The sequence below is a fragment of the Streptomyces pluripotens genome (genome assembly GCF_000802245.2).
GTDB lineage: Bacteria > Actinomycetota > Actinomycetes > Streptomycetales > Streptomycetaceae > Streptomyces > Streptomyces pluripotens.
In genome coordinates this window covers 2,415,969-2,472,144 of record NZ_CP021080.1, presented here as the reverse complement: position 1 = coordinate 2,472,144, position 56,176 = coordinate 2,415,969, and the positions used below count along the sequence as shown (strand labels likewise).

Genomic DNA, 56,176 nt, shown 5'->3' with positions numbered 1-56,176 from the left:
CGACCAGTCGCGCGGGTCGGGTGCGCCGATGACGTCCAGCAGCAGGGCCGCGTCAGCCGCGTCCCGGGTCATCGGGCCCGTGTGCGACAGCGTGCCGAACGCGCTCGCCGGGTACAACGGCACCCGGCCGTAGGTCGGTTTCAGCCCGAAGATCCCGCAGAACGCAGCCGGGATGCGGATGCTGCCGCCGCCGTCCGTGCCCAGCGACAGCGGGCCCGCGCCGAGCGCCACGGCCGCCGCGCTGCCACCGCTGGAGCCGCCCGAGGTGCGCGTGGGGTCGTACGGATTGCGGGTGATGCCGGACAGCGGCGAGTCCGTGACCGCCTTCCAGCCGTACTCGGGCGTGGTCGTCTTACCGAGGAACACCGCGCCGTGCTCGCGCAGCCGGGCCACTGGGGGCGCGTCCTCGTCCCAGCCGCGCTGCTCGGGGATGGTCCGGGTGCCGCGCAGGGTGGGATGTCCGCGCAGCAGCAAGATGTCCTTCACGGTCACCGGTACCCCGTCGACCAGCCCGGCCGGCGCCCCGCGCCGCCAGCGCCCCGCAGATTCCCGGGCCCGGGCGAGCGCATCCTCCTCGGTGAGCCGTACGAACGCGTTCACCCGCGGCTGGATCCGCCGCGCCCGTTCCAGGGCCTGTTCCGTAGCGTCCACGGGGGTGAACTCGCCCTTGCGGTAACCGGCGAGGAGCTGGACGGCGGTCAGGTCGGTGAGCTGCATGCACCCTCCCAGGTGTCAGTGACCGGGCACGTAACCACGTGTCTTGTCGACCACGTTCACCAGTGGTCTGCCCGCCGCCCACCGCTCGTACAACTCCAGGAACTGGCTCCCCAGTTCGTCCCGCCAGCCGACCGTGTCCCCGCTCATGTGAGGGGAGACGATCAGCCCGGGCAGCCCCCACAGCGGGCTGTCCCCGGGGAGGGGTTCCGTGGCGAACACATCCAGTGCGGCGCCTGCGATCCAGCGCTGGGTCAGGGCGTGGGCGAGGGCCTCCTCGTCGACGAGGTGGCCGCGGCCGACGTTCACGAAGAACGCAGACGGCTGCATCACGCCGAAGCGCCGCGTGTCGAACATGCGGTACGTCTGCTCGGTCAGCGGTGCCGCCGCGATCACCCAGTCCGCGCGGGCGATCAGGCGGTCCAGGTCGGCCGGGCCGTGGATGCCGGTGCGCGGTACCCGTCCGACCAGGGCCGTCGTCACGTCCAGGGCCTTCAGGGTGCGGACGATCGCCCGGCCGATCGGACCCGAGCCGATCACGCACGCGCGGGTGCCCGCCACCCGCCGGCCCTCCCGGTGCCGCCAGATCCGCTCCCGCTGGTACTCCAGGGTGCGCGGAAGATCCTTGGCGACGGCCAGCACCAGCGCTGCCACGTACTCGGCGATCGGCTGGTCGAAGATCCCGCGCGCGTTGGTCACCACCGTGTCCGATGCGGCCAGCTCCGGGCACATCAGATGGTCCACGCCCGCGCTCGCGGTGTGCACCCAGCGTGGCCGGGGCCCGTCGCCCGGCCAGGCCTGGCGCACTGCGCGCGAGGTGAAGTCCCACACCAGCAGGACGTCGGCCTCGGGCAGCCGTTCGGCGAGGTGCCGGGCGTCCGTGTGCACGATCCGGACGCGGCCGGTGAGGCGGCCGAGCCGGGGCGGCGGATCGGCGTCGAGGACGAGGAGTGTCGGCGTCATGCGGGGCGGCTCCGGGCGTCTGACATGCACGGATTGACCACGCTCGCACCCGAATCTACCTTCGTCAACACGGGCGTAAACACGATCCGTTGCCTGCTCGTCTTCCCGTGTGAGGCCGGTGCCAGCATGGACGTCTCCTTTCTCGGCGGCCCCCGCCCCCAGCGTGGTGTCGGTGTGGTGGCTCCCTTCGACTTCGCCCTCGACCGCGAGCTGTGGCGCTGGGTACCCGACGAGATGTCGCTGCACCTGACCCGCACTCCGTTCGTCCCGGCCGAGGTGAGCCTGGACCTGGCCCGGATGGTCAGCGAGCACCGGACCCTCGGCGAGGCGGTCCACGCACTGACCGCCGTGGCCCCCGAGGTCCTCGCCTACAACTGCACCTCCGGCAGCTTCGTCGGCGGCATCGCCGGGGAACGGGCGATGTGCGCGGCGATGACCCGGACCGGCACCCTGCCCTCGGTGACCACCTCCGGGGCGCTGTTGGAGGCGCTGACGGAACTGGGGACACGGCGGGTCGCGCTGGTCACGCCGTACACGGTGTCCCTGACCCGCGCCCTTGAGCAGTACGTCGCCGAGGCCGGGGTACGGGTCACCGGCTGTGCCTTCATGGGACTGACCGGGCACATCTGGCGGGTGCCGTACCGTGACGTCGTCGCCATGGCGCGACAGGCGGTGCGCCCCGGTGCCGCCGACGCGCTCTTCATCTCCTGTACCAACCTCCCGACCTACGACGTGATCCCCCAGCTGGAGGCCGAGCTGCGCATTCCCGTGCTGTCGGCCAACCAGGTCACGATGTGGGCGGCGCTGCGCCGACTGGGTACCCGAGCCGTGGGGCCTTACCAGGCGCTGCTGGACCCGGCCGCCCGCGAATGGCCCGCACTCCCGGAAGAACAGCAGGAAGGCTGGACATGACAGCACTCGGATTCCTCTACCCCGGCCACTCCGCCGAAGACGACTACCCGCGCATCGAGCAGCTCCTGGGCGGCGACATCCGGGTCGACCTGGTCCACACCGACATCGGCGAGGACGCGCACCGGGTGGACGCACTGCGCGAGATGGGCTCGGCCGAGCGGCTCGCGGCGGGCATGGAGGAACTGCGGCTGGCCGGGGCCGACACGGTGGTGTGGGCGTGCACCAGCGGCAGCTTCGTGCACGGCTGGGAGGGCGCCCAGGAACAGGTGCGGCAACTCGCCCTGACGGCCGGGATGCCGGCCTCCTCGACGTCCTTCGCCTTTGTCCACGCGGCCCGGGAGATCGGGGTGCGGAGGGTTGCCGTCGGTGCGACCTATCCCGCGGACGTGGCCGCACTGTTCGCCGAATTCCTGCGGGCCGGAGGCCTGGAGGTGACCGGGATGCGATCCTCCGGGGTCGTCACGGCGGCGGAGGCCGCCACCTGGGGGGAGGTGGACGTACTGACTCTGGCCCGCGCGGCGGACGCGCCCGACGCGGAGGCGGTGCTGCTCCCGGACACCGCCCTGCACACGGTCGCCCACCTGGCGCTGCTGGAGAAGTCCCTGTCCAAGCCAGTGCTCACGGCGAACCAGGTGACGGTGTGGGAGGGGCTGCGGCTGGCCGACCGGCGGGTAAACGCACCGTCGCTGGGGACCCTGTTCACCCGGCAGCCCTTGGTGCAGGCCTAGAAGCCTTCATGAGACTTCCAGTGGGGGTGCTCCGAGGAATATCCGGCGGCCCTCCCCTGTTGGGGCACCCCTGGAAAGACCAGGTCCCGGGGTACCGGGGACGGTCCGCGTCACGAACAGGAGGCCCACACCGTGTCGGCAGACGAGGCACACCAGGCAGGCCCGGCAGACCGGGCGGTCGGGGAAGACCCGGTGGGCGGTGCAGACGGGATCCGGGGCCCGATGCGCGGGACCGCTCCCGTCCCCCTCTCGGTGCTGGACCTGGTGACCGTCGGCGCGGGCAGCACCGCCACCGACGCCCTGCGCACCAGCGTAGAGCTGTCCCGGCTCGCGGAGTCCCGCGGTTTTCACCGGTACTGGGTCGCCGAACACCACTCCATGCCGGGCGTCGCTTCCTCCTCGCCCGCCGTCATCCTCGCCCACCTCGCCGCCCACACCCAGCGCATCCGGCTCGGCTCGGGAGGCGTCATGCTGCCCAACCACGCCCCGCTGGTGATCGCCGAGCAGTTCGGCACGCTGGAGGCGATGGCGCCGGGTCGCATCGACCTCGGTCTCGGCCGGGCCCCCGGCACCGACGGTGCCACGGCCGCCGCCCTGCGCCGCAGTGACACCCTCGACGAGGGCGCCGACGACTTCCCGCGGCAGCTTGCGGAACTGACCCGTTTCCTGGACGACGACTTCCCCGACGCACACCCTTACCACCGGATCCACGCGATTCCGGGCCCGGTGCAGGGCACCGCCCCCGGTGGTGTCCAGTCCCCGCACCGTCCGCCGCTCTGGCTGCTCGGCTCATCCGGTTTCAGCGCGCGCCTGGCCGGAACGCTCGGCCTGCCCTTCGCGTTCGCGCACCACTTCTCCGCGCAGAACACCGTGCCGGCCCTCGACCTGTACCGGCAGACCTTCCGCCCGTCCGCGGTCCTGGCCGAGCCGTACGCCCTGATCGGCGTTTCCACCCTCGCCACCGACGATCCGCGGGAGGCCCGCAGGCAGACCCGGGCGACGGCCCTGAACATGCTCCGGCTGCGCACCGGCCGTCCCGGCCTGTTTCCCGACCCGGAGGAGGCCGAGCGGCACGGGTTCAGCCCGATGGAGGAGGAGTTCATCGCCTCCTGGACGGCCAACATCGTGCACGGCACCGCCGACGAGGTCCGCTCCGGCCTGGACGACCTGTGCAAGCGCACCGGGGCGGACGAGCTGATGCTCACCTCGCACGCCCACCGCGGTGCCCTCCGACTGCGTTCCTACGAACTGGTCGCGGACGCCTACGGGTTGCCTGCCGCGTAGCTTCCTCCCTGCTGCTTGCCCACGGCGTGGCTCTGTGTGCCCAGCAGTTCGGAAATGCGATCCGGCGGCACCGGACGGGAGTACAGCCAGCCCTGTCCGGTGTCGCAGCCGATCCGGCGCAGCCGGGTGGCCTGGGCCGAGGTCTCCACGCACTCGGCGGTGACGGTCAGCCCGAGCCGGTGGGCGAGCTGGATCATGGCCTCCACGACGACCTCGTCGGCGGGGTTGGGGGCGATCGCCTTGGCGCCGCCCTCGTACTGGAAGCCCCGCACGAAGGAACCGTCCAGCTTCAGGACCGAGACCGGCAGTCGGCTGAGGTAGGCGAGGTTCGAGTAGCCGGTGCCGAAGTCGTCGATGGCGATGCGCACGCCCATGTCGCTCAGAGCCTGGAGCGCCTGCAGCGGGCGGCCCGCCGACCCCATCACAGCGGACTCGGTCAGCTCCAGCTGGAGCAGTCGCGGGGCGAGTCCGGTTTCGGCGAGGATCTCTGCCACGTCGGCCACCAGGTCGGAGTCCCACACCTGGCGTACCGCCACATTGACGCTGACGAAGATGGGCGGTTCCTCGGGGTGGTCCAGCTGCCAGCGGCGGGCCTGCCGGCATGCGGCGGCCAGTGCCCAGCGGCCGAGCTGCACGATCGAGCCGTCCTCCTCGGCCAGTCCGATGAACCGATTCGGCGTCAGGGTGCCGAACTGCGGGTGGTGCCAGCGGATCAGGGCCTCGACACCGCTGAGCTGGCCGTCCTCCATACCCACCAGCGGCTGGTACTCCAGGGCGAACTCGCCGCGCTCGATGGCGGGGCGCAGGGTGGAGGAGAGGGCCTGCCGGGTCATGCGGTGTGCGTTGCGCTCGGGGTCGAACAGGGTCCAGCGGCCCTTGCCGTCGGCCTTCGCCCAGTAGAGGGTGGTGTCGGCTGCCTGCATCAGGCCGGTGGCGGTGGTGCCGGCCGCGTGGCGTTCCACCACACCGATGGACGCGGTCAGGGACAGGCGTTGCCCGCCCAGGTCGAAGGGTTCCTCCAGCGCCTTCAGCACTGACTCGGCGAGGTCGGCGAGTTGTTCGGTGCCGGTGGAGTCCTCGACGAGCAGCGCGAACTCGTCGCCGCCGAGCCGGGCCACCAGGGGAGCGGTGGCGCGGGTGTGGCCGGTTGCGTCGGCTACCCCGGTCAGACGGTCGGCGACGGCTGCGAGCAGCCGGTCGCCGGTGCGGTGGCCGAGGGTGTCATTGACGGCCTTGAAACCGTCGAGATCCAGGGAGCACAGTCCGATGCGGCCGGTGCCGCCGTCCTCGTACGACTCCGCTTCCAGCGCCGCCGAGAGCCGCTCGAAGAACAGGGTTCGGTTGGGCAGCCGGGTCACCGGATCGTGCATCTGCAAGTGCCGCAAGCGCGCCTGGAGTTCGCGGCGCGCGCTGATGTCGGTGGCCGACAGCAGCACCCCTGGTTCACCACCGCCCAGCGGGCCGACGGTGACCTGCACCCACACCGAGCGTCCGGCGGGGTGCTTGAGACGGCGGGCGCAGCGCAGTTTCGCCTGTCGGCCGCGCAGGACCTCTCGGTAGGCGTGCCAAGTGCGGGCGTCGGAGGCCAGGTCCACCAGATCGGCGGCGACCCGCCCGGTGAGCTCCTCCGGTTCGGTGCCGAGCAGGTCGCCGAAGGCCGGGTTGGCGCTCATGACGATTCCCTCGGGGTTCACGACGGCCAGGGCGAGCGGGGTTGCCGCGAAGACACGGTGATAGGTGGTTTGATCACTGTCTGTGACGGCCGACCGGTCGAGGTCTGCCGCGGGCGTCGGCCCTTCGGACGTTCCGCTCACCGCTTGCTCCCGCAGTGCACTCGATCTCTGTCCGTGCCGGAAAGTGTGCCGATCATAGAGGCTGGCCCCGGGCCCTTCCAGCCACTGTCCAGTGTCCCGGACGTCATGGGGGTTCTGACAGATCGTTTCTGCCCGCACCTGGACGGCTTCTTCGGGTCGCCGACCAGTTGTGACGTTCCGTGAGTGTTTCGGGGTGTCGGGTGTCGTGGCGTGTCCGCGTACCGGCGAGGCGCACTCACCCTTCTGATGCAGGCAAACAGGGCATATTGCATCAAACACCAGCAATCTGGGTGTGGATCCCGTGAACCGCATCCGGAGGTCATGTCCGTGCCCAAGCTGCGCAGCACCGCCGCCGTGTGCACCACGCTGTCGGCGGTCGCCGCGACCTCGATCCTCACTGGCCCGTCGGTTGCCGAACCCTTCTCGCCGGCCCCCTGTGCCCTGCACCGGACCGAGGCCCATCATTCGGAGGGCGTGGACACCTGGAGCGCCGCGTATGCCCGCCCGAGCGGTGCGGTCGACGCGGTGATGGTCTTCCTGTCCTTCCCGGACGCCGTTCCGCGGACCACCCCGGCCCAGCTGGCCGCCGACCACTTCCCGGCCACCAGCCGCTTCTTCGAGCAGGCTTCCTACGGCAGGTTCACGCTGCATCCGCACCCCCTGAAGCGGTGGCTGCGTATGCCGCGGCCGTCAACCGCGTACGCCATACGACGGGACTGGGGCGTTGGGGACCGGGCCGCCTACCTGCGGGACGCGTTCGCCGTGGCCGACAAGGAGGTCGACTTCTCGCGCTACCCGGTCGTGTACTTCGTCGCCGATCCGGACGCGCCCGGTGTCGACTCCGACGCCACCAAGGTCGTCAACCTCGACACTCCCGTGCACGTGGACGGCGCCGATGTCCGCAGGGTCGTCACGGTGTTCGAGAAGCATCCACCGGACCGGCTGGTCCTCGCCCACGAGACCGGACACGTCTTCGATCTGCCCGATCTGTACCACCGTCCGGTCGACGGCAAGGGCGACTGGGACACCTACGTCGGCGACTGGGACCTGATGGGCAGCCAGTTCGGGCTCTCGCCGGACCTGTTCGCCTGGCACAAGTGGAAGCTCGGCTGGTTGGATCCACGTCAGGTGGTGTGCGTGCGCGGTGCCGGGGCGACCCGCCTCACCCTGGAGCCCCTGGCGGCCGGGCCGGGAGTCGCGGTGCGAGGGACGAGTGGTGCGCCCGCCTTCGGCCTTGGTCACGGTGTGAAGCTGGCCGTCGTGCGCACCGGCCGGGACAGTGTGCTCGCATTCGAGGCTCGGGGTGCGGCCGGGAACGACCGGGCGACCTGTCGGGAGGGGATCCTGGTCTACCGGGTCCGCAGCGGTGCGGCGTCCGGCAGTGGCCCGGTCCAGGTCGTGGACGCCCATCCGCGCACCGAGGCGTGCTGGGAGAACTCGGTCTACCCGCCGCTCGCCGACGCCCCGGTCTCCCTCGGAGAGGGCTTCACCGTGCCGGGGGAGGGGGTGAAGGTGGAGGTGGAGGGGCGCACGGCCTCGGGAGCGTGGACGGTGAAGATCACGCCGGGCGCGAGCGGCTGAGGGGGCGGCGCCGTGGGCGGGAGAGTGGCGCAGACGTATACGAAAGCGGCGGGCCGGATTCTTTCGAACCGGACCCGCCGTTCTCATCATGTGCGCCGCCAGGGACTCGAACCCCGGACCCGCTGATTAAGAGTCAGCTGCTCTAACCAACTGAGCTAGCGGCGCCTGCTGACGTCGTAGACCTTAGCATCCTGATCGGCGGGAGGAAAAATCGAAATCCGTACGGCCGCGCGAGCGGCCCGCACGGCCGCCCAGAGGACGACCTCCGGACCCGGGAGCCAAGGGTGTCGGGTGTCCGGGGCCACCAGCCAGCGCGAGCCGGCGGGGGCGGTCGGGTCGCCGGCGTCCGGTGCCGGGACGGTCACCGCGTCCCCGGTGCCGTGGCACAGCAGCGGCGGTACCGCCTCCGCCCGGTGGGACCCCCACTCCTCCCAGGCCAGCAATGAGGGCAGCCGCTGGGCCGTGCCCGGGGCGGCGAACAGCAACGTACGGCCGCGGACCACCGCGACCGGACCCGAACCCGGCCCTTCGTCCCATAACCGGTCCAGCATCCGGCGACCGAAGATCGCCGGGGCGCTCACCACATCGAAGACGGCACCGCAGGGGAGGACGACCGGGGTGTCCCGGTACTTCTCCCACAGGGCCAGCGTGCTGTGCGGATACGTTCCGGCCGAGGCGAGCCAAGCGACGCCCTCGGAGGTGACCGTGGTGACGTTCGGTGCACTGCTCATGACGTCTACGTGTACCGGCCGTGAGCGGCTCGTTCTTGTGAGTTGCTGAAAACCGGGACAGCAATGGTGTAGGGGGAGTATCTTGCCCGCCTGGCATATGCCAGGCGGGGCTTCGCCCCGGCCCGTAGGGGCACGCCCGCACTGAGCGGCGAGGCCCGCAAGGACGTGTCCGAGTCCCGCAAGGCCCAGGAGGCCGCCGGGCCAGAGAGACACTGCTGAGGTCAAGGAGACTTCCGGAGGCCAGGAGGCCAGGAGGCCAGGAGGCCAGCGGGGCTAGAGGGAATCGGCAGGCGTCCGTCCCTCGCTGCTCCCCCGCATCAGGTCCCGCCCGAACTCGACCATCTTTTTCGCGTAGTCCTCGGTCCACTCCGCCCGCTCGGCGATCGCCGCGGGGGTCAGCCGGTCGAACCGGCTCGGGTCGGCGAGCTGTGCTGCCGCGAGGGCCTGGAACTCCGCGGCACGGTCGGCGGCTGCGCGGAACGCCTGGGTCAGCTCCGTCGCCCGTGTCAGCAGCGCCTGCGGGTCCTCGATCGACTCCAGATCGAAGAAGTGCTCGGGATCGGCGGCCGCCTCCGCGGGTTCGAAGCGCAGGGGCACGGGGCGTAGCCGCGGTTCGTTGCGACGCGGCGTGGGCTCCGCCATGTCTTTACTCCTCCTTGTGCGATTCGCCGGGCCCCGCCTGCAGGTGGGCCACCCTCCATTGTCGCGCGTGGACGCAAGGGCATCTACGGCCGCCCGCTCACCCGGTGTTCCGCCGGGCGAGCCAGGACGGCGTGGTTGGCCTCCCCACCCTGGGAAAAGGTCGAGCTGCACAGCCGAGCCTTCGAGCGACTGTCGCAGGAAGCCGTGAGGGGAGCGGCCACACGTGTTCTCATAGCTGGTGCGTTGGCGTCCCTGGACTGACTGCCTGCGCCTCATCACAGCTCAGGGGCGCCAGGACACCCGGTGGTCCTGGAGGTGGAGCCAGGTGGCGAACATCGCTTCCCAGCCGTCCGGGAACTTCACCAACGTGCCCAGCTGGACCGGTTCCGTGGACGGGTAGTCGTCCAGAAGGTCGGCCACCCCGGCGCGGCATACCATGATGCACGCGTGGCGGTGCCGGGAGGCCAGGACGCACAGGCGCCCGGTCTCCAGGTGGAAGGCGGTCGCGTCGGGGCGGCCGGAGAGCGGGTGCAGGACGACCGTGACGTCGTACTCGCGTCCCTGGAGCCGGTTCGCGGTGTCCACCGTCACGTCCGCCGCGCCCAGTCCGGTCAGGGCCGCGCGGACCGCCGCGGCCTGGTCGCGGTGGGCCGTGCCCACGGCGATGCGGTCAGCGGTGAGGGGAGCAGGGTGCGCGGCGCGCTCGGAGACGGCCGCCCCACCGCGGTCCAGCAGGCGTCGTACGACCGCTGCCACCGCGTGCACCGCCTCCGGGTCGGTGCGTGGGGTGTGCCGGGCGGGCAGCTCCAGGAGGCCCCAGCCGGACTCCGCCGCCTCGTCGATCACCCGGTCCGGGCCGGAGCCGTCGGAGGGGACGGCGAAGGTGAGACGGCGGTCGTCGTGGGTCGTACCGCTACGGAAGGGGGTGTACGGGTAGAAGGCGGCGGACACCAGGGGTGCAGCCGAGGCCGGCAGACGCCAGGAGACCGGGAGGCGGTGTTGCGGCAGGTCGGGGTTGTGCGCCAGGAGGGTGGTGACCGCGGAGGCCGAGGGGTCATACGACAGACCCGCCCACTGCTCGCTGCCGACGATCGCGAACGGGTCCAGCTGCCCCGGATCGCCCACGAACAACGCCCGCTCGAACAGGCCGGCCACAGCGAGCAGGGAGTCCGAACGCATCTGGTACGCCTCATCCACGATCGCGTGCCGCCAGGGCTCGTCCACCGTCACGTGCGCCCATTTCGCCGACGTGGACAGCACCACCGGCAAGCCGCTGAGGTCGCTCGCCTTCGCGGACGTGCGGACGTTCGCCAGCCCGTCCAGCGCCTTGTCGTACGGATCGGTGTCGCTGCTGTGCAGGCGGCCCACCGGTAGGTCCGGGTCCTTCTCGGCGAGCCGGAGTACGAGGTCGTCCACCTGTGCGTTGGTCTGTGCCACCACCATCAGCGGGCGGCCGGCTCCGGCCAGTTCCAGCGCCGCGCGGACCACCAGGGTGGACTTGCCGGCGCCGGGTGGCGAGTCCACCACCACACCCCGATCGGTGCCCTGCAGGGTGTCGTGGAGGATCGCGGCGGTGGCGCGGGCGGCCGCGGCCGCGGGGGCGAGGTCGGCGGTCGTCACAGCATGTCCTCCTCGGTCACTGAGTCCGGGGCCTCCGGGGTGGCCTCGCCCGGAGGGCCGCCGTGGGTCCACGGAGTCTCCTCCGGGCCGGGCAGCTTCGCCCCACCACGCTGCTCGTGTTCGAAGAGGGTGAAGCAGACGCGATCGCCCTTCTGCGGTACCGATCCGGCCTCGGGCTCCTTCCCGCGACCCATCTTGTCCATGATCCGCAGTACCAGCACGCCCTCGTCCGTGGGGTCCGCGCGGCCGACGAACTCCGCCGACTGCGGTCTGCCGCCCAGTGAGCGGTACACCTTGGCCCGCTCCGGAAGGTGCGGCCGATCCTCCGTGCGGACCGTCACCAGCGGGCGCGGGCTCGGCCGCTTGCCCTCGCTGTAGGCCATCACGACGTCGGTCACCTCGCCCGCGAACGCCTCCCCGGCCAGCCGCCGTCCTCCCATCACCAGCGGGTCGTCCAGCGCCTCCTGCGCATCCAGACGGGCCTGCTCGCGTTCGCGCGTGGCCAGTTTGTTCGCCGCCGTCACCGCGTCGTCCCGGCGTGGCTGCGGAGGCTCGCCGGCCAGCACCCGGTCGCGGTGGCCGGTGAAGGACCAGCGGTCGCGAGTCCAGCGCGCCTCGACGTGCGTGCCCTCCGGCAGTTCCCGCAGCAGGTCCAGGCCTCGCCACACTGCGTCCCAGGTGGGCCGGGTGGCGCTTTCCACCAGCGCGCCGATGTCCCGCTCGGCCGCGGTGACCGCCGCCAGTCGGTCGTCGGCGTCCACCGGGTCCTCGGCGGCGGCGAGAGCGGCGCGGGCGCGGTCGTAGCGTTCGATCGCCGGGGCCAGCAGTCTGTTGTCGAACGCCGGATCCGTGGCCGGTCCGGCCGGCGGGCACCGCAGCTGTCCGGCCGAGTCCCGCTCCAGTTCGGCCCGGCGGGCCGCCTCCGCGCCGGTCGTGCCGTCCGGCGGGACGATCCAGGCGAGCAGCGCGCCCAGGTGCTGGTCCTCCAAGCTGGACTGGCCGGTTGCCCAGTGCCGGGCCACCACCTCGGTCAGGGCCAGGAGCAGGGAGGAACCGGGAACCCGTGCCCGCTCGCCGTAGTGGGTCAGCCACCGGCCGAGTAGTGGCACCCGGGGCGGTGCCGGATAGGGAGCCTCCGGCTCCTGTTCGGCGGTGCGGCGGAAGCGCATCGAGCGGCCGAGCAGCCGCACGAAGTCCAGGCCCGGGCGGCTCGGCACGATCAGCTGGGGCGCGTCCGTGCACAGCTCGGTTTCGACCTTGACCCGTTTCCGGGTCTCCGGGTCGGTTTCGGTGCGCTCGGCCGCCTCCACGCACTGCGCATAGGAGTCGAGGTACGGCAGGAAGACGTCGGCCAGTTCGGCGAGGAACGTGAAACGCTGGTCGCGGTCGCGGGGCTGCGGCACGGCCAGCAAGCGGGGCGCGTTCCGGTCGGTGCCCACCAGCGCGCCGAGCGGGGCACCGGCCTCACCTGCGGTGGTGAGCGGCACGAACACCAGCGGGTGGTCGGACAGATGCCGGTGGCGGACGGTCGCCACGGGCCGGGCCCGCCCGCTGCTGATGGCCTCCAGCCGGGCGAGGGTGCTGATCAAGGACACGGGGCCGCCTCCCGGTGGGCCGCGTCGGCCAGGGCCTCCGCCCGCAGTGCCGCCGCCCGGCGCAGGGCTGCCACCGCCGGGTCGTCGGGGTCGCCGCTCATGCCTCGGGCCGCCGCGAGGACGTCCTCGACCGTGGTCAGGCCGCCCAGTTCGGCACGCAGCGGTCGGCCGAGGTGGGTGACCGTACCGGTCGCGCGGGAGCGATCCCGGCAGTGGAAGGCCAGTTCACAGGCGGACAGGCACTCGGGTGCGTACGCCGCCGGCACCGCTTCCACGGCCGCCGTCAGCTCCCCGGCGGGCTGGTCCGGCGCGAAGCACACGTCCTCGGGCAGGGCGCCGGCGATCTCCTCGATCCGAGTCAGCCGGGCGAGCTGACGGGCGGTGACCGCACGCTGCTTGCGGACGTCCACGGCGGAGCCTGCCGGCAGATTGGAGAAGTCCTTCGGACACACCAACAGCACCCGGTGCCGCACCCGCGGCGCCTCGGCGCCGAGGCGGGCGGCCACCTCCTCCAGGGCGAGTACGTACACCGCCGCCTGGCGGGCCGCCGCACCCACCTTCGCTGGGTCCGCGGCCCCGTCCAGCATCGGGAAGGACTTGATCTCCACCACCGACCAGCTGCCGTCCGGGTGCACCACCACCGCATCCGGTTCCAGGAAGGCGAGCGAACCCGCCACGTCCAGTGCCAACATCGGGTGGTCCAGCAGTGTCCAGCCGCCGGAGCGCGTGGCCTCCTGGAGTGCCAGCGCCGTGCGGGCCGTGCGCCCTTCGGGGCCGTGCGCCGTCAGGTCGGGCACGGCGGCCTCCTCGGGTGGCACGGCACCCGGGTCGAGGCCGGCGTGTGCCAGCCGCAGGAGTTCCGCACCGCCGTCGGCCTTGACCCGGGCCTCGAACGCGTTGCCCCGGGTCAGTGCGAACTGCGACTGGCCGAAGCCGGACGGCGCGCCCAGCGCGCTCGCCAGCCGCGCCTTGTCCACCCCGGCGCCGTCCAGGATGGCGCGCCTGTGGCACCCCGGGTTCGCGGCGAGCGCCGCGAGGGCACGGGCGTCCAGGGCTTTGGCCGGTACGTCGGGACCGCGCAGCTCAGTGAGCCGGTGCCGGAGCCTCTTCTCCCGCGTCCGGGGAGACGTCCGGTTCGGCTGCGGCACCGAGCCGCGACTCGCGCTGCCGTGGAAATCGCTCACCCGCGGAAGTCTGGCATCCGCCACTGACAACCGGGGAACCCATGTGCACCGTGCCGGCCCTGCCCGTTGCCGTACGGGGGCTCAGACGGGCCCGGAGCAGATCGATCACGCGCATCACACGCGGCGCGAGAAGCAGGCCCAGGCCCATCACGGCGACGCCCGCGACCGTGTCCAGGAAGTAGTGGTTGGCGGTGCCCATGACCACCAGGGCGGTCACCAGCGGGTAGCCGACGCCGAAGACCTTCGCCAGGCGGGTGCCGCCGTACCGCCACACCACCACGCCGCACCACAGCGCCCAGCCCACGTGCAGGCTGGGCATGGCCGCGTACTGGTTGGTCATGCCGCCCATGCCGCGCGGCGCGCTGGCGTCGGCGCCCCACCAGCCGTACGAGCTGTACTGGGCCATCGTGTCGACGAAGCCCTGGCCCGCGGAGAGTAGGCGGGGCGGGCAGGTGGGCAGCAGAGTGAAGCCGATCAGGCCGATGAACGTGGACGTCATCAGCCAGGTGCGGGCCGCCCGGTACCGCTCGGCGCCGGACCGGAATAGCCACACGAGGAGGGCGGGCGTGATCAGGTAGTGCAGCGAGGCGTACCAGAAGTCGGCCGGTATCCCGAGCCACGCCTCGCGCGTGAACAACCGGTTCAACGGATGCTCGGCGTTGAGGTGCAGCGCCTGCTCGACGTGCAGGATCGCCAGACCGTGGTCGACGGCGGAGGAGATGTCGCCGCGGACCAGGATCCGTCCGATCGAGTAGCAACCGTAGACCAGCAGGATCAGCGGCAGTTCGGTCCACCAGCGCAACCGGTGACGGGGTACCACCTCGGTGCCCGGTGTCTCGGTCTGCGGCATCCGATCGCCCTCCCCCTTCTGCTGTTTCTGCTGTTTCTGCTGTTTCCGCGGTACGGGTCACCCTGGTGGGCGACCGTGACACTGTACGGCGTCCCTGTTGCGCTCCGTATCCCGGCCCTTTCGGGCGGGTCCGGACCTCCGCCGGTGCGGGTCGACCCTGGAAGACGCCGCGGCGGCCCGGCGGGTTGCCCGGGCTCGGGGTGAGCGATGATGGAGGGAACCCCTCCTGTTGTGCTGGAGGGAACCCCTTCGTGTTGGAGGGAACCCCTCCTGTTGTCTTCGTGGCGTCCGGGCGGCGTCCCTGTTCCGGAAAGGTCTTCCATGGCACCGCGCATCCTGCTGGCCCGGCACGGGCAGACGGCGTGGTCGCTGTCCGGCAAACACACCGGCAGGACCGACGTACCGCTGCTGGAGGAGGGGCGGCGGGGGGCCAAGCTGCTGGGCGAGCGACTGCACCGCGCCCCGCTGGACGGGCTGACAGGGGTAGAGGTGCGGACCAGCCCGCTCTGCCGGGCCCGCGAGACCTGCGAACTCGCCGGCTTCGGTGATCGGGCCACCGTGTGGGACACCCTTGTGGAATGGGACTACGGCGCCTACGAGGGCATGACCCCGGCCGAGATCCAGGCGGTCCGGCCAGGATGGTTCATCTGGCGGGATGGCGTCCCCGAGGGGGAGAGCACGGCCGAGGTCGCCGCGCGAGCAGACGAGGTGGTCGACTGGGCGCGCTCGGCCGACCGCGATGTGCTGGTCTTCGCCCACGGGCACATCCTGCGCTCCATCGGCGCGCGGTGGCTCGGGCTGCCGCTGGACTTCGCTGCCCGTATCCGCCTGAACCCCACCTCGCTGTCGGTGCTCGGTTGGGCCTACGGGGAACCAGCGATCGAGAGCTGGAACGACCTGGGGCACCTGGCCGCCTGACCGGCAGGAGTCCTGCGGGGCGCGGGCAACCACGCGACCGGTTCCCGAACACCCGCGGCGGGGCCGGTCCAGGGAGACCGGCGGTGCGGGACCCACGGTTCCGCGCGCCCGCGGACCGGGGCCGGCCGTTGCCTGGTGCGGCACTAGACCCGTGGGGTCCTAGGCGTCGACGCGTGCCGGTCCAGGAACTCCGCCACCCCCGATGCCCGCCGGTGCGGCAGTAGCACCCGGGCCGTGCCCGCCAGCATCGTCTGGATGCGGGAGGACTGCACCTGGTCCAGTAGTCCGAGGACCCGCAGACCTGCCTCCGCCGCCTCGTCGGGGCGGCCCTCGCGGGCGAGGTCGTCGGCCAGTTCGGCCGTGTAGAGGGCGGTGTTGCGCGTGAAGTGCGGATTCTGCAGGCGGGCCGCGTTGTGGGCGTGGGCTGACGCGCGTCGCCAGTCGCCCAGCGTGGACCAGCACTGCGCCTCCAGACCCTCCAGCTCGGCCTCCCCGTAGAAACTCATCCATTCGGGGTCTGCGTCGGAGCGGCCCCGCTCGAAGAAGGCCTGTGCCCGGGCCAGCGCCTGGGCACAGCCGGTACGGTCGGCGAGTCCCGCCCAGCCACCCGCTTCGCGGAGGGCGAGCAGGGACATCAGCCGGGCAGAGCCGAGCGAGTGCGCGGCGCGCTGGGCGGCCTGCGCAGCCCGGACCGCTTCCCGGGGACGGCCGGCGTCCCGGGCCAGAAACGCGGTGTTGCAGAACGCGTGGGCCTCCAGCGCCGGATCCCCGATCATGCGGGCAGTGGCCAGTGCTTCCGCGTAGTGCGAGCGGGCGTCGTCGAACCGGCCGGAGTCATGGGCCAGCCAGCCCACGGAGAGGGCGAGTTCACCGGCGCCTGTGAGCAGCCGGTCGGCGGTGACCTGCCGGGTCGCGCCCGCGTCCAGCAACGCGTAGGCCGCGCGCAGCGGAGCTGACGCGCGCCGGTAGAGGCCGTCCGCGCCGTGCCGGTCGTCGAGCAGCCGGATGCGGCGGACGGCTTCCTCCAAGACCGTGGCTTCGGGGGCTCCGGGCCGGTGCCGGGGCAGGCCCGTGGTCGCCGCGTCCGTGGCGAGCCCGAGCGGGCCCAGCGTGGCGGCGGCCATCGTGGCACCGCCACCGGTCATGAATGCGCGACGCAGCACGTCGCTCTCCTCGCGGTTCGGGTGGTTGTTCGGGTACGGCTCCTGCGGGCCGAGGCCGTGCGGGGTGAGGTCCTTCGGTTCGCGGGTGCCCGGTGTGTCATACGGCTCGAAGGCCTTGCGGGTCTCACCCGTGGCGGGCGCCTGCTGCGGGTCGTCGGCCGTACGCGCCGCGCGTCCGCGGACCGAGGAGCGGGGCGCGAAGCCGAGATCGGTGAGCGTGCGACCGGGGAACATGTGCAGGAACACCCGTTCGTAGGCGTAGTTCGGGCAGCGGATCTCGCCCGCCTCGACCCGGCCGACGTAGCGCGCGTCACAGCTGACCCGTTCACCGATCTCGTGCGCGGCACGGCGTACCAGTGCCGCGAACTCGGCCGGTGAACGCCTGCCGCGCAAGTGCCGGAAGACGAGGTTCGGCCGGGGCGGCCGTTCGGGCAGGGACGAGGTCACGGTTGACGACGCCATGGCCGGGTCCTCTCGTGCGAACCGTCGAACCATGCCGGAACCGGGGCGGGTTCGGGACGAGTTGTCCGGGGTCGCGCCCTGTCCTGGCGGGCATGAACGTACCTGCTGTGAAGGACCCGCCACGCAGTGTTTGACCACAAACCGGATATCTCATCCACGATCTGCCATGAAGTGCCATCCTTTGCGGCGCACTTGGGCCGTAGCCGTTGACACGCTCGCGCGTTGGACTCCACGGACCGCAACAGGGCTGTGTGGTGGAGGCCGGCATGAAGACCAGCCAGAGCAACGAACCTCGTACGTCGCCGCTACCGGCGCCCCCGTCGCCGGCGGGCGGCCCGGGATGCGACCTGGTGACGGTACCGGCCAGGCAGGGACTGGAGGCAGTCGACATCCTGCGGCGCGGGGCGGTGGACGCCGTGGGGCCCGTCCTGCACGACGACGGCTGCGGGACCCTCGGCTTCCTGGTGCCGGCCGGTACGGCGGCCCGCTGGGACGTGCCGGGCAGTACCTGTACCGGGACCGATGGGCGCGGGCTGCGTCCGGACCCCGAGCCCCTCGTGGAGGGTTCCGGCTGGCTGCTGCCGCCGGGCGACGCCGACCTCGCCACCGATCCGGTGGTGCTGCGCCGGGCCCTGGGGGAGGCGGCCCGGCTGATCGAGGCGGCCGACAACCGCCGGTGACGCGCGCGCCCGGGACGCCTGCGAAAATGGACCGGTGGGCAGGTCCAGGAACACGCGGCGCAGGTCGGCCGCCGAAACCGTTACGGAAGCGGTCGACGGCGGGCTCGCGCAGCTCGTCCCCGACCCGGACCGCAGCCGCGCCTGGACGCTGCTGATCGACGGCGCGCCCCAGTCGCACGTCGACCTGGACGACCCCGCGTACCTCTCCTTCGAGTACCAGCGCCGGCTCGGCCACGTCATCGACCTCGTCGCCCCGACCGGCAAGCCCGTACAGGCCGTGCACCTCGGCGGCGGGGCGCTCACCCTTGCCAGGTACGTCGCCGCGACCCGGCCCCGGTCCACCCAACAGGTCGTCGAGCGGGATGCGGGCCTGGTGCAGCTGGTCCGCCGGGAATTGCCGCTGGATTCCGGAGCGCGCATCCGGGTGCGCTCGGCGGACGCCCGCGCGGGGCTGGCCAAGGTGCCGGACGGCTGGGCGGACCTGGTCGTCGCCGATGTGTTCAGCGGTGCCCGTACCCCCGCCCACCTCACCACCACCGAGTTCCTAGACGAGGTGCGCCGGGTACTGAAGCCCTCCGGGGTCTACGCCGCCAACGTCGCCGACGGTGGGCCGCTCGCCCACCTGCGCGGCCAGATCGCCACCGCCGCCGCCCGGTTCGGTGAAGTCGCGCTGATCGCCGACGCGGCGGTGCTGCGCGGCAAGCGCTTCGGCAACGCCGTCCTGGTCGCCTCCGAACTGCCGCTACCGCTGGCCGAACTCACCCGTCGCGTGGCCTGTGACCCGCATCCCGGCCGGGTGGAACACGGCAGGGAGCTCACCGGCTTCACCGGCGGCGCCGCGCCGGTCACGGACGAGGCGGCGGTGGCCTCCCCGGCTCCGCCGCCCGCGGTGTTCCGCTAGGGCGCCGTGGCCCCGGTCCGGTCGCCCGTCCACGCCGAGCGGTGACCAGTGCCGCAGCAGGTACTAGTAGGTGCCCACGTCCACGTGGGGTGGCCCGTCGTGCCAGGCGCAGAACACCGACACGCGGTCCGTGCTCTTGCTGAACTCCACCCGGATCCACGTCTCGGTCTTCCATATCTGCATCGACCAGCCGGTCGCCGGAGTCGCCGAGACCAGGGTGGCGCTCGTCGTACCCAGGTCGAAGACCGCCCGGCCGCCGCCGGTGTCGTAGGCCTTGACCCGGCCGGACGGGGAGGCCGCGGGAGCGGGGGACGGAGCGGAGGAGGACGCGGCGGGGCCGGGAGGTGCGGCCGGCGTGCTCTGCGCCGGATCCTTCGGCGTGTTCCTCGACGGGGCTGGCCGAGGGGTCGGCGACACGGGCGGTGCCGAGCCCCGCGCGGTGGCGTCGGCGACCGTGACCGGCAGGGCGCGCGGCGGGTCGTAGGCGGTCCCCGCCATCACCGTGTGCACGCCCCACCAGGACAGCGTGACCGCCCCGCCGGTAGCGAGCAGCCACGCCAGTACGTGTACGAGTCCTCTGCGCATCGAGGGCCATACTGCCTTAGGTGGCGCATCGACGGTCCACAGATCGAGAGTTGTCCACAGGCCCGGACCGGGCCCGCCCGCATGGCGTACGGTGCGGCGCATGGCAAGTGTGCTCGTGGTCGAGGACGACCAGTTCGTACGCTCCGCGCTCATCCGGCAGTTGACTGATGCCTCGCACACCGTGCGCAGCGTCGGTACTGCCCTGGAAGCGCTGCGCGAGGTCGCCCATTTCCGCTTCGACGTGGTCATCCTGGACCTTGGACTGCCCGACCTGGATGGCTCAGAGGCGCTGAAGATGCTGCGCGGCATCACCGATGTGCCCGTCATCGTCGCCACTGCCCGGGACGACGAGGCGGAGGTCGTCCGGTTGCTGAACGCCGGCGCGGACGACTACCTCACCAAGCCGTTCTCCGCCGAGCACCTCTCCGCCCGCATCGCGGCCGTGCTGCGCCGGGCCCGTACGCACGCCGTGGAGGACCAGCCCACCCCCGTGCTCCGCGTCGGCGGCCTGACCGTGGACCCGCTGCGCCGCCAGGCCGAACTGGACGGAGCGCGGCTGGACCTCACCCGCCGCGAGTTCGATCTGCTGGCCTTCCTGGCCGGCCGTCCCGGTGTGGTCGTCCCGCGCAAGGAACTCCTCGCCGAGGTCTGGCAACAGTCGTACGGCGACGACCAGACCATTGACGTCCATCTGTCGTGGCTGCGGCGGAAGCTGGGGGAGACAGCCGCCCGGCCGCGCTATCTGCACACCCTGCGCGGGGTCGGGGTGAAGCTGGAACCGCCCGCGCTCTCCGGCGGGGAAGAGGAGCCACCGCGATGAGATGGGCCCTGGTCAAGGTCTGCCTGGCCGTCACCACGATGGTCGTCGTCGCCTTCGCCGTTCCGCTCGGCCTGGTCGTCAAGGAGATGGCCCGGGACCGCGCGTTCTCCAACGCCGAACGGGAGGCCGCTGCCGTCGCGCCCGCGCTGTCGATCACCACCGACCGGGACCAGCTGGAGCGGGTGGTGGCCTCCGCGGGCGCGGACTCCGGGATGGCGGTCCACCTGCCCACCGACGGTGGCCGCACCGCACTCGATCTGGGCCGGCAGCGCGTCGCGGACCGCGCCATCGAGGTCGTACGGAAGCTCGGTCGAGCCTCCACCACGTCCGTCCCCGGCGGCTTTGCCCTACTGCAGCCGGTCGCGCTCGGTTCCGGCGCGATCGCGGTCGTCGAGGTGTACGTCCCCGAGTCCGAGGTGACCAACGGCGTCGGTACGGCCTGGGCGGTGCTGGCGGGGGTCGGTATTGCGCTGACCGTCGGTTCGGTTGCCGTCGCCGACCGGCTGGGGGTGCGCATGGTGCGGCCCGCGCGGCGGTTGGTCGAGGGCGCGCACGAACTGGGGGAAGGCAAGCTGGGTGCCCGGGTCGCGGAGGAGGGGCCGGACGAACTCCGCCTTGCCGCAGTCGCCTTCAACGCCATGGCCGACCAGGTGGTCCAGCTCCTTGCCAATGAACGTGAGCTGGCGGCCGACCTGTCCCACCGGCTGCGCACCCCACTCACCGTCCTGAGGCTGAATGCGGCCTCCCTTGGTGCCGGACCGGCCGCCGAGCAGACTCGGGCCGCCGTCGCCCAGCTGGAACACGAGGTGGACACCATCATCCGTACGGCCCGGGAGGCCAAGCCGCAGACGGCCGTCGCCGGACCGGGTGCCGGGTGCGATGCCGCCGAAGTGGTGCGTGAACGCATGGAGTTCTGGTCCGCCCTGGCCGAGGACGAGGGCCGCAAGTGGAGGGTGGCCGGCGTCGAGAGGCCGGTACGGATACCCGTGGCCCGCGCCGACCTGGCCGCCGCGCTGGACGCCCTGCTCGGCAACGTCTTCCGGCACACTGCCGAGGGCACCGCCTTCGCGGTCGACGTGCACAACGGCGAGGACGCGGTGATCGTGCTGGTCTCCGATGCGGGCCCCGGCATATCCGATCCGGATGCGGCGATGGCCCGAGGCCGCGGCTCCGGGAACGCGGGCTCGACCGGCCTGGGGCTCGACATCGTCCGCCGCCTCGCCGAGTCCACCGGCGGGGACGTCCGCATCGGGTCCTCGGTCCTGGGGGGCACCGAGGTGCGCATCTGGTTCCAGCTCGGCGGGCGGGGGCTGGCCGGACGGGGGCACCGAGGGTCGGTGCGCAGGCGCCGAACGGGCAAACTGGTCTCTGCCATTAACCGTCCCCGATCCCTCCCTTAAGCGAACCCTAAGGTCTCCAACGGCCGTCCTGATCAGGCTCTTTGTCCGGTTTCGGATCGCTAGCGTGCTGCCGCATCTCCCCCTCCCGTGATGAACGAAGGCAGGCAGGCGCATGAGCACGCACCGGCGCAGGATCAGTGGCAGGAACAAAGCAGTAGGCGGACTGGTGGCCGCGGCCGTGATCGGTGGCGGCGCGGTCCTGCTCACCGGTACCGCGCACGCGGCCGGCGTCAACGCCGCGTACACCAGGACCAGCAGCTGGTCGACGGGCTACACCGCCCAGTACGTTGTCACCAACAACAGCGGCCAACCGGAGAAGACCTGGACACTGGAGTTCGACCTGCCCGAGGGAGCCCAGCTCAGCTCCCTCTGGAACGGCGCGTCGAGCGTGAACGGGCAGCACGTCATCGTGAAGCCGGCGACGTGGGACACGGGCGGCCTGGCCCCCGGGAAGTCGGTGACCGTCGGCTTCGTGGTCAACGGCGCCGGTGACCCGACGGGCTGCCGTGTCGACGACACCCAGTGCTCCGTGGACGATGGCGCGACCCCCGAGCCGAGCGGCCGTCCGACGGAGAACCAGTCCGTGCCCCCCACCCAGTCTGCAACGCCCACCCAGACGAAGACCGCTTCCCCCACCCAGAGTGCGCCCCCCACCCGGAGCACCACGCCCACCCCCACGGGGAGCACCGGTAGCGGTACCACCACCTCGGCCGGTTTCGCCCCCTACGTCGACACCTCCCTCTACCCGCCCTTCGACCTCCTCGCCGCGGCGGACGCCACCGGTGTGAAGAACTACCACCTCGCCTTCATCACCGACGGCGGCGGCTGCACCCCCAAGTGGGGCGGTGTGACCGAGGTGACCGGTGACGCCGTGGCCGCGCAGATCGGCTCGCTGCGGGCCAAGGGCGGGGACGTCCGGGTCTCCTTCGGCGGTGCCTCTGGCTCCGAACTGGCCACCACGTGCTCCTCGGCGGACGCGGTCGCGGCGGCCTACGGCAAGGTGATCGACGCCTTCAAGCTCACCAAGGTCGACTTCGATGTCGAGGGCGGTGCGCTGCCGAACACGGCTGCCAACACCCGGCGCGCCCGGGCCATCACCGAACTCCAGGCCCAGCACCCGGGCTTGGACGTCTCCTTCACGCTCCCGGTGATGCCCGAGGGCCTGACCCAGGACGGCGTGAACCTGCTCACCAACGCCAAGTCCAACGGGGTGCGGATCGGCACCGTCAACATCATGGCGATGGACTACGGCGCCTCGTACGGCGGTGACATGGGTAGCTATGCCGAGCAGGCCGCGACGGCCACCCAGGCCCAGGTCAAGAGCGTGCTGGGGCTTTCCGACCGCGCTGCCTGGAAGACGGTAGCCGTCACCCCGATGATCGGTGTCAACGACGTCTCCTCCGAGGTCTTCAAGGTGGACGACGCCACCCAGCTGGTCGACTTCGCCAGGTCCAGGGGCCTTGGCGGTCTGTCGATGTGGTCCGGGACCCGGGACAAGCAGTGCGCCGGTGGCGCCAAGAACACTGCTGATGCGACATGCAGTTCCGTCACCCAGGACCCGTTCGCCTTCTCGAAGGCCTTTGCCGCGTTCAACTGACCCGCCGGGCAGCGTGACCACCGCACGGCGGCCGTGGGCCGTGGCAGGCCCACCGAGATGCCCGGGGCCCACGGCCCTGTCTACGAAGGGCGCGGCACCCCGTGCGGGTGCCGCGCCCGGCTCGTCACGCCGCCCGCACGGGTGGCAGCGTCCCCGCCCGGGCTGCCTCGCCGTACCAGCGGGCGCTCGACTTCGGCACGCGCTCCAGCGTCGCGTAGTCCACGTACACCGCGCCGAACCGTTTCCCGTAGCCGTACGCCCACTCGAAGTTGTCCATCAAGGACCATAGGTAGTAGCCGCGCACATCGGCGCCGTCGGCCATGGCACGGCGGACTGCCGAGAGGTGGCCGTGCAGGTAGGCGATGCGCTCGGGGTCGTGGACCCGCCCGTCAGGGCCGGGCTTGTCGTTGCAGGCCGCGCCGTTCTCCGTCACGTAGAGCGGCAGGCCGGGCGCCTCCCTGGTGTACCGCATGATCAGCTCGTGCAGTCCCGTCGGGTCGATCGTCCAGCCCATCTCCGTACGTTCGCCCGGCGTCTGGTGGAACAGCACGTCGTCGGCGCCCGGCCAAGGCGAGTGCTCGCTCGCCCCGTGCCCGTCCGCGCGTGCAGTGCCGACCTTGCCGGGCTCGGCCGACACCAGGGCCGGGGTGTAGTAGTTGAGGCCCAACGCGTCCAGGGGTGCGTTGATCGTGCGGACGTCGCCATCTCGGACGCACGACCAGTCCGTGACGGACGCGGTCGCCCTGAAGAGCGACTCGGGGTAGGCCCCGTGCAACATCGGGCCGTGGAAGATGCCGTTCGCCAGATCGTCGATCCGCCGGGCCGCTACCAAGTCGGCCGTTTCCTGTGAAAGTGGCCGTACTACAGCGGAGTTGAGACTGACCGCGACCTGGTTCCGGGCCGGCATCGCCGCGCGCAGGGCCGCGGCGCCCAGCCCGTGCGCCAGGTTGAGGTGGTGGGCCGCACGCAGCGAGGCCGCCGGGTCGGTGCGGCCGGGGGCGTGGACTCCCGAGGCGTAGCCCAGAAAGGCGCTGCACCACGGTTCGTTGAGGGTGATCCACCGCTCCACCCGGTCGCCCAGTGCCTCGCCCACGAACTGCGCGTACTCGGCGAACCGTAGGGCGGTGTCCCGTTCCGGCCAGCCGCCCGCGTCCTCCAGCTCCTGTGGCAGGTCCCAGTGGTAGAGGGTGATGGCCGGCTGGATCCCGTGGTCGAGGAGCTCGTCCACCAGGCGGCGGTAGAAGTCCAGTCCCACCTGGACCGCCGGCCCCCGGCCAGTCGGCTGCACCCGGGACCAGGATATGGAGAAGCGGTAGGCCGTCAGGCCCAGCTCTGCCATCAATGCGACGTCGTCGCGGTAGCGGTGGTAGTGGTCGACGGCGATGTCCCCCGTCTCGCCGCCGGCCGTCTTGCCCGGCGTGTGACTGAAGGTGTCCCAGATGGACGGGGTGCGACCATCCTCCCGCACCGCCCCCTCGATCTGGTAGGCGGAGGTCGCGGCGCCCCAGAGGAAGGCGGGAGGAAAGGCCGCGGAGGAAACGGAATCAGGCATGGTAGCGCTCCCATCGGTCGTGGTGACCGGCCAGGTGGTGGGAAGGGTGGGGGAGGGGACCGGGGGACGGGGCGGTGGGCCGGTCCTTGAGGGGCTCGGCCGTCTGGTCACCCCTTGACGGCGCCCTGCATGATCCCGCCCACGATCTGCCTGCCGAACAACAGGAAGGCGATCAGCAGCGGCAGCGTGCCGAGCAGCGCGCCCGCCATGATCACCGCCTGGTCCGGGACGTAGCCGGTGCCGAGTGAGTTCAGTGCTACCTGCACGGTCGGGTTCTGCTGGTTCAGGGCGATGATCGGCCACAGGAAGTCGTTCCAGGCGAACACGAACGTCAACAGGCCGAGCACCGCCATCGCGGGCCGGGCCGCCGGAAAGACCACGTGCCACACGGTCCGCAGACTGCCGGCCCCGTCCACCCGGGCTGCCTCGATCAGTTCCGTGGGCAGTGCTTGCACCAAGTACTGCCGCATGAAGAACGTGCCGAACGCGGTCGCCAGGCTCGGCAGGATCACCGTCTGCAACTGGTTCGACCAGCCGAGGTCCGACATCCACAGGTACAGCGGTACGACCGCCAGTTGCGGCGGGATCATCATCGTGCCGACGGTCAGCAGCAGAAGCACTCCGGAGAAGCGGAACCGCAGCTTGGCGAAGGCGAAACCGGCCAGTGTCGCGAACAGCACGGTGCTCACCGTGATCGTCCCCGCGACGAACACGGAGTTGAACATCGCTGTGCCGAGCCCCGCCTGGTCCCAGGCCACCCGAAGGTTCTTGAACAGGTTGCCACCGAACCACAGCGGCGGCGGGGTCTGGGCGAGCCGCCGGTCGGTACGCGAGGCCGCGATCGCCGTCCACACCAGCGGCGCCAGTGAGAGGAGGGCGAAGACGGTCAGCACGGCGTACGTCAGCGGCCCCGCGTGCAGTTGTCTGCCTGCCCCCGTCATCCGCCGCCGGCGCTCCGTGCCCATCGGCCGGGAGCGCGTCAGTTCCGTCGTGGTCATCGTGTCCTCCCCAGCCGCCGGGTGAGGAGCAGGTTGACCGCGGCGATGACGAGCAGGATCAGGAACATCGACCAGGCGATGGCGGATGCCTTTCCGAGGTTGCCGATGATCCAGCCCTGGTCGTACAGGTAGAGACCGAGCGTCTGGTACTGGTGCTCGGAGCCGCCCTTGGACCCGCTGACCCCGCCGAACAACAGGGGTTCGCCGAAGAGCTGTGTGGCACCGATGGTGGAGACGATGACGGTGAAGAGGACCGTCGGCCGCAATTGCGGGATGGTCACGTGCCGGAACTGCTGCCAGCGGTTGGCGCCGTCGAGTGCGGCGGACTCGTAGAGGTCGACCGGGATCGCCTGCATGGCGGCCAGGTAGATCAGCGCGTTGTACCCGGTCCAGCGCCAGATGACGATGGACGACACCGCGAACTGCGAACCCCAACCCGACTCGCGCCAGTTGACCGGACCGACCCCGAAGAAGTGCAGGAACCAGTTGATCACGCCGCCGTCCCAGGCGTACAGCAGGGTGAACACCAAGGTCGCTGCGGCCACCGAGGTGGCGTACGGGGTCAGCATCACCACGCGCCACACGGTCGAGCCGCGCAGTCTGTAGTTCAGCAGGTGGGCGAGTCCGATCGCGGCGAGCAGTTGCGGCACCGTCGAGATCACGCCGATGGTGAAGGTGTTCTTCAGGGCGTTCCAGAAGAAGTCCGAGGACAGCAGGTTCTCGTAGTTGTCCAGGCCCGCCCAGGACTGGTGGTCCAGGGCCGACAACTGCACGCGGTGCAGCGAGTACCAGGCCGTGTAGAGGAGTGGGACCAGCGAGAAGGCCCCGAACAGCAGGAAGAAGGGGGCGACGAAGGCGTACGGCGATGCTTTCGTGTCCCAGCGGTAGAGCCGGCTGCGCCAGGAGCCGGCGCCCGCCGGCGCACCGCGGCCACGGACGGCCCGGGACGCGCCCGGTGGGATGCCGGGCGCGGCGCCGGAGCCCGACGCGGGCTGCGCCAGAGCCTGCTTGGAGCCGGTCATCGGCCGAGCACGTCCTTGATCTCGTTCTTCGCGGCGTCCCAACCCTGCGCGGGCGACTTGCCCTTCTGCTCCACTTGGAGGATGCCGACGTCCGTGATCGCCGAGTTGATCGGTTGGTCCTTGATGCCGAAGTACTGCGTCGGGATGGTCTTCGCCGCGGCGGAGAAGATCTGGGTGATCGGTGCGTCCGAGAAGTAGGCCGTGGTGTCCGCGGCTGGCTTCAGACCCGGGTACGCCGACGGTGTCGAGGGGAAGCTCGCCTGCTTGGCGAAGACCTTGGCCTGCTGCTCCGGCGCGGTCAACCACTTCGCCAGTGCGATGGCCTCCTTGCGGTGCTTGCTCGCGGTCGGTACGCCGAGGAAGGAACCGCCCCAGTTGGCTGCGGTCGGGGCCGCCGCCACGTCCCAGTTGCCCTTGCCCGAGCCACCGGACTTCTGCTCGATGTAGCCGATCATCCAGGCCGGGCAGGCCACGGTCGCGAAGGTGCCGTTGGCGAAGCCCTGGTCCCACGGTTTGTCGAACTGCTTCAACTTGGCCGACATACCGGTCGTGGCCACGCTCATTGCCACGCTCCAGGCCGACTTGACACCCGGGGACCTGTCCCAGACGACCTGGCCGTCCTGGTCGTAGTACCGCTCGCCCGCTCCGCCGAGGGCCGCGTTGTACACGGAGGACGCGGAGTCCACGAACGTCGTGCCCCTGGGTGCGTTCTTCATGTACTGCTTGCCGACGTCGACGTACTTGGCCCAGTCGCCCTTCCACTCGGCGGCCAGCTTGTTCCGGTCCGTCTCCAGGCCGGCCTTCTTGAACAGGTCCTTGCGGTAGCAGATCGCCATGGGGCCGATGTCCGTGCCCAGCGCGATGGTCTTGCCGTCCTTGGTGGTGGCCTGTGCGAGCTTCCAGCCCAGCCACTGGGACGTGTCCACCGACTTGCCCAGGTCCACGAACTTGTCCGCCTGGGTCTGCACGGCCTCGGTGATGTTGCCGACCTCGATGGCCTCGATGTCGTCCGTTCCGGAGCCCGCCTGGAGGCGGGTGAGCACCTTCGGCCAGTAGACGTCGGTGCGCGTGGTGACGTTCTCCTTGATGCTGATGTCCGGGTGGAGCTTCATGTACTCGTCGTAGAGGCCGGCCTGCTGGTAGCCGAAGACACCGAAGGTCCCGACGGTCAGCGTGGTCCTGCCGCCGTTACCAGCGGAGTCGTTCGACGAACCGTCGTCCGAGTCGCTGGCGCAGCCGGCCAGCAGAGCCGTGGTCAGTGCGGCCACGGCCGCGAGGGCCATCAGCCGCTGGGACCGGCGGATGCTCGTGCGCATTGCGTCCTCCTGTTGCCTGACGTGCCGCCCCCGGCCAACTGCATGGAATCGGGCCCGTTCGTACTCGCTGCGGCTCGGGCGGGGAACGTGCGGGATGTGTAGGTGCCAGGTAGTGTGGGAGCGCTCCCATACGTGATGCGTTGAAGAGTCTCCGGTCAGTGGCGGGGTGTCAAGGGATCGGACAGTGTCGAGTGCGTTCAGTTGTCCGAGCGTTGACCGGGTCTGGCCGCACGTCCGGTACCACTCGCCACTCTGGCCAGGGCTGTTAGATTCCAGCCAGCGGGGATGACGGTGTTGAGGGAGGCGGAGCCGATGGCAAGCCACGGAGCGCGGGGCCGGAGCGGTGGGCGGCCCACGCTCGAAGAGGTCGCCGCCCGGGCCGGGGTCGGCCGGGGCACCGTCTCACGGGTGATCAATGGTTCGCCCCGGGTCAGTCAGGCGACGCGCGCCGCGGTGGAGGCCGCGGTCGCCGAACTCGGCTACGTCCCCAACACCGCCGCCCGTGCCCTCGCGGCCAACCGCACCGACGCGATCGCCCTCGTCGTCCCCGAGCCGGAGACCCGCTTCTTCGCGGAACCCTACTTCTCGGACATGCTGCGCGGTGTCGGCGCCGAACTCTCCGACACCGAGATGCAGTTGCTGCTGATATTCGCCGGCAGCGACCGGGAGCGGCAGCGGCTCGCCCAGTACCTCGCGGCCCACCGGGTCGACGGCGTCCTGCTGGTCTCGGTGCACGCCGACGACCCGCTGCCCGACCTCCTGGCGCAGTTGGAGATCCCGGCCGTGATCAGTGGTCCCCGCTCGGCCGCCGAGACACTCACTTCGGTGGACTCCGACAACTACGGCGGCGCCCGCTCCGCGGTGGAGCATGTGCTCTCCCGGGGCCGCCGCCGGATCGCGCACATCACCGGCCCCTTGGACGTCTACGGTGCTCAGCGTCGCCTGGACGGCTACCGGGACGCCCTGCGTGATGCGGGCCGGAGGGTGGACGAACTCCTCGTGGAACAGGGCGACTTCACCGAGGAGGGTGGTCGGCGTGCAATGGCGGCCCTGCTCGACCGCCGTCCCGACCTGGACGCGGTCTTCGCCGGCTCGGACGTGATGGCAGCCGGCGCACGTCAGGCGCTGCGCGAGACAGGCCGCCGCATCCCGGACGACGTGGCTCTGGTCGGCTACGACGACTCGGTGATCGCCCGCCACATGGACCCGCCACTCACCAGCGTCCGCCAGCCCATCGAGGAGATGGGCCGCGCGATGATCGGCTTGCTGCTCGCGGAGATCGCCGATCGCCGCCCGGCCGTGTCCCGGGGGCCGGATCGGCGGCACGCGGTCCTGCGGACGGAGCTGGTGGTGCGGGCGTCGTCGTAGGCGGCGCAGCCGGAGAGGGGTAAGGGCTCGACCTCGGTGACCGGGGCCCGAGCCGTTCGGGTGTCGGCCAGTGCTGTTCGAGGGAGGCTTCCCGGGCTGCCCGGGCCTTGGCTGCCGGTCGCCGTGCACCGGGGACCGTGTGGACAGGCGTCTGCAGATCGGCGAGCGCGGCGCTGACGAGCGCCTTGACGTGCGGGAGGTCAGGGCCGGTCCCGGTGGGGTTCAGGGGCGGCACCCCATCGTGGTGCCGGTCGCGTCAGAGCCGCATCCCGCGGACGAGAAAAGCCGGTGACCCCGTCTCGCGACGGAGTCACCGGCTGATTACCCAGGGTGAGTGACGGGACTCGAACCCGCGGCATCCTGGACCACAACCAGGTGCTCTACCAGCTGAGCTACACCCACCATGACCGACGGTTCACTCGGTGGTTTCCCCGACCGGCCGAGAAGAAGTCTACAGGGTCCGAAGGGATGCTCGCGCACAGGTTTTCGCGCGGGTCCCCGGGCGGACCCAGAGGCCGCTCCCAGGAATTTACTGCGCGGGAAGGACGTGCTTGGCGGCGATCGTCTTCGCGGTATCGGAGTCCGGACCGGGCTGCGGGACGAAGATGGCCTCGCGGTAGTAGCGGAGCTCGGCGATCGACTCGCGGATGTCCGCGAGGGCCCGGTGGTTGCCGTTCTTCTCCGGGCTGTTGAAATATGACCGCGGATACCAGCGGCGGGCCAGCTCCTTGATCGAGGACACGTCGACGATCCGGTAGTGGAGGTAGTCCTCCAAGGTCGGCATGTCCCGCAGCAGGAAGCCGCGGTCGGTGCCCACGGAGTTGCCGCACAGGGGAGCCTTGCCCGGCTCCTTGACGTGCTCCCGGACGTAGGTGAGGACCTGCTCCTCGGCGTCGGCCAGCGTCGTGCCGTTCTCCAACTCGGCGAGCAGTCCGGATGCGGTGTGCATGTGGCGCACCACTTCCGGCATCGTCTCCAGTGCTCGCTCCGGCGGGCGGATGACGATGTCCACGCCCTTGCCGAGCACGTTCAGTTCGGAGTCGGTGACGAGGGCGGCCACTTCGATGAGCGCGTCGTCGGACAGCGAGAGGCCGGTCATCTCGCAGTCGATCCACACCATGCGATCGTTCATGCGTCTCACCTTACGGCGCGCCACCGGGAGCGGGACCGGGTGTGCGGCGTCCCTGTCGGTGCGCGTTCATGGATGTACGCAGAGACAGCGCCCGGGAGAAGGCAGAGAGACGGTCAAGGCAAGGCCGGGAGAAGGTCGAGACGAGGCCAGGAGAGGGAGGAGGGGGCGGAGTACGACTCCGTCCCCTCCTCCCTCCGTTACTCCTCGCTCAGCTGCCGCTGCGCGGACCCGGCAGCAGGCTGACCGCACCGGCTGCCGTGCGGCGGCTCTGCATCGGCACTCCGCCGTCCGGGTGCAGGACGGTGGGCGCGGGACCCATCGGCCCGGGACCCATCGGCCCGGGACCGGACAGGCCCGGAGGCGGGCCGCCCTGCTGACTGGACGTCGGCATCGGCGTCTCCGGGTCGACTGACTTGTCGCCCTGGGGTCGGCGGGCCCGGTAGGCAGCCCGGTAGGCGGCGGGGGACGAGCCGAGCTGGCGGCGGAAGTGCCCGCGCAGCGCGACGGGGGAGCGGAAACCGCACCGGCCCGCCACTTCGTCCACGGAGTAGTCCGACGTCTCCAGCAGCCGCTGCGCCTGCAGCACCCGTTGCGTGATCAGTCACTGCAGCGGCGCGCTCCCGGTCAGCGAGCGGAACCGGCGGTCGAACGTACGGCGGCTCATGTAGGCGCGTGCCGCCAAGGTCTCCACGTCGAACTGCTCGTGAAGGTGTTCCAGCGCCCAGGCGACGACCTCGGCGAGCGGGTCGGCGCCGATCTCCTCGGGTAAAGACCTGTCGAGGTAGCGCTCCTGCCCGCCGCTGCGTCGCGGCGGGACCACCAGGCGCCGGGCGAGCGCGCCGGCCGCCTCGTTGCCGTGGTCCGTCCGCACGATGTGCAGACAGAGGTCGATGCCGGCGGCCGTGCCGGCCGACGTCAGGACGTCGCCGTCGTCGACGAACAGCTCCCGCGGATCGACGTGCACTGACGGATAGCGCTTGGCCAGCGTGGGTGCGTACATCCAGTGGGTGGTCGCTGGGCGCCCGTCCAGCAGTCCGGCCGCCGCGAGCACGAACGCGCCCGTGCACAGCCCCACGATGCGGGCACCCTCTTCATGGGCCCGGCGCAGCGCGTCGAGCGCCTCCTCCGGTGGTGGCGAGGTGATCGAGCGCCAGGCCGGTACGACGACCGTCCCGGCGCGCGAGATCGCCTCCAACCCGTGTGGTGCGGTGAGTTCCAGGCCCCCGGTGGTGCGCAGCGGGCCTTCCTCACCGGCGCATACCAGCAGGCGGTAGCGCGGCACTCCGGCGTCCTGGCGGTCGATGCCGAACACCGACAGCGGAATGGAACTCTCGAAGATCGGGCCGCCGCTGAACAGCAGCACCGCGACGATCTCCTTGCGGCGTCGCCCGGAGAGTTTCCGGGCTGCGGCTTCCGGCGCGGCGGTGGAGTCGTGGCTCATACTGCTAAGCCCCCCTCGGTGGTCGCGGCTCCTCGGTTGTGTCGCTCCTGCACGTTTCCCCTCGGTCCTGCACGAGTCCCCCGCCGTAAGACAGTCAAGATCGAATCTACTGGTTCCCGCGGTCTGACGGTGACCAGTTCCACACGCGGCACATTGTCGACATGACAACTTGGCGTGAAGCATTCGATCACGAAGCGTTGCACTCGTGGGCCGTGCAGGGAAGTGCGCCTCGTCGTAGTGGCTCAACCGCGTAGGGTGTGCAGCGCGCCGTAGACCCTTTCCGTGCAGGTGGAACGGGGGGTGGAGGGTGGTCTGGACCCCTTCAGACCCACATCGGGAAGTTGGCTGAAAAGATGCGTTCCGGGGTGCGGAAACCGGTCAGTCGACCGGTGGGCGGCCTTGGGTGTGACGTCCGCCTCTTTGCGTGGCGCAACGTTCGGCGCAACGTTCGGAGCGGCGCAGCAGGAACCGGCAGACGGCCGTGACGGCGGCCAGCCCCAGCGCGGTACCCGTCGCGCCGGCCAGTGAAGTTCCGTACCAGACCAGGACCACGGGGACGAGAACGCAGCTGAAGACGCCCCAACGGATCACGTCGCTCACGGAATCCGGTGTGGAGTGCGGTTCGCGGGTGGATTGGGGTCCGGGCATCTCGTACTCCCTGAGGCGGTGGTTCACGGGGGTTCAACGCCCGTTCGACGACTCGGTCACCGGCCACGCATCTGTGAATCTCGTGCAAACCGGCTGTACGGGGCAGCGAGCATTGCGTTACGGGCGCTGCTCGTGCATGCTCCGGTGAACCCCTGCGGACGTCGGGGGCCGCTCACGGAGCGTGCGCGGTATCTGGGCTCAGGAGGCGTGCCGCCGTACCCTTGGGGGTATGGGCTTGGGAAGATGTTTCCCGGACACAGCTCCGCGCATACTGTCGTCCCACCCAAAGGATCACAACGCCGAGACAGCCATGGCCGGTCACGAATTCTTCGAACCCGCGGACCGCAAGCGGCCGGTCGCCGATCCCACGGCGGCCGATCCTCTGGCGGCGGAGGAGTCACGCCCTTGCTGCGACCCCGCCTTCCAGCACGGAGTCGTCGTCGGCTTCGACGGCTCCACCTCCAGTGAACGGGCCCTCGCCTACGCGATCGGCATGGCGCACCGCTCGCACTCCGGCCTGATCATCGTGCATGTCGCCAACCGGCTGCCCACCACCGTGTGGGCCGGCTGCGAGCCGCCCGTCTTCGTCGATGTGCCGGACCACCGCACCGAGGTCCTCGGGCTGGAGCTGGCCTGTGCGGACTATCTGGCCGAGGTGCCGTGGATCCTGGTCGAACGGGGAGGCGACATCTGCCACGAACTCGAAGAGGTGGGGCGGGAGTACGAGGCCGACGCGATCGTCGTCGGTTCCACGCACGGCATCGTCGGTCGGCTCTTCGGCTCCGTCGCGGGGCGACTCGCCAAGCGGGCGCAGCGACCGGTCATCGTCATCCCGTAGGCGCTCACACAGCGTCAACTTCCTTTGTGTACGCGACAATCTACTCGCGCGTAAGAGGTGTTTGTGTCCTTGTGAAGGGCATATACCGGTCACCGCGCAACTGCACATGCATGAAGGGAGCCCGCCGTGGACAACGACGTCTCTGCGGGAAACGGAAACACCACCGTCATGGGCCGACTCGCCCTGGGCATCACCCTGTTGGCGTTCGGCCTCGGTACGACCGGTGTCATCGACGGAGTGAGGGCGTCCAATGCCGTCGCGCTCGCCCACTACGTGGGCGGGGTCGCCCTGTTCCTGGCCGGTCTGCTGGCCTTCCGTGACCGCGACAGCGCCTCCGGTACGGCCTTCTCGGCTCTCGGCGCACTGTGGTTCACCTGGGCCGTCTCGGCCGGCAGTAGCATGTCGGCCAACTCGGCCGGCCTCTTCCTGCTGCTGTTCGCCCTCGTGGCGCTCACGCTGACCCTCGCCGGCGGCGACAGTCTCGGCCAGGCCATGTACGGCCTGCTGTTCCTCGCCATGCTGCTGCTGGCCGTGGGGCTCTTCGCCGACAGCACGGCCGTGGGCAAGGTCGGCGGCTGGGTGGCCGTCGCCGCCGGTGCGGTGGCGTGGTACGCGGCGACGGCGGCGCTCGCGCACTGGCCGACGGAACTTCCCCGGCGTGCCGCAGGCCGGGGGGTGACGGCCACCGGCTGATGAGCAGCGGCACGGAAGGGACCCCCGCGTGTTGGGTGGCACACGTGGGGGTCCGTTCTGTCTTCCGGCCGGCTTGCTACTCGACCGTCACCGACTTGGCGAGGTTCCTCGGCTTGTCGATGTCCCGCCCGAGGGCCTTGGCCGTGTGGTAGGCGAGGAGCTGCAGCGGGATGCCCATCAGGATGGGGTCGAGCTCGTCCTCGTTCTTCGGGACGAGGACTGTCTGGTCGGCCTTCTCCTGGTGCTGGTGGGCCACGGCGAGGATCTGGCCCGCGCGGGCCTTGATCTCCTCCAGGGCGGCGCGGTTCTTCTCCAGCAGGTCGTCGTCGGGGACGATCGCGACCGTGGGCAGGGCCGGCTCGATGAGGGCCAGCGGACCGTGCTTCAGCTCGGAAGCGGGGTAGGCCTCGGCATGGATGTAGGAGACCTCCTTCAGCTTCAGGGATGCCTCGCGGGCCACCGGGTAGCCCCGGACGCGACCGATGAAGAGCATCGAGCGGGCGTCGGCGTAGCTCTCCGCCAGCTTCTTGATCTCCTCCTCCTGTCGCAGGATCTCGGTGATCTGCTCCGGCAGCTTGCGCAGGCCCTCGATGATCCGCTTGCCGTCGCGCACGGACAGGTCGCGGGTGCGGCCGAGGTGGAGCGCGAGCAGGGCGAAGGCGACCGTGGTGTTGGTGAAGCACTTGGTGGACACCACGCAGACCTCGGGGCCGGCGTGCACGTAGATGCCGCCGTCGGCCTCGCGGGCGATCGCGGATCCGACCACGTTGACCACACCGAGGACGCGGGCGCCCTTGCGCTTCAGTTCCTGCACGGCGGCCAGCACGTCGTAGGTCTCACCGGACTGGGAGACGGCGACGTAGAGGGTGTCGGGGTCCACGACCGGGTTGCGGTAGCGGAACTCGGAGGCCGGCTCGGCGTCGGCGGGGATACGGGCCAGCTCCTCGATCATCTGGGCGCCGATCAGGCCCGCATGGTACGAGGTACCGCAGCCGAGGATCTTCACCCGACGGATCTGCCGGGCCTCCCGGGGACCCAGGTTGAGACCGCCGAGGTGCACGGTGGAGAACCGGTCGTCGATGCGGCCGCGCAGTACCCGGTCCACGGCCTCGACCTGCTCGTGGATCTCCTTGTGCATGTAGGTGTCGTGGCCGCCCATGTCATACGACTCGGCCTCCCACTCCACGGTGGTGGGCTCGGCCGTCGTGCGGGTGCCCTCGGTGGTGTAGGTGCGGAAGTCGTCGGCCTTCAGGGTGGCCATCTCGCCGTCGTCGAGGGTCACTATCTGCCGGGTGTGGGTGACCAGGGCGGCGATGTCCGAGGCGACGAACATCTCCTTCTCGCCGATGCCGAGGACGACCGGGGAACCGTTGCGGGCGACGACGATCCGGTCCGGGAAGTCGGCGTGCAGGACGGCGATGCCGTAGGTGCCCTCGACCAGGCGGACCGCGTGGCGGACCTTCTCCTCCAGGGTGTCCGCCTGGGAGTGGGCGATGAGGTGGGTGAGGACCTCGGTGTCGGTGTCGGAGAGGAACTCGACGCCGTCCGCCTCGAGCTTGCGGCGCAGGTCGGCGGCGTTGTCGATGATGCCGTTGTGCACGACCGCGACCTTGTCGTCGGCCGACATGTGGGGGTGGGCGTTCAGGTCGGAGGGGGCGCCGTGGGTGGCCCAGCGGGTGTGGGCGATTCCGGTCGTGCCCTTGAACCGCGCCGGGACCTTCGCCTCCAGGTCGCGCACCCGACCCTTGGCCTTCACCATCTTCAGGCCGGGCGTCTTCGGGGAGGTGACGACGATGCCCGCGGAGTCGTAGCCGCGGTACTCCAGCCGCTGCAGACCCTCCAGGAGGAGGGGGGCGACGTCACGCTTCCCGATGTATCCGACGATTCCGCACATATATAGGTGTCCCTCGACCCGTAGTTCGTGGTCTACGGCTGATTTCTCAGCCGTAGACCATGCGGCGCAGCTGCCTGAGCGTCAGCTCCGGCGGTGCCACCGCCCGGTATTTCAGGTCCGCCTCGATCCGTTCGAAGATCTCTGCGTTCACCAGGCCCTGGGCCTGCAGCTCGCGGTGGCGGCGGCGGACGAACTGTTGGGTCGTCTCGTCGAAGTAGGCGAGAACGTCCTGGACCACACGCAGCGCCTCGCCCCGGCTCAGGGGCGTGGACCGCATCAGGTGATCAACGAGTTCGTCGTGCACCCGTAGATCCTGGGGTACCGGCCGCCGTTTCGCAAGAAACGTGCCCGGTTTCGGGCAGAGGAGTGAGGTTTCGGCGACACCGCGAGGTGTTGGTCACCACTTCGCCAGGGGGTTCTCCAGGTATCCCGCCAGCTGGAGCGCGCCGGACGGGTCGGCGAGGTCCACCATCTGCCGGTTGTTGCGCAACTGGAGCCGGTTGAGGCAGGACAGGGCGAACTCCGGGGCGAACAGGTCGTACTGGCGGAACTTGTCGGCCAGTTCCGGCCTCGCCTTCTGGTACTCGCGGGTGACCTCTGCCACAGTGCGCCAGAAGTCGTCCTCGGTCAGGACGCCCTCGTCGGCGAGGTGGGCGGCGAGGAACCGGAAGAAGCAGTCGAAGACGTCCGTGAAGATCGACAGCAGTTTCCTGTCCTCCGGGACCTCGACCCGGATCCGCCGTACCTCCGGCGGCAGGGCGGCGCCCGGGTCCATCACCGCGATCTCCTCGGCGATGTCCTTGTAGACCGCCCGCTGCACGGCCCCGTCCTTCAACACCAGGATGACGTTTTCGCCGTGCGGCATGAACACCAGGTCGTAGGCGTAGAAACTGTGGAGGAGGGGGGTGTAGTAGGCCCGCAGGTACCGCCGCAACCACTCGACCGGGGCGAGTCCCGACCGCTCGATCAGCGCGCCCGCGAAGGAGGCGCCCTCGTGGTCCACGTGCAACAGGGAGGCCATGGTCGCGAGTGACTCGCCCTCCCGGAGCGACGGCACCGGGCTTTCCCGCCACAGCGCGGCCAGCATCTTGCGGTACGGCGAGTGGCTGTCGGTGGCCCGCTCGTACTCCGGGTGCCGGTAGCCGACGGCCGCCCGTTCCCGGATGATCGACAAGCCGACCGACCTGAACACCGGGTCGTTCTCGATCAGCCGGGCCAGCCAGTCGTTGATCGCCGGCGTCGCCTCCATGTAGGCGGCCGAGAGCCCGCGCATAAAGCCCATGTTGAGAACCGACAGGGCGGTCTTCACGTAGTGCTTGTGGGGGTTGCCGGAGTTGAAGAAGGTCCGGATGGACTGCTGGGCCAGATACGCGTCGTCGCCCTCGCCAAGGCAGACTAGGTGCCTCTGGGCCACCTCGGAGGCGAAGGTGACGGCGAGCTTGTTCCGCCACTGCCAGGGGTGGACCGGGATGAGGAGGTAGTCGGCGGGGTCCAGTCCCTGGCCGGTGAGGGTGGCGTCGAAACGGCCGAGCGTCTCCTCGCCCAGCTCGTCCCGGAGGAAGGACTCGTACTCGATCCCGGTGCCGGCCGTGAACGCCGCGCGCGAGCGGTGTGCGGCCAGCCACACCAGCCGGACGGGGCTCGCTGCCTCCGGGGCGTACGACAGGTACGCGTGGATGCCGAACCCGAGTCGTCCGTTGTTGGCGACGAAGCAGGGGTGCCCTTCGGTCATGCCGGACTCGATGGCCTGGAAACCGCTGCGCGTCAGCTCGGCGGACGTCACCTTCGGCCTGGTGAGCTTGTAGCAGGTGCTGGAGAGCGTGGAGGAGATCTCCTCCAGGTAGACCGGCAGGATCTCGTCCCGCAGGCCCAGGGATTCCTTCAGCTCGATGAAGAAGTCCAGCGCGCTGGGGGAGAGTTCGCTGCCCGCCCGGTGCCGGGTGATCGACCCGGCGTCGACCTGCCAATGGCCGAGGGCCCGGCGCACGGCGCGGAACCGGTAGGAGGTGAGTCCGTCGTCGCTGCGCACGACATAGCAGTCGTCGCCTTCTTCCTCGGGTGCGATCAGCCGCTCGTGCGCGAACTCGGCCAGCGCCTTGCGTATCAGCAGCCGGTTGGCGGTCTCCCACCGTTCGGGAGACAGGTGGGTCACGGCGTCGACGGGGGTCATGCGGACACCGCCTTCAGGAACTGCTCACGCGTACAGAAGCTGAGCAGGGCCCGCTTCTCGGGCTTCTGGATCTCCCGCTCGGGCAGGAAGCCGACGGCCGCGTTCAGTGCGTGCACGGCCTTGTTGCGCACGTCCGGCTCGACCACGATCCGGCGCGTACCCGGGTCCGCGAAGAGGTGTGCCAGCACCGCGGTGATGACGGCCTTGGTGAAGCCGTGCACGGGGGTGTCGGTCGGGGCGACCAGGAAGTGCATGCCGACGTCCCCCGGCTGCGGCTCGTACAGTCCGGCCAGCTCCCGGTGGGCGGGGTCGTACGTTTCCATGAGGAAGACGGGCGCCTCCTCGTGCAGCCCAAGGAACGCGTGGCGGTGCGCATCGGCCTCGATGTCCAGATAGGCGCGCTCGACGTCCTCGGGGTCGGCGTCCTGCATCATCCAGAACACGGCCTTGGGGTGAGTGACCCAACGGTGTAGCAGTACTGCGTCGTCCAGGGGGTCCAGGGGACGGAACGTGAAGGTCGGGCTGGTGCTGGTCATACAGCGAACTCCTGGAAGGCGACGGACTTTTCGACCGGGTAGTACTCGCTGCCGAGCAGCTCGCGGATGATGGACGAGTTCCGGTACGCGCCCATGCCCAGGTCGGGGCTGGTGACGCTGTGTGTGTGAACGCCGGCGTTCTGCAGGAACACGCGGCGGCCGGTGATGTCGATGGCGTAGTTGCGGGCGATGTCGAAGCGGCCGTGGGCGTCGAAGCGGAGGCGGTCGCGGACCGGGGTGAGGAAGGCCGGAGGCTCGTAGTGGTAGCCGGTGGCCAGTACCAGGCCTTCGGTACGGATCTCGAAGTCCTTGTCCTGCTCGTCCTGGTGGAAGCCCAGGGTGTAGGTGCCGTCCTGACAGGAGGCCCGGGTGAGTGAGGAGTTGGTGATCAGCCGGGTGCGCAGCGGGTGGCCGCCGCTCTCGACGTCCTTCTGGTAGAGCAGGTCGAAGATGGCGTCGATCAGGTCCGAGTTGATTCCCTTGAACAGGCCCTTCTGCTGCTTCTCCAGCCGGTAGCGGGTGTCCTCGGGCAGCGCGCGGAAGTAGTCGATGTAGTCCGGGGACGTCATCTCCAAGGTCAGCTTGGTGTATTCCAGCGGGAAGAACCGAGGGGAGCGGGTGATCCAGTTGAGTTGGTAGCCGTGGACGTCGATCTCGGCGAGCAGCTCGTGGTAGATCTCCGCCGCGCTCTGGCCGCTGCCGATGATCGTGATGGACTTCTTCGACAGCAGTTCCGCCTTGCGGTGTCGGTACGCGGAGGTGTGCAGCACCTCACCGGTCAGTTCCTGGCACGCGCGCGGAAGGCGGGGGACCGTTCCCGTGCCGAGCACCAGGTGACGGGCGCGGTAGGTGTCGCCGGCGTCGGTGCGCACGCGGTACACCTCGTCCCCGTACGTCACCTCGGTGACCGTGGTGCCGAAGCGGATGCTGCTCAGTCTGTTCGCCGCCCAGCGACAGTAGTCGTCGTACTCGACCCGCAGCGGGTAGAAGTTCTCGCGGATGTAGAACGAGTACAGCCTGCCCTTCTCCTTCAGGTAGTTGAGGAAGGAGTACGGCGAGGTCGGGTCGGCGAGGGTGACCAGGTCCGACATGAACGGGGTTTGGAGGTGGGCGCCGTCCAGGAACATCCCCGCGTGCCACTCGAAGTCAGGTTTGGACTCCAGGAACACGCCGTCCAGTTCGGCGATCGGCTTGGTGAGGCAGGCGAGGCCGAGGTTGAAGGGGCCGAGCCCGATCCCCACCACGTCATGGATGCGGTCGGCTTCAGCAGGCGTGGTCAAGAGGCTCTCCCAGGTACTGCTCGGCGTGGTCGGCGATCAGGTCGAGGACGGCGGCGATGTCGGCCGTCGTGGTCTCGGGGTTGAGCAGGGTGAACTTCAGGTAGTGGCGGCTGCCGACCTTGGTGCCCGCGACCACGGCGTCGCCGGAGGCGAACAGGGCCTTGCGGGCGTAGAGGTTGGCCCGGTCGATGTCGGCCGGGTCGGTGACGGCCGCCGGGATGTAGCGGAAGACGAGGGTGGACAGGGCGGGTTCGACCACGACGTCGTAGCGTGCGTCGGCGGCGAGCAGCCTGAAGCCCTCCCGTGCCAGGTCGCAGACCTCGTCGAAGAGTTGCCCGATGCCGTCCGCGCCCATGGTGCGCAGGGTGAGCCAGAGCTTGAGGGCGTCGAAGCGGCGGGTGGTCTGCAGGGACTTGTCGACCTGGTTGGGGATGCGTTCCTGTACCGCGCGGCGTGGGTTGAGGTATTCCGCGTGGTAGGTGGCGTGGCGCAGAGTAGCCGCGTCCCGGACCAGCACGGCGGACGAACTCACCGGCTGGAAGAAGGACTTGTGGTAGTCGACCGTGACCGAGTCAGCGCGTTCGATGCCGGTGATGCGGTCGCGGTGCTTCAGGGAGGCGAGCAGCCCGCAGCCGTAGGCCGCGTCCACGTGCATCCACACCCCGTACCGGGCGCACAGTCCGGCGATCTCCGGGAGCGGGTCGATGGAGCCGAAGTCGGTGGTGCCGGCGGTGGCGACGACGGCCATCGGGACCAGGCTGTCGCGGCGGCAGCGCTCCAGCTCGCGGGCGAGTGCGACCGTTTGCAGGCGTTTGTCGCGGTCGACTGGCAGGGAGACGACGGAGTCCGGGCCCAGGCCGAGGAGCCGGGCGGCCTTCCGCACACTGAAGTGACTGGCCTCGGATGCGAAGACGCGCAGTCCGGCCGGGCTGTCGCTCTTGGCCTCCTCCCGCGCCAGCAGCAGCGCCTGGAGGTTGGACTGGGTGCCGCCCGAGGTGAACACTCCGTCGGCGGCCGGGCCCAGGCCGAGGCGGGCTGCCGTCCAGTCGATGAGCCTGCGCTCGATGAGCGTGCCGCCGACCGACTGGTCCCAGGTGTCCAGGGAGGAGTTGACCGCGCCGAGCACGGCCTCGCCGACTACCGCCGGGATGACGACCGGGCAGTTGAGGTGGGCGAGATAGCGGGGGTGGTGGAAGTAGACCGCGTCCCGGAGATAGACGTCCTCCAGTTCGTCCAGGACGGCCGTGGTGTCGTCCAGCGGTCGGTCGAGGTCGATCGCGTCGATGCGGGGGGCGAGGGCGTCCACGGCGACACCGGTGAACGGACGGTCTGTGGTGGCGAGTCTGGCCGCCACCCGCTCGACTCCTTCGGTCACGGAGCGGCGGTACCGCTCCGCGGTGAGGCCATTGAGCAGGTGCGAGCGCATGTGGGTGTCCTCCGGGGACGGTCCGTAGTAACTTAGGTTAGCCTAACCTAAGTTTCGCGGATCAAGGTCTGACTCGACCATGACCGGCACCACTGTGGCGCCCGTCACTCCGTCACGCGGAGCTGCTCCTCCGTCATCCCCCGGCGCCAGTACCCGACGAAGGTGACGCACCGGCGGTCGACGCCGCGCTCGCTGACGAAGTGCCGACGCAGCGCCTTGATCCGGCCGGACTCGCCAGCGATCCAGACGTACGGCCGCTCGGCGGGCGGCAGCCGGGCGTCCCGTACGGCGTCGACGGTCACGGGGGCCCCGTCGTGTCGTACGAGCCAGGTGATCTCCGCGTCCGCCTCCGTGGTGATGTCCTGGATGTCACCGGCGTGCGGTACTTCCAGCCAGACGTGGGCCGGGGTGCCGGCGGGTAGGGCTTCGAGGACGGCGGACGCGGCGGGGACGGCGGTCTCGTCGCCCCACAGGACGACCAGGTCGGTGTCTCCGGGTGGGCGGAAGCGGATGGCGCGGTTGTCGGCGACGGTCGGACCGAGCAGCAGGACGTGGTCCCCGGCGGTGGTCCGGGACGCCCAGCGCGAGGCGGGTCCGGCGGGCGAGGCGGGCCGGCCCGGCCGGGCGGCGTGGAGAGCGGGGGAGTGGTCGGGGTCGATGCCGTGCAGGACGAAGTCGATGTCGATCTCGTCCGGGTTCCGGCGCAGGGCGCGGAGCGTGTATGAGCGCATCACCGCCCTTACGCCGTCTGGTAGTTCACGCCAGGCCTGCCACCAGTCGTCCTCTCGGTCCAGCGGGACGACGGGTTCGCTCTGGCCCGGGTGCGGCAGGAACAGGGACAGTGACTGGTCCCGCCCCAGCGAGTGGAAGGAGCGCAGATCGGGGCCGGTGAAGGTGACGCGGAGCAGGGACGGACCCAGCCGCCCCGTCCGCACGACCTGCAGGGGGAAGAACCGGAACGGGGCGGCCACGGCCGTGGGCATATGTGCTCCTGAGAGGGGGGAGTTCAGGGCGCGGGGCTGGTCAGCGGAGCTTTTTGGCCTTCTCCAGCGCCTCGGCGAGGCCGGTGAGCAGTGGCACGCACTTGTCGTAGGAGAGGATCGGCTCAGGGGAACGGGAGATGATCTGGCCTGCCTTGACCGCGGGGAGCTTCCGCCAGGTCGCCTTCGTGATGTCGGCGGGTTGGAGGGTCGAGGAGCGGTCGTCCATCATGATGACGTCGGCCTGGTACTTGTCGACGTTCTCCCAGCTCAGCGACTCGTACCAGCCACCGCTCCCGGCCTTGGCCCGCTCCGTCGGCTCGACGAAGTTCACACCGAGGGCCTTGAAGTACTCCAGGTCGGCGGAGAGGTTGCTACCGGAGACGTAGAACAGCTGCTCGCTCGCGGAGCCGGCCATCACCCTGATGTCCGGCCTGGCCTTGGCGGCGGCGCGCAGCCGGGCGGCAGCGTCCTCGAAGCGCTTCCTGGCGTCCGTCGCCTCGGTGGCCGTCATCTCCCCACCGAGCGACTCCGCCAGGTCCCACATGCGCTGCAGTGGCACGGGTAGTTGGCGGTCGTAGACGGAGACGGCGACGCTGGGGGCGAGCTTCGTGATCTCGTCCCTGGACTTCTCGGGGACGTACCAGAGGGTTCCCGCGTCGTCGAACGTCGTGGTGATGAGTACGTCGGGCGCGAGGGCCGCGTACTTCTCGACGTTGAACTGGCCCCATGCGTTGCCGAGCACCGTGACCTTGCTGAGGTCCATGTCGCCCGCCTGGACATCGGGCTTGCCGCCCCTGGTCTTCGTAGGGCCGAAGACGCCCTTGGCCTGGACGCCGTAGTCGTACAGTGCGGCGGCGACACCGGTGAAGGCCACGATGTCCGCCGGGGTGCTGTCCAGTTTCACGGTGGTGCCGCGGTCGTCCTTGAAGGACCAGGGGCGGCCGGGCCTGCCGGACTTCACCGCCTTGCCGGAGCTGGCGCTCCCCCGCTCGCCGCCTTTGCAGGCGGCGAGCGCGGTGCCCAGGCCGAGGGCGCCGCCCGCGGCGAGGATGCCGCGGCGAGTCGGGTGTGTGGCACGGGCGTTGGGCATGGCGGTGACTGCTTTCGAACAGGGCGAAGCGCCCACGGGGCCAGTAGAAGTGAGGTTAGCCTAACCTAATTTCTACTGGCCCGGGGGTGGGCAGGCCACAGCCGAGTAAGCAGCCTCCGTTGCGCCTGAGTCAGGCTCCCCACCCGGCGTCCGGGAAGGTGCGGGTGACGCCGACGCGCAGGTCCAGTCCTTACCGGCCCGGGTCGTTCGGGCTGGGCAGTCCACCCGACTCCGGTGCCGGATGGGCGGCCTCCCACCAGCGTGCGCGGCCTCGGGGCACGGCCCGGCGCGGCAGCGCCTGTTCGGAGACGGTCAACGAGGTCCAGGTGCTTATGACCGTGCATGTCTCATGTGCATGCCTCATGCGCACCTGGAACGAGGGAGCCGGGAGGGTCTCAGCTCACCAGCCCCAGCTCCCGCGCGATCAGCATGCGCTGGACCTCGCTCGTGCCCTCGCCGATCTCCAAGATCTTGGAGTCGCGCCACATGCGGGCCACCGGATACTCGTTCATAAAGCCGTAGCCGCCGTGGATCTGGGTGGCGTCGCGGGCGTTGTCCACGGCGACCGTGGAGGAGTGGAGCTTGGCCAGGGCCGCCTCCTTCTTGAAGGGCTCGCCGGCCACCAGGCGTGAAGCTGCGTCACGCCAGGCCAGCCGGGCCGTGTGGGCCTTCATCTCCATGTCGGCGAGCTTGAACTGGATGGCCTGGTTGGCGCCGATGGGCCTACCGAAGGCCTGGCGCTCCTTGGCGTACTTCACCGACTCGTCCACACACCCCTGCGCCAGACCGGTGGCGAGAGCCGCGATGGCGATGCGGCCCTCATCCAGGATGCGCAGGAACTGGGCGTACCCGCGGCCCTCCTCGCCCAGCAGGTTGGCGGCGGGCACCCGGACGTCGGCGAAGGACAGCTCGCGGGTGTCGGAGGCGTTCCAGCCGACCTTCGAGTAGGGGGCCGCCACGGTGAATCCAGGGGTGCCGGACGGGACGATGATCGCCGAGATCCGCGGTCTGCCGTCGGGCTTGCGGCCGGTGACCGCCGTGACCGTCACCAGGCCGGTGATGTCCGTGCCCGAGTTGGTGATGAAGCACTTCGTGCCGTTGATCACCCATTCGTCGGTGTCCGGGTCCAGCCGGGCCGTCGTCCGGGTCGCCCCGGCGTCGCTGCCGCCGTCCGGCTCGGTCAGGCCGAAGGCGCCCAGGACCTCGCCCGAGCAGAGACGGGGCAGCCACTCGCGCTTCTGTTCCTCGGTGCCGAAGAGGTGGATCGGCATGGCCCCCAGGGAGACCCCGGCCTCCAAGGTGATGGCCACCGAGGAGTCCACCCGGGCCAGTTCCTCCAGGGCGATGCCGAGGGCCAGGTAGTCACCGCCCATACCGCCGTACTCCTCCGGGAACGGCAGTCCGAACAGGCCCATACGACCCATCTCGCGGACGATCTCGTAGGGGAACTCGTGCCGCTCGTAGAAGTCGCCGATCTTCGGCGCCACGACGTCGTGAGCGAACTCCTCCACCGTGCGGCGGAGTTCCTCCAGCTCGGGGCTGAGACGGTGGTCCATGCTGATCACTGTTCCTTGTGGGAGAGGGCGCGGACGGTACGGGAGGGGCTGGGGCGACCCAACCGCTCGGCCATCCACCCGCTGGTGGCGGTCAGACGGCCGAGGTCGACCCCGGTCTCGATGCCGAGGCCGTGCAGCATCCAGACGAGGTCCTCGGTGGCGAGGTTGCCGGTGGCGGACTTCGCGTACGGGCAGCCGCCGAGGCCTCCCGCGGAGGCGTCCACTGTGGTGACGCCGTGCTGCAGTGCGGCCAGGGTGTTGGCGAGCGCCTGGCCGTAGGTGTCGTGGAAGTGCACGCCGATCACGTTGGTCGGCACGCCCACTTCGTTGAGCAGATGGAGCAGTTCGAGCACATGCCCCGGGGTGGCGACGCCGATCGTGTCGCCGAGGCTCAGCTCGTCGCAGCCCATGTCCCGCAGAGCCGTGCAGACGCGGGCCACCTGGTGGAGCGGGACGGCCCCCTCCCACGGGTCGCCGAAGCACATGGACACGTACCCGCGGACGTGCACGCCCGCGTCCTTCGCGTGCCGTACCACGGGCTCGAAGACGGCCAGCGACTCGTCCACCGTGCGGTTGAGGTTGGCCTTCGCGAAGGACTCGGTGGCGCTGGCGAAGACGGCCACGTGCTCGGCGCCGAGCGCGAGCGCACGTTCCAGGCCCCGCCGGTTGGGCACCAGGACCGGAAGGGCCACTCCCGGCAAGCTGCTCACCAGCGGGAACAGTTCTTCTGCATCGGCCAGTTGGGGAACCCACTTCGGATGCACGAAGCTGGTCGCCTCGATGGTCGTCAACCCCGAGTCGGCCAGCCGGCGGATGAACTCCGCCTTGACCGGCGTCGGTACGGCCGCCTGTTCGTTCTGCAGGCCGTCCCGGGCACCGACCTCGTAGATCCGTACCCGCGCGGGCAGGCCCGGGGCCGGTACGGCCATGGGCAGTCCTTCGACGCTCATTCCGCCGCCTCCTGCTCCGATGCCTTCGGTGTGATGACGGCCAGCACCTGGTCCATGGCGACCGTCGTGCCCGGGGTCACGTCCAACTCGGCTACCGTGCCGGCGTGCGGGGCGGAGACGACGTGCTCCATCTTCATCGCCTCCACCACCAGCAGGCTCTGTCCTGCGGCGACTTCGTCGCCCACGGCCACCTTCACCACGGTCACCGTGCCCGGCATGGGCGCGGTGAGCGAGTCGGCGCCCGCGTGGGCCGCGCGGTTCAGCGAGGCGGCCACCGGGTCGTGGTCGCGCACGTGCCAGGCGTCTCCGTCCCGGCCGATCCAGTCACCGGCCCGGTGGAAGCGGTGCCGGACGCCGTCGAGCGTCACGGTCACCCGGTCACCGGTGACGGCGTGGGTGCCGCGTGGGCGGCAGGTCACCGGTTCCTGCACCCGCAGCGGGAAGGCGGGCGGGTTCGGGGTGCCGCCCAGGCGCCAGCCGCTCGGCACCGAGAAGGGGTCGGTCCAGCCCCCGGCGCGCGGCTCCAGCGCCTCCAGCCGGATCGCCGCCGCGGCCTCGTACACCTCCTCCGGCACCTCGGAGGTAACCAGTTCGTCCACGACCCGCTCCACCAGACCGGTGTCCAGCTCGCCCGCCACGACCGCCGGGTGGGCCAGCAGCCGCCGCAGGAAGCCCGCGTTGGTCTGCACGCCCAGCGTGACCGTCTCCGCGAGGGCGGCCCGAAGCTTGCGCAGTGCCGTCGCGCGGTCGGGGCCGTAGGCGATGACCTTGGACAGCATCGGGTCGTACAGGCTGCCCACCTCGGTGCCCTCGCTGAGCCCGGAGTCGGTGCGGACGCCGTCACCCTGTGGTTCGCTCAGCAGCAGCACCGTGCCGCCGGAGGGCAGGAACCCGCGCGCCGGAACCTCGGCGCAGATCCGGGCCTCGACCGCGTGCCCGGTCAGCGTCACGTCCTCCTGGGCGAAGCCCAGCCGCTCCCCGGCCGCGGTCCGCAGCTGCCACTCCACCAGGTCCAGGCTGCCCGCGGCGCCGGCCGAGCCGATGGACACGGCCAGCTCGGTGACCGGGTGCTCCACCTGGAGACGGGTGTTCATCTCCATGAAGTAGTACGACGACGGATCCCCGCCCGGCACGATGAACTCCACCGTGCCCGCGCCCCGGTACCCGCACGAGCGCGCCGCCTGCACGGCCGCCTCACCCATCGCGGCCCGGGTCCTGTCGTCGAGGAGCACGCTCGGCGCCTCCTCGATGATCTTCTGGTGGCGACGCTGGAGGGAGCACTCGCGCTCGCCGAGGTGGACGACGTTCCCGTGCCCGTCGGCCAGCACCTGGATCTCGATGTGCCGGGGGCGGTCGATCCACCGCTCCACCAGCAGGGTGTCGTCGCCGAAGGAGGCGCGGGCCTCGCGGCGGGCGGCGGCGATCTCCTCCTCCAGGACCGTCACGTCCCGCACCAGGCGCATGCCCTTGCCGCCGCCGCCCGCGGAGGGCTTGAGCAGCACGGGGGTGCCGATCTGGCGGGCCGCCTCGGCGAGCTGGGCGTCGGTGAGCCCGCTGCCGCTGGAACCGGGGACCACCGGCACCCCGGCCACGCGCACCGTCTCCTTGGCCCTGATCTTGTCGCCCATGAGCGAGATCGCGTCCGCAGGCGGCCCGATGAAGACCAGACCCGCCTCCTCGCAGGCGCGCGCGAACCCGGCGTTCTCGGCGAGGAAGCCGTACCCGGGGTGGACGGCCTGGGCGCCGGTCCGGGCGGCTGCCTCAAGCAGCCTCTCCACCGACAGATAACTCTCGGCGGCCGGCGCCGGGCCGATGCGTACCGCCGTGTCCGCCTCGCGCACGTGCCGGGCGTCGGCGTCCGCGTCGGAGAAGACGGCCACCGAGCGTACGCCCAGCGAGCGGAGCGTGCGGATGATGCGTACGGCGATCTCGCCCCGGTTGGCAACCAGCACTGTGTCGAACATGGATCCGCTCCCCCTCACATCCGGAAGACGCCGAACTGGGGCTCACCCAGGGGCGCGTTGGCACAGGCCGTCAGGGCGAGACCGAGCACCTGACGGGTCTCCATCGGGTCGATGACACCGTCGTCCCAGAGACGGGCGGTGGCGTAGTAGGCGTTGCCCTGGCGCTCGTACTGCGCGCGGACCGGCGCTTTGAAGGCCTCTTCCTCCTCGGCCGGCCACTCCTCGCCGCGCGCCTGGAGCTGGTCCCGCTTGACGGTGGCGAGGACGCTGGCGGCCTGCTCGCCGCCCATCACGGAGATCTTGGCGTTGGGCCACATCCACAGGAAGCGGGGGGAGTAGGCCCGGCCGCACATGGAGTAGTTGCCGGCGCCGTACGAACCGCCGACGACCACGGTCAACTTCGGGACGCGGGTGCAGGCCACGGCCGTGACCATCTTGGCGCCGTGCTTGGCGATGCCACCCGCCTCGTAGTCCTTGCCCACCATGAACCCGGAGATGTTCTGCAGGAACACCAGCGGGATGCCGCGCTGGTCGCACAGCTCGATGAAGTGGGCGCCCTTCTGGGCGGACTCGGAGAACAGGATCCCGTTGTTGGCGACGATCCCGACCGGGTGGCCGTGGATCCGGGCGAAGCCGGTGACCAGGGTCTGCCCGAATTCGCTCTTGAACTCGGCGAAGCGGGAGCCGTCGACCACACGCGCGATGATCTCGCGCACGTCGTAGGGGGTGCGGGAGTCCACGGGGACCGCGCCGTAGATCCCGTGGGGGTCGACCTTGGGCTCGACGGACGGCCGCACCTCCCAGGGGAGGGACTGCCGGGCGGGGAGCGTGGCAGCGATGTTCCGTACGATCCGCAGGGCGTGCGCGTCGTCCTCGGCGAGGTGGTCGGTGACCCCGGAGACCCGGGAGTGGACCTCGCCGCCGCCCAGTTCCTCAGCGGTGACGACCTCACCCGTGGCCGCCTTCACCAGCGGGGGACCGCCCAGGAAGATCGTGCCCTGGTTGCGGACGATCACGGCCTCGTCACTCATGGCCGGGACGTAGGCGCCACCGGCGGTGCAGGAGCCGAGCACGGCGGCGATCTGCGGGATGCCCGCGCCGGACATCCGGGCCTGGTTGTAGAAGATCCGTCCGAAGTGCTCCCGGTCGGGGAAGACCTCGTCCTGCATCGGTAGGAAGGCCCCGCCGGAGTCGACCAGGTAGACGCACGGCAGCCGGTTGTCCAGCGCCACCTCCTGCGCCCGCAGATGCTTCTTCACCGTCATCGGGTAGTAGGTGCCGCCCTTGACGGTGGCGTCGTTCGCGACGATCACGCAGGTGCGTCCGCTGACCCGCCCGATACCGGCGATCACCCCGGCGGCCGGGGCCTGTCCGTCGTACATCCCGTCGGCCGCGAGGGGGGCCAGTTCCAGAAACGGCGACCCCGCGTCGAGCAGGGTGTCCACCCTGTCCCTCGGCAGCAGCTTGCCGCGCGCGGTGTGTCGGGCCCGTGCCCGCTCGCCGCCGCCGAGAGCCGTCGCGGCCAGCTTGCCGCGCAACTCGTCCACGAGCGCGCGGTGTGCCCGTTCATTGGCTCGCCAGGCCTCCGACGCGGGATCGGCCGCGCTCGTCAGCTCCGGTGCCTCGTGCATCCTGCGGTCCCCTCACCCAGTGGTGACTGTTAATGAGCGTTAACCATTTCCTTTAGGTTAACGACCGCTAACCCCGCTGTCTAGAATTACCGGCATGGCCACCAGAACCGACGCCCCCACCCGCCGCGAGCAGATCCTCAAGGAGGCTGCCCGACTCTTCGCCGAGCGCGGTTTCCACGGTGTCGGCGTCGACGAGATAGGCGCCGCCGTCGGCATCAGCGGCCCCGGTCTGTACCGTCACTTCCCGGGCAAGGACGCGATGCTCGCCGAACTGCTGGTCGGCATCAGCGGCCAGTTGCTGACCGGGGCCAAGCGCCGCCTGGCGGAGGCCGACGGGCAGACCGGTGCCACGGCGGTCCTGGACTCGCTCATCGAGGGCCACATCGACTTCGCCCTGGACGACCGCCCCCTCATCACTCTGCACGACCGTGAGCTGGACCGCCTGCGCGACAGCGACCGCAAGCTGGTGCGTCAGTTGCAGCGGCAGTACGTGGAGCTGTGGGTGGAGGTGGTGCGGGAGGTGTATCCGGCGCTCACGGAGCCCTCGGCCCGTTCCGCGGTCCACTCGGTCTTCGGCCTGCTTAATTCCACGCCGCACCTGGGGCGGGCGGGGACACTGCCGGGCCGGGGTGCCACTGCTGCGCTGCTGCACCGGATGGCCCGGGGGGCGTTCGCGGCGGCGGGGGCGAGCAGGGGATGACCGGGTCGGGCCGAGGGGCTCGCCGGCGGGGCTTGCCTCAGTACGCTGGGGGCCGTGTCCACGGACTGCGCGACCACTGCGCGCACCCGCGTCGCGTCGACGGCGATCGCCCTCCTCACCGAAGACCACCTCGGGGAGGATGACCGCGTCCGGCAAGGAGTCCTGTCCCTTCGGGAACTCGGTGCCCTTCGGGTCCTGACGGTCGAGACCTCCGCCTTCCGTCGGTACGGCGGAGCCGGGAACTGGCGCCAGCGCCCGGGCCGGACGGGTGGGCAAGCTCACTCTGGACGCCGCAACGTACTCGCCGGTATCTTTGTTCTGAGCAAGCGCTTAGACATGCCCGAGGGCATGCCGAGATTCCGAGGTTCGTGGAGGTGGGCGGCGTGCGCCGTACGGTGTTCAACGAGGATCACGAGGCGTTCCGGGAGACTCTTCGCGCCTTCATCGAGGCCGAGGTCGTACCCGTGTACGACGAGTGGTTCGCTGCCGGCCAGGCGCCGCGCGACTTCTACTACAAGCTCGGCGAACTGGGCCTCTTCGGCATCAATGTGCCCGAGGAATTCGGTGGCGCGGGCCTGGACAGCCACAAGTTCGAGGCCGTCCTCTACGAGGAGACCGCCCGCGCCGGGGTGCACTTCGGCGGCTCCGGGGTGCACGTACTGCTCGCGCTGCCGTACATCAAGATGCTCGCCTCCGACGAGCAGAAGAAGCGGTACCTGCCGAAGTTCGTCACCGGCGAGGAGATGTGGGCCATCGCGATGACCGAGCCGGGCACCGGCTCCGACCTCGCGGGCATGAAGACCACCGCCAAGCTCTCGGAGGACGGCACGCACTACGTCCTCAACGGCGCCAAGACCTTCATCACCGGTGGTGTGCACGCCGACAAGGTCATCGTCTGTGCCCGGACCTCCGCCCCGACCGCCGAGGACCGCCGCTTCGGCATCTCCCTCTTCGCCGTGGACACCAAGTCCGAGGGCTACTCGGTCGGCCGCAAGCTGGACAAGCTGGGCCTGCGTACTTCCGACACCGCCGAGCTGGCCTTCGTCGACGTCAAGGTGCCGGTCGAGGACCTGCTGGGCGAGGAGAACAAGGGCTTCTCCTACCTCGGCCACAACCTGGCCTCCGAGCGGTGGGGCATCGCCTTCGGCGCCTACGCGCAGGCCAAGGCCGCCGTACGGTTCGCCAAGCAGTACGTGCAGGAGCGCACCGTCTTCGGCAAGCCCGTCGCCCACTTCCAGAACACCAAGTTCGAGCTGGCCGCCTGCCAGGCCGAGGTGGACGCGGCCGAGGCTGTCGCCGACCGCGCGACGGAGGCCCTGGACGCCGGTGAGCTGACCCCCGCCGAGGCGGCCTCCGCCAAGCTGTTCTGCACCGAGGTCGCGCACCGCGTGATCGATCGCTGCCTCCAGCTGCACGGCGGCTACGGCTACATGAACGAGTACCCGATCGCCCGTCTGTACGCGGACAACCGTGTCAACCGCATCTACGGCGGCACCAGCGAGATCATGAAGACGATCATCGCCAAGGACATGGGCCTGTAGGGGCGAAGCGACCTCTGGCCGGTACCACCCCACTTGCCAATGAGCCAGGCACTCCAGGACCTCCTCGATCTGCTCGACCTGGAGCAGATCGAGGAGAACATCTTCCGCGGCCAGTCCCGCTCCGCCGTCGTCCCGCGCGTCTTCGGCGGGCAGGTCGCGGCGCAGGCGCTGGTCGCCGCCGGGCGGACGGTCCCCGCGGACCGGCCCGCCCACTCCCTGCACGCGTACTTCCTGCGTCCCGGTGACCCCGGAGCACCGATCGTCTACACGGTCGACCGCATCCGTGACGGCCGGTCCTTCACCACGCGGCGCGTGGTCGCCATCCAGCACGGCAAGCCGATCTTCCACCTCTCGGCGTCCTTCCAGACGCACGAGGAGGGCCTGGAGCACCAGGCGCCCATGCCGACCGCGCCAGATCCGGTGGCCCTGCCCACCTCCCAGGACCGGCTGCGCGGCTACGACCACCTCGCCCCGCAGGTGGTGGAGCGGTTCCTGGAGGCCCGCGAGGCGATCGATCTGCGGTACGTGGACGAGCCGCCGTACGGGCAGTTCGGCGAGCCACGCGAGCCGCACTCCCAGGTGTGGTTCCGCACCAACGGCAAACTCGCCGACCACCCCCTCCTGCACGTCGTCCTCGCCACCTACGTCTCCGACATGACCCTCCTCGACTCCGTGCTGCTCGCACACGGGCGCGGTGGCTGGGCCGTCGGCGATGTCGTGGGCGCGTCCCTGGACCACGCGATGTGGTTCCACCGGCCCTTCCGCGCCGACGAATGGCTGCTGTACGACCAGGAGTCGCCGTCCGCCCACGGCGGTCGCGGCCTTGGCCAGGCCCGTATCTACACGCAAGACGGGCGGCTCGCCATCACGGTCATCCAGGAGGGCGTGGTCCGGGTGCCACGCTGATGCGTGCCGAGGTGCCGAGGTGCCGAGTGGCGCGTGGAGGACTACGCTTTTTGAGTGAAAGCCGCAGTGGACGGCATGCCCGGCCGACGAGGTTTCGGACCACGGATCCTCAGCCGTACGACCCGAGCAACTGTGTGAGGGGTCGTTTGCAGGCGTCGGGGGCCATCGCCGTACTGCTCATGTCCTGCGGTGACACCTGAAGACCGTGCCGCCACTCCCCCCCCCTTGTGGCAGCGGCGACGGCCATCCACCTCGCATCCCCCGGCGGGAGCCGCGAGAGCCGATGGAAACGGAAGGGTAATTCCCATGCGAGTACAACGCACGAGGCGTCTTGTCGCGATGTCCGCAGCCGGTCTGCTGATGGCCGGCGGAGCCGCTATTGGTGCGGCGGGCACCGCCTCGGCGGCAACCCCAACACACCACGACCATGGTTCCTACAGCAGGTACTGCCACGACCACAACCGGCACAACCGGTGGTGGAACGACGACAACTGCGACTACGGGCGTCACCACAACCGCCACCACGACCATTACAACAACTACGGTCACGACCACGGCGGCTACGGCCACGACCGTGGCGGCGGCTACGGTCACGACCACGGTGGACGCGGACGTTAGCAGTCCGGCCGTCCGACTGATCGGACCGTAAACGCCAGGACCGGTGCGGCTCCGCGTGCGGAGCCGCACTCGTTTGTGTCGGGACCGGTCAGGACAGACCGGCCTGCGCCAACAGATACGCGGTCATGGGGTCGTAGTGGCGGGGACTGACCACGTGGTCATCGATCGGTACTGCCACCTGCAGGGTGCCCTCGGCCTCGGCGAGGAACAGCGCGGGGTCGTTGCAGTCGGCGTAGCCGACGGAGTCGATGCCGTGCTGAGCGGCGTACCCGGCCCAGCCGTGGTCGGCGACGACGAGGTCCGGCAGCGGACGCCCCTCGTGCACAAGTCCCGTCAGAACGGCCCGCATCGGCTCCCCGGAGTGGGTGTGCCACAGCGTTGCCCCGTGTTCCAGCACGGCCACGTCCGCGAACTGCATCACGTAACCCTCGTCCGTCTGCAGCCCGTCGGGGATGACGACGATCTCGCAGCCGGCGGTGCGCAGTGCGGCGGCCGTGGCCCGGTGCACGTCCAGCAGACCACCCGGGTGACCGGTCGCGAACAGGACCCGCTGCCGCCCTTCGGCCGCCTTGCGCAGCCGTGCCGCCATGCGCTCCAGCGCGTCCACGGTCAGTTCGGGATCGATGGTGTCCTGCCCGTACCGGAACCCGGGATCGTCGCTGACACCGACTCGCTCGGCCAGGACGGCGAGCACGTCCTGCTCGTCCGTCCAGCGGTCGCCCAGCTCCAAGCCGAGCCAGAAGTTGCGGACACCGTTGGCGAGCTGACGGTAGTGGGAGAGGTTGTTCTCGCGGGGCGTGGCGACGTCCCCCGCGATACGGGTCCTCACCAAGTGGTCGATGAGCTGGGCGCGGCTGGGTGTCCCGGGTATCGGCATGCCTCCCATTGTGAGGCAGCACACGGGGTCCGTCCTCGGCGTACCGGCCGCTGGGACAGGGCTCACTCGGCTTCCGGCTCAGTCCTGCCGTAGCGCGAACCACAACTCCATGCGCACGTCCGGATCGTCCAGGTCGGTGTCCAACAGGGTGGCGCAGCGGGCGATCCGCTGCCGCACGGTGTTGCGGTGCACCTCCAGTGCCACCGCCGTGCGGTCCCAACTACCGTGCAGGGACAGCCAGGTGCGCAGGGTCGCGACGAGGGCGGGCCGGTGGGCGAGCGGCGCGAGCAGTGCGCGGGCGTGCGCCTGCGCATCCGTCCGGGGCACCAGATCCGACAGGCCTGTCCGGGTGCCGTGGTGGGCCAGGTGGGCGCGGGTGGCGCGGGCCCGCGCCAGGGCGCGTGCCGCCTGGCTGTCGGCAGCCGGCCACTCGTCCGGGCCGACGGCCGCGCTCACGCCGAGCGTCCAGCCCGGCTGCGCCACCGGCGCCGGTTCGGCGGGCACCAGCATGCGGATCACGTCACGCGCCAGGTCCACCAGCGGCGTCCCCAGAGCGGCGCCCAGTGCGGAGGCCGCCACGGCGTCGGACGGCTGGGCCTGCGACCGGGCGTGCACCACGCGCCATGGCCCGTCCCCGAGCAGCGGCGCCACTGCTTGCGGTGTTGAACCCAGTAGGAGCCGCACCAGCGCCGAGGATCGGGCTGCCCCGGCTCCGCTCTGGTGCCCGCTGGTCAGCAGGGACAGCAGCACGGCGGCGACGGAGGCGATGGTGTGGTCCCCGGGCTCGCGGTGCGCGGACGCCACCGCGAGCACGAACCCCTCACCGGCGCCGAGGGCGTAGGCGGCGAGGTGGGTGTCGCCGAGGGTGTCGGTGGCGGAGGTGGGCGTCGGCGCCGTGGTGGCCGCGGCCGGCGAGACGGCCGGTCCGGCCACGGTGCTGCCGTCCGCCTCCCGGACCGCGGCCGGCCCGGCCCGGCCCGGCGGCCGTACCACTGCCGCCAGCTCCGCCAGCGCCGTGCGGGCCTCCTCGGTCGGCTCCCGGCCCGCCGCCGCGATCTCGGTGCCGTCGGGGCCGTACAGGACCGCGTGCCCGCCCAACCGCTGGGCCAGCCTGCGCAGCACCGAGGGGACGGCGTCCGGGCGGGAGGCGGCCACGGCGAGGCTCTGCTGCGCCTCGGTGACACGGCGGAGTTCAGCGAGGCGAGCCTGTGCCATCAGCTGCCACACCGCCCGGGCCACGCCCGAGAAGGTGGTCTGCGGCGGGACCTCCAGCAGCGGGAGACCGTGCCTGTCGCAGGCGGCGGAGAGGGCCCGCGGGACGGTGTCGTGCACGGGGGCGAGGCCGAAGCCGAGCGCGGCCCCGCCCGCTGCCACGATCCGGGAGACATAGCCGTCGAAGTAGTCCGCGGGGGCCGGAGCAGGTCGACCCGGGTCGGCCCCGGCCGGCCCGGTCGGGGCCGAGGCCCCCGGGATGTGCACCCCGGCGGTCAGCAGCAGCTCACCACCCAGCAGGTACGGATACGGGTCGGCCATCTCCGAGGCGTGCGCCCAGTGGATCACGACGGTGGGATCGGACGGCCCCGCGATGTGGCGCAGTCCGAGATCTTCCCGGGCCAGCAGGTCTGACAGCGAGACCGGCGGGGTCGGTGGGGTCTGCGGGCCTGGTGCTGTCTGCGGGACTGGTGAGGTCTGTGGGGCCACTGGGGCGCTGCGCTCCGGCATGATGTGCGTTCCCTCCATTTATCCCCACTCATCCTGGATGAAACGTACACTTCGCAGCCGCTCTCCGGCCACCTACTGTCGACTCGGCACCTGGTCTCGCGGCTCTGGTGGACGCCTCCGTGTGCCACACCGTCGGTCCCCGCCGGGCAGCCCCCGAACTCACGTCCGAAGTGGTCCGGG

At 70.6% G+C, this 56,176-nt stretch carries 48 protein-coding genes, 2 tRNA genes and 1 pseudogene (1 of these 51 running past the window's edge); 17 read left to right on the top strand and 34 right to left on the bottom strand.

Annotated elements, in window-relative coordinates; all coding sequences use genetic code 11:
• Together LK06_RS10935 and LK06_RS10930 are read right to left on the bottom strand one after the other, a co-directional pair.
• Positions 1–717, bottom strand: partial view of an amidase gene (locus LK06_RS10935; RefSeq protein ID WP_039649318.1) — the 5' portion only. It extends 690 nt beyond the left edge of the window; only the first 717 of its 1,407 coding nucleotides appear in the window; the start codon lies at positions 715–717; its stop codon lies off the left edge, out of view.
• A gap of 15 nt (positions 718–732) precedes the next feature.
• Positions 733–1,677 (bottom strand): D-2-hydroxyacid dehydrogenase, encoded by a 945-nt coding sequence (locus LK06_RS10930; protein ID WP_039649315.1) that lies wholly within the window; start codon positions 1,675–1,677, stop codon positions 733–735.
• A gap of 126 nt (positions 1,678–1,803) precedes the next feature.
• On the opposite strand from LK06_RS10930, the gene LK06_RS10925 reads away from it, so the two are divergent.
• The 3 genes from LK06_RS10925 (at position 1,804) to LK06_RS10915 (ending at position 4,601) form a co-directional block, all read left to right on the top strand.
• The gene (locus tag LK06_RS10925) at positions 1,804–2,589 is read left to right on the top strand and encodes a maleate cis-trans isomerase family protein (protein WP_039649313.1); all 786 of its coding nucleotides are present in this window, start codon (positions 1,804–1,806) and stop codon (positions 2,587–2,589) included.
• Positions 2,586–3,317, top strand: a complete 732-nt coding sequence (locus LK06_RS10920; RefSeq protein WP_039649312.1) for a maleate cis-trans isomerase family protein — start codon at positions 2,586–2,588, stop codon at positions 3,315–3,317. Before LK06_RS10925 ends, LK06_RS10920 begins: the two co-directional genes overlap by 4 nt.
• Before the next feature lie 222 nt (positions 3,318–3,539).
• The gene (locus LK06_RS10915; protein ID WP_052269746.1) at positions 3,540–4,601 is read left to right on the top strand and encodes an LLM class flavin-dependent oxidoreductase; all 1,062 of its coding nucleotides are present in this window, start codon (positions 3,540–3,542) and stop codon (positions 4,599–4,601) included.
• On the opposite strand, the gene LK06_RS10910 is transcribed toward LK06_RS10915, so the two are convergent.
• Positions 4,580–6,415, bottom strand: coding sequence for a putative bifunctional diguanylate cyclase/phosphodiesterase (locus tag LK06_RS10910; RefSeq protein ID WP_052269742.1), 1,836 nt, complete (start codon positions 6,413–6,415; stop codon positions 4,580–4,582). The genes LK06_RS10915 and LK06_RS10910 overlap by 22 nt on opposite strands.
• A 321-nt stretch (positions 6,416–6,736) precedes the next feature.
• Here LK06_RS10910 and LK06_RS10905 point away from each other — a divergent pair, with 321 nt between their 5' ends.
• Positions 6,737–7,996, top strand: coding sequence for a M6 family metalloprotease domain-containing protein (locus LK06_RS10905; RefSeq protein ID WP_039649310.1), 1,260 nt, complete (start codon positions 6,737–6,739; stop codon positions 7,994–7,996).
• Positions 7,997–8,087: 91 nt separating this feature from the next.
• Here LK06_RS10905 and LK06_RS10900 read toward each other — a convergent pair.
• The 7 genes from LK06_RS10900 to LK06_RS10870 all read right to left on the bottom strand — a co-directional run bounded on the left by LK06_RS10900 (position 8,088) and on the right by LK06_RS10870 (position 14,618).
• A tRNA-Lys gene (locus LK06_RS10900) sits at positions 8,088–8,161 on the bottom strand.
• Entirely contained in the window at positions 8,152–8,727 is a 576-nt protein-coding gene (locus tag LK06_RS10895) for a hypothetical protein (protein ID WP_063837853.1), read from the bottom strand. Before LK06_RS10895 ends, LK06_RS10900 begins: the two co-directional genes overlap by 10 nt.
• 273 nt (positions 8,728–9,000) lie before the next feature.
• On the bottom strand, positions 9,001–9,369 hold the full coding sequence (locus LK06_RS10890) for a hypothetical protein (RefSeq protein WP_039649308.1): 369 nt from the start codon (positions 9,367–9,369) through the stop codon (positions 9,001–9,003).
• Positions 9,370–9,651: 282 nt separating this feature from the next.
• Entirely contained in the window at positions 9,652–10,989 is a 1,338-nt protein-coding gene (locus LK06_RS10885; RefSeq protein ID WP_043432422.1) for an AAA domain-containing protein, read from the bottom strand.
• Complete coding sequence (locus tag LK06_RS10880; RefSeq protein ID WP_043432419.1) at positions 10,986–12,584, bottom strand: hypothetical protein; 1,599 nt, start codon at positions 12,582–12,584, stop codon at positions 10,986–10,988. The genes LK06_RS10885 and LK06_RS10880 overlap by 4 nt, the downstream gene beginning before the upstream one ends.
• Complete coding sequence (locus LK06_RS10875; protein WP_374208111.1) at positions 12,575–13,768, bottom strand: hypothetical protein; 1,194 nt, start codon at positions 13,766–13,768, stop codon at positions 12,575–12,577. Before LK06_RS10875 ends, LK06_RS10880 begins: the two co-directional genes overlap by 10 nt.
• A complete protein-coding gene (locus tag LK06_RS10870; RefSeq protein WP_043404512.1) occupies positions 13,668–14,618 on the bottom strand; it encodes a phosphatase PAP2 family protein in 951 nt (316 codons plus the stop codon). Before LK06_RS10870 ends, LK06_RS10875 begins: the two co-directional genes overlap by 101 nt.
• A gap of 321 nt (positions 14,619–14,939) precedes the next feature.
• Between LK06_RS10870 and LK06_RS10865 the strand changes: the two genes are divergently transcribed.
• A complete protein-coding gene (locus LK06_RS10865; RefSeq protein WP_039649299.1) occupies positions 14,940–15,536 on the top strand; it encodes a histidine phosphatase family protein in 597 nt (198 codons plus the stop codon).
• Positions 15,537–15,679: 143 nt separating this feature from the next.
• Here LK06_RS10865 and LK06_RS10860 read toward each other — a convergent pair whose 3' ends face one another.
• On the bottom strand, positions 15,680–17,161 hold the full coding sequence (locus LK06_RS10860) for an NsdA family TPR-like regulatory protein (protein WP_086083272.1): 1,482 nt from the start codon (positions 17,159–17,161) through the stop codon (positions 15,680–15,682).
• Between the two features lie 266 nt (positions 17,162–17,427).
• On the opposite strand from LK06_RS10860, the gene LK06_RS10855 reads away from it, so the two are divergent.
• The gene (locus LK06_RS10855) at positions 17,428–17,841 is read left to right on the top strand and encodes a hypothetical protein (protein WP_039649414.1); all 414 of its coding nucleotides are present in this window, start codon (positions 17,428–17,430) and stop codon (positions 17,839–17,841) included.
• Between the two features lie 34 nt (positions 17,842–17,875).
• On the top strand, positions 17,876–18,742 hold the full coding sequence (locus LK06_RS10850; RefSeq protein ID WP_039649297.1) for a spermidine synthase: 867 nt from the start codon (positions 17,876–17,878) through the stop codon (positions 18,740–18,742).
• Positions 18,743–18,805: 63 nt separating this feature from the next.
• Here the strand turns inward: LK06_RS10850 and LK06_RS10845 are convergent, their stop codons facing one another.
• The gene (locus LK06_RS10845; RefSeq protein WP_043404508.1) at positions 18,806–19,327 is read right to left on the bottom strand and encodes a hypothetical protein; all 522 of its coding nucleotides are present in this window, start codon (positions 19,325–19,327) and stop codon (positions 18,806–18,808) included.
• Positions 19,328–19,427: 100 nt separating this feature from the next.
• Here LK06_RS10845 and LK06_RS10840 point away from each other — a divergent pair, with 100 nt between their 5' ends.
• The 3 genes from LK06_RS10840 (at position 19,428) to LK06_RS10830 (ending at position 23,144) form a co-directional block, all read left to right on the top strand.
• On the top strand, positions 19,428–20,147 hold the full coding sequence (locus tag LK06_RS10840) for a response regulator transcription factor (protein WP_039649292.1): 720 nt from the start codon (positions 19,428–19,430) through the stop codon (positions 20,145–20,147).
• On the top strand, positions 20,144–21,547 hold the full coding sequence (locus LK06_RS10835) for a sensor histidine kinase (RefSeq protein WP_039649290.1): 1,404 nt from the start codon (positions 20,144–20,146) through the stop codon (positions 21,545–21,547). Before LK06_RS10840 ends, LK06_RS10835 begins: the two co-directional genes overlap by 4 nt.
• A 112-nt stretch (positions 21,548–21,659) precedes the next feature.
• Positions 21,660–23,144: a cellulose binding domain-containing protein gene (locus LK06_RS10830; protein WP_043432416.1), complete on the top strand. Its 1,485-nt coding sequence runs from the start codon at positions 21,660–21,662 to the stop codon at positions 23,142–23,144.
• A gap of 124 nt (positions 23,145–23,268) precedes the next feature.
• On the opposite strand, the gene LK06_RS10825 is transcribed toward LK06_RS10830, so the two are convergent.
• From LK06_RS10825 to LK06_RS10810, 4 genes are all read right to left on the bottom strand, one after another.
• Positions 23,269–24,696 (bottom strand): GH1 family beta-glucosidase, encoded by a 1,428-nt coding sequence (locus tag LK06_RS10825; RefSeq protein WP_039649286.1) that lies wholly within the window; start codon positions 24,694–24,696, stop codon positions 23,269–23,271.
• A gap of 107 nt (positions 24,697–24,803) precedes the next feature.
• Positions 24,804–25,694 carry a carbohydrate ABC transporter permease gene (locus LK06_RS10820; protein ID WP_039649283.1) on the bottom strand — a complete coding sequence of 297 codons (891 nt, stop codon included), beginning with the start codon at positions 25,692–25,694 and terminating at the stop codon, positions 24,804–24,806.
• A complete protein-coding gene (locus LK06_RS10815) occupies positions 25,691–26,716 on the bottom strand; it encodes a carbohydrate ABC transporter permease (protein ID WP_043434333.1) in 1,026 nt (341 codons plus the stop codon). The genes LK06_RS10820 and LK06_RS10815 overlap by 4 nt, the downstream gene beginning before the upstream one ends.
• Positions 26,713–28,032, bottom strand: a complete 1,320-nt coding sequence (locus LK06_RS10810) for an ABC transporter substrate-binding protein (RefSeq protein ID WP_039649279.1) — start codon at positions 28,030–28,032, stop codon at positions 26,713–26,715. The genes LK06_RS10815 and LK06_RS10810 overlap by 4 nt, the downstream gene beginning before the upstream one ends.
• A 312-nt stretch (positions 28,033–28,344) precedes the next feature.
• Between LK06_RS10810 and LK06_RS10805 the strand changes: the two genes are divergently transcribed.
• Positions 28,345–29,400: a LacI family DNA-binding transcriptional regulator gene (locus LK06_RS10805; RefSeq protein WP_039649277.1), complete on the top strand. Its 1,056-nt coding sequence runs from the start codon at positions 28,345–28,347 to the stop codon at positions 29,398–29,400.
• 329 nt (positions 29,401–29,729) lie between these two features.
• Here the strand turns inward: LK06_RS10805 and LK06_RS10800 are convergent.
• From LK06_RS10800 to LK06_RS10785, 4 genes and pseudogenes are all read right to left on the bottom strand, one after another.
• Positions 29,730–29,802, bottom strand: a tRNA-His gene (locus LK06_RS10800).
• Positions 29,803–29,929: 127 nt separating this feature from the next.
• Positions 29,930–30,532, bottom strand: a complete 603-nt coding sequence (orn, locus tag LK06_RS10795) for an oligoribonuclease (RefSeq protein WP_039649274.1) — start codon at positions 30,530–30,532, stop codon at positions 29,930–29,932.
• A gap of 208 nt (positions 30,533–30,740) precedes the next feature.
• A pseudogene (locus LK06_RS10790) lies at positions 30,741–31,973 on the bottom strand (helix-turn-helix domain-containing protein).
• Positions 31,974–32,351: 378 nt separating this feature from the next.
• The gene (locus tag LK06_RS10785; protein ID WP_174673848.1) at positions 32,352–32,621 is read right to left on the bottom strand and encodes a hypothetical protein; all 270 of its coding nucleotides are present in this window, start codon (positions 32,619–32,621) and stop codon (positions 32,352–32,354) included.
• 310 nt (positions 32,622–32,931) lie between these two features.
• Between LK06_RS10785 and LK06_RS10780 the strand changes: the two genes are divergently transcribed.
• Positions 32,932–33,459, top strand: coding sequence for a universal stress protein (locus LK06_RS10780; protein WP_039649271.1), 528 nt, complete (start codon positions 32,932–32,934; stop codon positions 33,457–33,459).
• A 126-nt stretch (positions 33,460–33,585) separates the two neighbouring features.
• Positions 33,586–34,152, top strand: coding sequence for a GPR1/FUN34/YaaH family transporter (locus LK06_RS10775; protein ID WP_039649269.1), 567 nt, complete (start codon positions 33,586–33,588; stop codon positions 34,150–34,152).
• 76 nt (positions 34,153–34,228) lie between these two features.
• Here LK06_RS10775 and glmS read toward each other — a convergent pair whose 3' ends face one another.
• From glmS to LK06_RS10715, 12 genes are all read right to left on the bottom strand, one after another.
• Positions 34,229–36,046 (bottom strand): glutamine--fructose-6-phosphate transaminase (isomerizing), encoded by a 1,818-nt coding sequence (gene glmS, locus LK06_RS10770; protein WP_039649267.1) that lies wholly within the window; start codon positions 36,044–36,046, stop codon positions 34,229–34,231.
• Between the two features lie 46 nt (positions 36,047–36,092).
• The gene (locus tag LK06_RS10765; protein WP_039649264.1) at positions 36,093–36,350 is read right to left on the bottom strand and encodes a hypothetical protein; all 258 of its coding nucleotides are present in this window, start codon (positions 36,348–36,350) and stop codon (positions 36,093–36,095) included.
• A 93-nt stretch (positions 36,351–36,443) separates the two neighbouring features.
• Positions 36,444–38,216: an IucA/IucC family protein gene (locus tag LK06_RS10760; protein WP_039649262.1), complete on the bottom strand. Its 1,773-nt coding sequence runs from the start codon at positions 38,214–38,216 to the stop codon at positions 36,444–36,446.
• A complete protein-coding gene (locus LK06_RS10755) occupies positions 38,213–38,752 on the bottom strand; it encodes a GNAT family N-acetyltransferase (protein WP_039649260.1) in 540 nt (179 codons plus the stop codon). The genes LK06_RS10760 and LK06_RS10755 overlap by 4 nt, the downstream gene beginning before the upstream one ends.
• Positions 38,749–40,032 (bottom strand): lysine N(6)-hydroxylase/L-ornithine N(5)-oxygenase family protein, encoded by a 1,284-nt coding sequence (locus tag LK06_RS10750; protein ID WP_043434328.1) that lies wholly within the window; start codon positions 40,030–40,032, stop codon positions 38,749–38,751. Before LK06_RS10750 ends, LK06_RS10755 begins: the two co-directional genes overlap by 4 nt.
• Entirely contained in the window at positions 40,016–41,458 is a 1,443-nt protein-coding gene (gene desA / locus LK06_RS10745; protein WP_039649254.1) for a lysine decarboxylase DesA, read from the bottom strand. Before desA ends, LK06_RS10750 begins: the two co-directional genes overlap by 17 nt.
• A 104-nt stretch (positions 41,459–41,562) precedes the next feature.
• Complete coding sequence (locus LK06_RS10740; RefSeq protein ID WP_043434325.1) at positions 41,563–42,441, bottom strand: siderophore-interacting protein; 879 nt, start codon at positions 42,439–42,441, stop codon at positions 41,563–41,565.
• A gap of 40 nt (positions 42,442–42,481) precedes the next feature.
• Positions 42,482–43,531, bottom strand: a complete 1,050-nt coding sequence (locus LK06_RS10735; RefSeq protein WP_043404489.1) for an ABC transporter substrate-binding protein — start codon at positions 43,529–43,531, stop codon at positions 42,482–42,484.
• A 395-nt stretch (positions 43,532–43,926) separates the two neighbouring features.
• Entirely contained in the window at positions 43,927–45,087 is a 1,161-nt protein-coding gene (locus tag LK06_RS10730; protein ID WP_039649410.1) for an acyl-CoA dehydrogenase family protein, read from the bottom strand.
• A gap of 5 nt (positions 45,088–45,092) precedes the next feature.
• A complete protein-coding gene (locus LK06_RS10725) occupies positions 45,093–46,037 on the bottom strand; it encodes a hydroxymethylglutaryl-CoA lyase (RefSeq protein WP_039649250.1) in 945 nt (314 codons plus the stop codon).
• Entirely contained in the window at positions 46,034–48,001 is a 1,968-nt protein-coding gene (locus LK06_RS10720; protein ID WP_039649247.1) for an ATP-binding protein, read from the bottom strand. Before LK06_RS10720 ends, LK06_RS10725 begins: the two co-directional genes overlap by 4 nt.
• Positions 48,002–48,015: 14 nt before the next feature.
• On the bottom strand, positions 48,016–49,632 hold the full coding sequence (locus LK06_RS10715; protein WP_039649245.1) for a carboxyl transferase domain-containing protein: 1,617 nt from the start codon (positions 49,630–49,632) through the stop codon (positions 48,016–48,018).
• A gap of 94 nt (positions 49,633–49,726) precedes the next feature.
• Between LK06_RS10715 and LK06_RS10710 the strand changes: the two genes are divergently transcribed.
• From LK06_RS10710 to LK06_RS10695, 4 genes are all read left to right on the top strand, one after another.
• Complete coding sequence (locus LK06_RS10710; RefSeq protein WP_039649243.1) at positions 49,727–50,332, top strand: SACE_7040 family transcriptional regulator; 606 nt, start codon at positions 49,727–49,729, stop codon at positions 50,330–50,332.
• A gap of 383 nt (positions 50,333–50,715) precedes the next feature.
• On the top strand, positions 50,716–51,873 hold the full coding sequence (locus tag LK06_RS10705) for an acyl-CoA dehydrogenase family protein (RefSeq protein WP_039649240.1): 1,158 nt from the start codon (positions 50,716–50,718) through the stop codon (positions 51,871–51,873).
• A gap of 39 nt (positions 51,874–51,912) precedes the next feature.
• Positions 51,913–52,779 (top strand): acyl-CoA thioesterase II, encoded by an 867-nt coding sequence (gene tesB, locus LK06_RS10700; protein ID WP_043434322.1) that lies wholly within the window; start codon positions 51,913–51,915, stop codon positions 52,777–52,779.
• A 306-nt stretch (positions 52,780–53,085) separates the two neighbouring features.
• Positions 53,086–53,397, top strand: a complete 312-nt coding sequence (locus tag LK06_RS10695; RefSeq protein ID WP_071659099.1) for a hypothetical protein — start codon at positions 53,086–53,088, stop codon at positions 53,395–53,397.
• 88 nt (positions 53,398–53,485) lie between these two features.
• Here the strand turns inward: LK06_RS10695 and LK06_RS10690 are convergent, their stop codons facing one another.
• Positions 53,486–54,274: a phosphatase gene (locus tag LK06_RS10690; RefSeq protein WP_039649235.1), complete on the bottom strand. Its 789-nt coding sequence runs from the start codon at positions 54,272–54,274 to the stop codon at positions 53,486–53,488.
• A 78-nt stretch (positions 54,275–54,352) separates the two neighbouring features.
• Complete coding sequence (locus LK06_RS10685; protein WP_043434338.1) at positions 54,353–55,996, bottom strand: PucR family transcriptional regulator; 1,644 nt, start codon at positions 55,994–55,996, stop codon at positions 54,353–54,355.
• Between the last annotated feature and the right edge of the window lie 180 nt (positions 55,997–56,176).

What these genes read in the sequence shown, in the direction of transcription:
- LK06_RS10810 (WP_039649279.1), bottom strand. Translation starts at nt 28,032, where the DNA reads ATGCGCACGAGCATCCGCCGGTCCCAGCGGCTGATGGCCCTCGCGGCC.
- LK06_RS10835 (WP_039649290.1), top strand. Translation starts at nt 20,144, where the DNA reads ATGAGATGGGCCCTGGTCAAGGTCTGCCTGGCCGTCACCACGATGGTC.
- LK06_RS10785 (WP_174673848.1), bottom strand. Translation starts at nt 32,621, where the DNA reads ATGCCCGGACCCCAATCCACCCGCGAACCGCACTCCACACCGGATTCC.
- LK06_RS10695 (WP_071659099.1), top strand. Translation starts at nt 53,086, where the DNA reads ATGCGAGTACAACGCACGAGGCGTCTTGTCGCGATGTCCGCAGCCGGT.
- LK06_RS10865 (WP_039649299.1), top strand. Translation starts at nt 14,940, where the DNA reads ATGGCACCGCGCATCCTGCTGGCCCGGCACGGGCAGACGGCGTGGTCG.
- LK06_RS10895 (WP_063837853.1), bottom strand. Translation starts at nt 8,727, where the DNA reads ATGAGCAGTGCACCGAACGTCACCACGGTCACCTCCGAGGGCGTCGCT.
- LK06_RS10930 (WP_039649315.1), bottom strand. Translation starts at nt 1,677, where the DNA reads ATGACGCCGACACTCCTCGTCCTCGACGCCGATCCGCCGCCCCGGCTC.
- LK06_RS10715 (WP_039649245.1), bottom strand. Translation starts at nt 49,632, where the DNA reads ATGCACGAGGCACCGGAGCTGACGAGCGCGGCCGATCCCGCGTCGGAG.
- LK06_RS10915 (WP_052269746.1), top strand. Translation starts at nt 3,540, where the DNA reads ATGCGCGGGACCGCTCCCGTCCCCCTCTCGGTGCTGGACCTGGTGACC.
- LK06_RS10710 (WP_039649243.1), top strand. Translation starts at nt 49,727, where the DNA reads ATGGCCACCAGAACCGACGCCCCCACCCGCCGCGAGCAGATCCTCAAG.
- LK06_RS10685 (WP_043434338.1), bottom strand. Translation starts at nt 55,996, where the DNA reads ATGCCGGAGCGCAGCGCCCCAGTGGCCCCACAGACCTCACCAGTCCCG.
- LK06_RS10920 (WP_039649312.1), top strand. Translation starts at nt 2,586, where the DNA reads ATGACAGCACTCGGATTCCTCTACCCCGGCCACTCCGCCGAAGACGAC.
- LK06_RS10820 (WP_039649283.1), bottom strand. Translation starts at nt 25,694, where the DNA reads ATGACCACGACGGAACTGACGCGCTCCCGGCCGATGGGCACGGAGCGC.
- LK06_RS10760 (WP_039649262.1), bottom strand. Translation starts at nt 38,216, where the DNA reads ATGACCCCCGTCGACGCCGTGACCCACCTGTCTCCCGAACGGTGGGAG.
- LK06_RS10690 (WP_039649235.1), bottom strand. Translation starts at nt 54,274, where the DNA reads ATGCCGATACCCGGGACACCCAGCCGCGCCCAGCTCATCGACCACTTG.
- orn (WP_039649274.1), bottom strand. Translation starts at nt 30,532, where the DNA reads ATGAACGATCGCATGGTGTGGATCGACTGCGAGATGACCGGCCTCTCG.
- LK06_RS10755 (WP_039649260.1), bottom strand. Translation starts at nt 38,752, where the DNA reads ATGACCAGCACCAGCCCGACCTTCACGTTCCGTCCCCTGGACCCCCTG.
- glmS (WP_039649267.1), bottom strand. Translation starts at nt 36,046, where the DNA reads ATGTGCGGAATCGTCGGATACATCGGGAAGCGTGACGTCGCCCCCCTC.
- LK06_RS10725 (WP_039649250.1), bottom strand. Translation starts at nt 46,037, where the DNA reads ATGAGCGTCGAAGGACTGCCCATGGCCGTACCGGCCCCGGGCCTGCCC.
- LK06_RS10720 (WP_039649247.1), bottom strand. Translation starts at nt 48,001, where the DNA reads ATGTTCGACACAGTGCTGGTTGCCAACCGGGGCGAGATCGCCGTACGC.
- LK06_RS10905 (WP_039649310.1), top strand. Translation starts at nt 6,737, where the DNA reads ATGTCCGTGCCCAAGCTGCGCAGCACCGCCGCCGTGTGCACCACGCTG.
- LK06_RS10735 (WP_043404489.1), bottom strand. Translation starts at nt 43,531, where the DNA reads ATGCCCAACGCCCGTGCCACACACCCGACTCGCCGCGGCATCCTCGCC.
- LK06_RS10740 (WP_043434325.1), bottom strand. Translation starts at nt 42,441, where the DNA reads ATGCCCACGGCCGTGGCCGCCCCGTTCCGGTTCTTCCCCCTGCAGGTC.
- LK06_RS10730 (WP_039649410.1), bottom strand. Translation starts at nt 45,087, where the DNA reads ATGGACCACCGTCTCAGCCCCGAGCTGGAGGAACTCCGCCGCACGGTG.
- LK06_RS10860 (WP_086083272.1), bottom strand. Translation starts at nt 17,161, where the DNA reads ATGGCGTCGTCAACCGTGACCTCGTCCCTGCCCGAACGGCCGCCCCGG.
- LK06_RS10805 (WP_039649277.1), top strand. Translation starts at nt 28,345, where the DNA reads ATGGCAAGCCACGGAGCGCGGGGCCGGAGCGGTGGGCGGCCCACGCTC.
- desA (WP_039649254.1), bottom strand. Translation starts at nt 41,458, where the DNA reads ATGCGCTCGCACCTGCTCAATGGCCTCACCGCGGAGCGGTACCGCCGC.
- LK06_RS10825 (WP_039649286.1), bottom strand. Translation starts at nt 24,696, where the DNA reads ATGCCTGATTCCGTTTCCTCCGCGGCCTTTCCTCCCGCCTTCCTCTGG.
- LK06_RS10855 (WP_039649414.1), top strand. Translation starts at nt 17,428, where the DNA reads ATGAAGACCAGCCAGAGCAACGAACCTCGTACGTCGCCGCTACCGGCG.
- LK06_RS10780 (WP_039649271.1), top strand. Translation starts at nt 32,932, where the DNA reads ATGGCCGGTCACGAATTCTTCGAACCCGCGGACCGCAAGCGGCCGGTC.
- LK06_RS10840 (WP_039649292.1), top strand. Translation starts at nt 19,428, where the DNA reads ATGGCAAGTGTGCTCGTGGTCGAGGACGACCAGTTCGTACGCTCCGCG.
- LK06_RS10815 (WP_043434333.1), bottom strand. Translation starts at nt 26,716, where the DNA reads ATGACCGGCTCCAAGCAGGCTCTGGCGCAGCCCGCGTCGGGCTCCGGC.
- LK06_RS10870 (WP_043404512.1), bottom strand. Translation starts at nt 14,618, where the DNA reads ATGCCGCAGACCGAGACACCGGGCACCGAGGTGGTACCCCGTCACCGG.
- LK06_RS10925 (WP_039649313.1), top strand. Translation starts at nt 1,804, where the DNA reads ATGGACGTCTCCTTTCTCGGCGGCCCCCGCCCCCAGCGTGGTGTCGGT.
- tesB (WP_043434322.1), top strand. Translation starts at nt 51,913, where the DNA reads ATGAGCCAGGCACTCCAGGACCTCCTCGATCTGCTCGACCTGGAGCAG.
- LK06_RS10890 (WP_039649308.1), bottom strand. Translation starts at nt 9,369, where the DNA reads ATGGCGGAGCCCACGCCGCGTCGCAACGAACCGCGGCTACGCCCCGTG.
- LK06_RS10845 (WP_043404508.1), bottom strand. Translation starts at nt 19,327, where the DNA reads ATGCGCAGAGGACTCGTACACGTACTGGCGTGGCTGCTCGCTACCGGC.
- LK06_RS10830 (WP_043432416.1), top strand. Translation starts at nt 21,660, where the DNA reads ATGAGCACGCACCGGCGCAGGATCAGTGGCAGGAACAAAGCAGTAGGC.